The 57671-nt window shown below is 64.1% G+C and carries 39 protein-coding genes (1 of these 39 running past the window's edge); 14 read left to right on the top strand and 25 right to left on the bottom strand.

What is annotated here, in order from left to right:
* A protein-coding gene (locus tag VGM51_08320) for a glycoside hydrolase family 2 TIM barrel-domain containing protein (protein HEY3413048.1) crosses the window boundary here: on the top strand, positions 1–2618 show its 3' portion. Its footprint begins 1159 nt before the window's first position; the window shows 2618 of its 3777 coding nt (coding positions 1160–3777); its start codon lies beyond the left edge, outside the window; its stop codon occupies positions 2616–2618.
* Positions 2615–4057 carry a rhamnulokinase family protein gene (locus tag VGM51_08315; GenBank protein HEY3413047.1) on the top strand — a complete coding sequence of 481 codons (1443 nt, stop codon included), beginning with the start codon at positions 2615–2617 and terminating at the stop codon, positions 4055–4057. Before VGM51_08320 ends, VGM51_08315 begins: the two co-directional genes overlap by 4 nt.
* Positions 4058–4107: 50 nt before the next feature.
* Here VGM51_08315 and VGM51_08310 read toward each other — a convergent pair whose 3' ends face one another.
* Positions 4108–7428 (bottom strand): polysaccharide lyase family protein, encoded by a 3321-nt coding sequence (locus VGM51_08310; GenBank protein HEY3413046.1) that lies wholly within the window; start codon positions 7426–7428, stop codon positions 4108–4110.
* Between the two features lie 156 nt (positions 7429–7584).
* Here VGM51_08310 and VGM51_08305 point away from each other — a divergent pair, with 156 nt between their 5' ends.
* The 8 genes from VGM51_08305 to VGM51_08270 all read left to right on the top strand — a co-directional run bounded on the left by VGM51_08305 (position 7585) and on the right by VGM51_08270 (position 15658).
* Positions 7585–8211, top strand: coding sequence for a hypothetical protein (locus VGM51_08305; GenBank protein HEY3413045.1), 627 nt, complete (start codon positions 7585–7587; stop codon positions 8209–8211).
* 88 nt (positions 8212–8299) lie between these two features.
* Positions 8300–9025 carry a ThuA domain-containing protein gene (locus VGM51_08300; protein HEY3413044.1) on the top strand — a complete coding sequence of 242 codons (726 nt, stop codon included), beginning with the start codon at positions 8300–8302 and terminating at the stop codon, positions 9023–9025.
* A gap of 41 nt (positions 9026–9066) precedes the next feature.
* Positions 9067–10341, top strand: coding sequence for a Gfo/Idh/MocA family oxidoreductase (locus VGM51_08295; protein ID HEY3413043.1), 1275 nt, complete (start codon positions 9067–9069; stop codon positions 10339–10341).
* Positions 10342–10387: 46 nt separating this feature from the next.
* A complete protein-coding gene (locus VGM51_08290) occupies positions 10388–11788 on the top strand; it encodes a Gfo/Idh/MocA family oxidoreductase (GenBank protein HEY3413042.1) in 1401 nt (466 codons plus the stop codon).
* Positions 11789–11887: 99 nt separating this feature from the next.
* On the top strand, positions 11888–12829 hold the full coding sequence (locus VGM51_08285; protein HEY3413041.1) for an FAD:protein FMN transferase: 942 nt from the start codon (positions 11888–11890) through the stop codon (positions 12827–12829).
* A gap of 29 nt (positions 12830–12858) precedes the next feature.
* Positions 12859–13518 carry a DUF1080 domain-containing protein gene (locus tag VGM51_08280; protein ID HEY3413040.1) on the top strand — a complete coding sequence of 220 codons (660 nt, stop codon included), beginning with the start codon at positions 12859–12861 and terminating at the stop codon, positions 13516–13518.
* 33 nt (positions 13519–13551) lie between these two features.
* Positions 13552–14256, top strand: a complete 705-nt coding sequence (locus VGM51_08275) for a DUF1080 domain-containing protein (protein ID HEY3413039.1) — start codon at positions 13552–13554, stop codon at positions 14254–14256.
* Positions 14257–14317: 61 nt separating this feature from the next.
* Entirely contained in the window at positions 14318–15658 is a 1341-nt protein-coding gene (locus VGM51_08270) for a Gfo/Idh/MocA family oxidoreductase (GenBank protein HEY3413038.1), read from the top strand.
* Positions 15659–15740: 82 nt separating this feature from the next.
* On the opposite strand, the gene VGM51_08265 is transcribed toward VGM51_08270, so the two are convergent.
* The 15 genes from VGM51_08265 to VGM51_08195 all read right to left on the bottom strand — a co-directional run bounded on the left by VGM51_08265 (position 15741) and on the right by VGM51_08195 (position 36750).
* Positions 15741–16955: an MFS transporter gene (locus tag VGM51_08265; GenBank protein ID HEY3413037.1), complete on the bottom strand. Its 1215-nt coding sequence runs from the start codon at positions 16953–16955 to the stop codon at positions 15741–15743.
* A 156-nt stretch (positions 16956–17111) separates the two neighbouring features.
* Positions 17112–19292 (bottom strand): hypothetical protein, encoded by a 2181-nt coding sequence (locus VGM51_08260; protein ID HEY3413036.1) that lies wholly within the window; start codon positions 19290–19292, stop codon positions 17112–17114.
* A gap of 77 nt (positions 19293–19369) precedes the next feature.
* On the bottom strand, positions 19370–20764 hold the full coding sequence (locus VGM51_08255; GenBank protein ID HEY3413035.1) for an MFS transporter: 1395 nt from the start codon (positions 20762–20764) through the stop codon (positions 19370–19372).
* A 344-nt stretch (positions 20765–21108) separates the two neighbouring features.
* Positions 21109–22080 carry an ABC transporter permease gene (locus VGM51_08250; protein HEY3413034.1) on the bottom strand — a complete coding sequence of 324 codons (972 nt, stop codon included), beginning with the start codon at positions 22078–22080 and terminating at the stop codon, positions 21109–21111.
* Positions 22077–23585 (bottom strand): sugar ABC transporter ATP-binding protein, encoded by a 1509-nt coding sequence (locus VGM51_08245; protein ID HEY3413033.1) that lies wholly within the window; start codon positions 23583–23585, stop codon positions 22077–22079. The genes VGM51_08250 and VGM51_08245 overlap by 4 nt, the downstream gene beginning before the upstream one ends.
* Positions 23586–23657: 72 nt before the next feature.
* Positions 23658–24653 (bottom strand): sugar ABC transporter substrate-binding protein, encoded by a 996-nt coding sequence (locus VGM51_08240; GenBank protein ID HEY3413032.1) that lies wholly within the window; start codon positions 24651–24653, stop codon positions 23658–23660.
* A 149-nt stretch (positions 24654–24802) separates the two neighbouring features.
* Positions 24803–27832, bottom strand: coding sequence for a glycosyl hydrolase (locus VGM51_08235; protein HEY3413031.1), 3030 nt, complete (start codon positions 27830–27832; stop codon positions 24803–24805).
* A 39-nt stretch (positions 27833–27871) separates the two neighbouring features.
* Positions 27872–29158: a hypothetical protein gene (locus VGM51_08230; GenBank protein HEY3413030.1), complete on the bottom strand. Its 1287-nt coding sequence runs from the start codon at positions 29156–29158 to the stop codon at positions 27872–27874.
* A 173-nt stretch (positions 29159–29331) separates the two neighbouring features.
* Positions 29332–31170 carry a cytochrome b/b6 domain-containing protein gene (locus tag VGM51_08225; protein HEY3413029.1) on the bottom strand — a complete coding sequence of 613 codons (1839 nt, stop codon included), beginning with the start codon at positions 31168–31170 and terminating at the stop codon, positions 29332–29334.
* Between the two features lie 218 nt (positions 31171–31388).
* A complete protein-coding gene (locus tag VGM51_08220; GenBank protein HEY3413028.1) occupies positions 31389–31727 on the bottom strand; it encodes a c-type cytochrome in 339 nt (112 codons plus the stop codon).
* 543 nt (positions 31728–32270) lie between these two features.
* Complete coding sequence (locus VGM51_08215) at positions 32271–32609, bottom strand: hypothetical protein (GenBank protein HEY3413027.1); 339 nt, start codon at positions 32607–32609, stop codon at positions 32271–32273.
* Between the two features lie 182 nt (positions 32610–32791).
* Complete coding sequence (locus tag VGM51_08210) at positions 32792–33175, bottom strand: hypothetical protein (GenBank protein ID HEY3413026.1); 384 nt, start codon at positions 33173–33175, stop codon at positions 32792–32794.
* A 44-nt stretch (positions 33176–33219) separates the two neighbouring features.
* Positions 33220–34449 (bottom strand): radical SAM protein, encoded by a 1230-nt coding sequence (locus VGM51_08205; protein HEY3413025.1) that lies wholly within the window; start codon positions 34447–34449, stop codon positions 33220–33222.
* A complete protein-coding gene (locus VGM51_08200) occupies positions 34437–35543 on the bottom strand; it encodes a TIGR04053 family radical SAM/SPASM domain-containing protein (GenBank protein HEY3413024.1) in 1107 nt (368 codons plus the stop codon). Before VGM51_08200 ends, VGM51_08205 begins: the two co-directional genes overlap by 13 nt.
* Positions 35544–35664: 121 nt before the next feature.
* A complete protein-coding gene (locus VGM51_08195) occupies positions 35665–36750 on the bottom strand; it encodes a WYL domain-containing protein (protein HEY3413023.1) in 1086 nt (361 codons plus the stop codon).
* A gap of 145 nt (positions 36751–36895) precedes the next feature.
* Between VGM51_08195 and VGM51_08190 the strand changes: the two genes are divergently transcribed.
* On the top strand, positions 36896–37624 hold the full coding sequence (locus tag VGM51_08190; GenBank protein HEY3413022.1) for a vWA domain-containing protein: 729 nt from the start codon (positions 36896–36898) through the stop codon (positions 37622–37624).
* Between the two features lie 45 nt (positions 37625–37669).
* Here the strand turns inward: VGM51_08190 and VGM51_08185 are convergent, their stop codons facing one another.
* The 8 genes from VGM51_08185 to VGM51_08150 form a co-directional block, all read right to left on the bottom strand.
* On the bottom strand, positions 37670–40888 hold the full coding sequence (locus VGM51_08185; protein HEY3413021.1) for a glycoside hydrolase family 78 protein: 3219 nt from the start codon (positions 40886–40888) through the stop codon (positions 37670–37672).
* Between the two features lie 351 nt (positions 40889–41239).
* Positions 41240–43573: a DUF4962 domain-containing protein gene (locus tag VGM51_08180; protein ID HEY3413020.1), complete on the bottom strand. Its 2334-nt coding sequence runs from the start codon at positions 43571–43573 to the stop codon at positions 41240–41242.
* Positions 43574–43734: 161 nt separating this feature from the next.
* Positions 43735–44763 carry a dihydrodipicolinate synthase family protein gene (locus tag VGM51_08175; GenBank protein ID HEY3413019.1) on the bottom strand — a complete coding sequence of 343 codons (1029 nt, stop codon included), beginning with the start codon at positions 44761–44763 and terminating at the stop codon, positions 43735–43737.
* A gap of 2 nt (positions 44764–44765) precedes the next feature.
* The gene (locus VGM51_08170) at positions 44766–45851 is read right to left on the bottom strand and encodes an NAD-dependent epimerase/dehydratase family protein (GenBank protein ID HEY3413018.1); all 1086 of its coding nucleotides are present in this window, start codon (positions 45849–45851) and stop codon (positions 44766–44768) included.
* A 38-nt stretch (positions 45852–45889) separates the two neighbouring features.
* Complete coding sequence (locus tag VGM51_08165; protein HEY3413017.1) at positions 45890–46912, bottom strand: zinc-binding dehydrogenase; 1023 nt, start codon at positions 46910–46912, stop codon at positions 45890–45892.
* Positions 46913–46978: 66 nt separating this feature from the next.
* Entirely contained in the window at positions 46979–47734 is a 756-nt protein-coding gene (locus VGM51_08160; GenBank protein HEY3413016.1) for a prepilin-type N-terminal cleavage/methylation domain-containing protein, read from the bottom strand.
* Positions 47735–47792: 58 nt separating this feature from the next.
* The gene (locus VGM51_08155) at positions 47793–51746 is read right to left on the bottom strand and encodes a carboxypeptidase regulatory-like domain-containing protein (GenBank protein ID HEY3413015.1); all 3954 of its coding nucleotides are present in this window, start codon (positions 51744–51746) and stop codon (positions 47793–47795) included.
* A gap of 101 nt (positions 51747–51847) precedes the next feature.
* Entirely contained in the window at positions 51848–52975 is a 1128-nt protein-coding gene (locus VGM51_08150) for a GntR family transcriptional regulator (protein HEY3413014.1), read from the bottom strand.
* Positions 52976–53257: 282 nt separating this feature from the next.
* On the opposite strand from VGM51_08150, the gene VGM51_08145 reads away from it, so the two are divergent.
* The 3 genes from VGM51_08145 to VGM51_08135 all read left to right on the top strand — a co-directional run bounded on the left by VGM51_08145 (position 53258) and on the right by VGM51_08135 (position 56880).
* Complete coding sequence (locus tag VGM51_08145; protein ID HEY3413013.1) at positions 53258–54199, top strand: Gfo/Idh/MocA family oxidoreductase; 942 nt, start codon at positions 53258–53260, stop codon at positions 54197–54199.
* A gap of 363 nt (positions 54200–54562) precedes the next feature.
* Positions 54563–55486, top strand: a complete 924-nt coding sequence (locus VGM51_08140) for a phosphodiester glycosidase family protein (protein HEY3413012.1) — start codon at positions 54563–54565, stop codon at positions 55484–55486.
* The gene (locus VGM51_08135) at positions 55483–56880 is read left to right on the top strand and encodes a polysaccharide deacetylase family protein (GenBank protein ID HEY3413011.1); all 1398 of its coding nucleotides are present in this window, start codon (positions 55483–55485) and stop codon (positions 56878–56880) included. Before VGM51_08140 ends, VGM51_08135 begins: the two co-directional genes overlap by 4 nt.
* 421 nt (positions 56881–57301) lie before the next feature.
* On the opposite strand, the gene VGM51_08130 is transcribed toward VGM51_08135, so the two are convergent.
* Positions 57302–57671: hypothetical protein (locus VGM51_08130; protein ID HEY3413010.1), on the bottom strand; the 370-nt coding region annotated here is incomplete at its 5' end.

Raw genomic sequence — 57671 nt, 5'->3', positions numbered from 1 at the left:
ATCCGGACGACGTCAAGTGGCTGGACCTCTGCGACAAGTACGGCATCTACGTCGTCAGCGAGGCCAATATCGAGACGCACGGCATGGGCTACGAAGCGCCTGGCACGCTGGCGGCGCGGCCGGAGTGGCGCGCGTCACACGTGGATCGCGTGACGAATATGGTCGAGCGCGACAAGAACCACCCGAGCATCATCATTTGGTCGCTCGGCAACGAAGCCGGCCATGGCGACAACTTCAAGGCCGCCGCCGACACCGTTCATGCCCTGGATTCCACGCGTCCCGTCCATTATGAAGGCATGAACTCGGTGGCGGACATCGACAGCACGATGTACCCCTCCGTGGAGAGCATCATCGCCCGCGGCAAATCCGCCAACCCCAAGCCGTTCTTCATGTGCGAGTACGCCCACGTAATGGGCAACTCTCTGGGCAATTTCCAGGAATACTGGGACGCCATCGAAAAATACCCCGGCCTCATAGGCGGCTGCATCTGGGAATACATCGACCAGGGCCTTCGACGCTACACCGACGGGCCGGCTACCCCGGACGGCAAGAAGCCGTGGGTCTGGGCGTACGGCGGCGACTTCGACGACCAACCCAACGACGGCATCTTCTGCATCAAGGGCGTGATCTCCGCCGACCGGGAACCCTATCCCAAGACCTGGGAGGTCAAGAAAGTCTACCAGTACATCGCCGTGGAACCGGAGGACCTGGCGAAGGGCCTCGTGAAGGTCACGAATAAGCAGTTCTTCACGGACCTGAGCGCCTACGACGTCCACTGGAGCGTTACCGAGGACGGCCGTGCCATCGAATCGGGAGAGCTGCCACCCTTGAAGATAGGGCCGTCCACATCCGGAAGCTTGCGGATTCCGATGACCGCGATCACCGCAAAGCCGGGAGCGGAATACTTCCTCCGCGTGAGTTTCCACCTGCGCGCCGATACGGTCTGGGCGGCCAAGGGCTATGAAGTCGCGTGGCAGCAGATCAAGCTGCCGGCGACCGCCCCCGCGACAATGGCGCCGGTCGCCACTCTGCCCAACATCGTTCACCATAGAGATGGCGACTTGGATACCCTTTCCGGCGCCGAGTTCAGCGTTTCGTTCCGCCAGTCCACCGGCGCCATCGCTTCACTGATCTACAACGGCAAAACGATTATCAAGGACGGCGGCGAGGCCTCCAACGGCCCCGCGCTCAGCGTTCTGCGGGCGTTCACCGACAACGACAACTGGATGCGCGATTCCTTCTTCAACGCGGGCCTGACCGTCCTCCAGCGCCGCGTTCGCTCATTCAACATCTGGCCGATGGCGGACAACGCGGTTGAAGTGGCCGTCAGCATCGATGTGATCGGCGCGAAAGGACGGGGCTTCACGCATACCTGCGTTTACACCGTCCTCGGCAACGGTGCGATCGTGATGGACAACACGGTTGAGCCGCTGGGTGATCTGCCGGTCCTGCCGCGCGTCGGCCTGCAGCTCGCGTTACCCAAAGCCTTCGAGAACGTCGCCTGGTACGGTCGCGGCCCGTGGGCATCCTATCCGGACCGCAAGCAGAGCGCGGACATCGGGCTGTATGCCGGTACGGTGACCGCTCAGCTCGTTCCAAACGTCCGTCCCCAGGAGGACGGCGCGAAGGAGGACGTCCGCTGGGCGGCGCTTACGGACGAGACCGGAAAGGGCCTTCTGATAACGGCGGACAGCCATATGATGCTGACCGCGCTGCATTTCACGCCAGAGGATTTGCTCCGAACGTCGCACCTGCACCTCCTGCGCCCGCGCGAAGACGTGATCCTCAATCTGGATTACGCGCAGATGGGCCTGGGCAACGCCAGTTGCGGCCCGCGCCCGATGAGGCAGTACATCCTCAACCCCGGCACATTCCGGTTCCGCTGGACCCTGCGCCCGTGCGACGGCGATCCCGTGGCGGAAGCCCGGGTCGCGCTGCCTCTCACGGACGCGCCCGCAATCACCAGGTCGGCCACCGGCACGGTGACGATCACCTCGACGACCCCGGGGGCGCGTATTCGGTTCACCCGCGACGGCTCATTGCCGACGGACGCCTCAGAGACGTACACGGCTCCATTCTCATTCCCGGGAGGCGCTTTGAAGGCCGCCGTTTTTGCGGATAGCCGTCTTCCGGGCGCGGACTCAATGGCGACATTTGACGTGATCGAGCCCACGCTGGAAATCTCCCGCGCCAACTGGAAGGTAACCGCGGATTCCGTTGAGCCGGGCGAGGGCGCCGTCGCGAATGCCATCGATGGCGACGACGACACGTATTGGCACACGAACTGGCAAACGAAGCCCACGGGCCTGCCGCATCAGATCGTCGTGGATATGGGCGAAACGCTGGAACTCATCGGGTTCACCTGCCTGCCCCGTCAGGGGATGGAGAACGGGCGCATCGGGCGTTACGAGTTCTATGTGAGCGCGGATGGCAAAGACTGGGGCAGCGCGGTTGCCACCGGCGCGTTTCCGAACACCCCGGACGGCCGGACGGTGCGCTTCCCCAGGCCGGTCACGGCCCGCCACATCAAACTGGTGGCGCTGAGCGAAGTGAACGGAAACGGGTTCACTTCGCTGGCCGACCTCAACGTCCTGGCGTCGAAGAGGATCGCCCGGTGAAGTGGTTCCTCGCGTTCGACCTCGGCGCGGAAAGTGGTCGCGGCGTGCTGGCGACGTACGCCGACGGTCGTCTCTCCTTGAGCGAGCTTGGCCGCTTCGTCACCAACCGTGGCGACGAGGACCTGGGTGCCGACAGCGTCCGCCGGTGGGACTTTGAACGCATCTGGAGCGAGGTTTCCGGCATCCTTCAGGCTGCCGGCCCCGTTGACGGCGTGGGCGTAGACAGTTGGGGCGTCGATTTCGGCCTGCTGGACAGTCACGGCCGGCTCATGGAAGCCCCCGTCCAGTATCGCGATGAAAGCCACACTCGAGCGATGGAGGACGCCCTGGAGACTGTGTCCCGTGAGTCGATCTGGGAGGCCACCGGCATCCAGTTCCTGCCGTTCAATACCGTCTACCAGTTGCTGGCGCGGTACTGGCGGAGCCCGAAGATGCTGGAACAGGCGAAACACCTCCTGATGATCCCGGACCTCCTGCACAACAGGCTGACCGGCGGGCATTCGCGCTGCGTGGAAAGGACCAATGCCAGCACGACGCAACTCCTGAACCCGCTCACGCATCGCTGGAACCACGCCATCCTTGATGCCCTCGGCCTGCCATCCCAGTTCCTCGGCGAGATCGTGGAGGCCGGCGGCAGGATTGGCGAGACGGACGGCGGCGTGCCGGTCTATGCTCCCGCCACCCATGACACCGGTTCGGCGGTGGTTGCGGTGCCGGGCGACGCCGGCCGTTCCTGGGCATTTCTGTCCAGTGGAACGTGGTCGCTCCTGGGCGTGGAGCGCCCATCGCCGCTCATCACCCCGGACGCGCTTCGACAGGGGTTCAGCAACGAGGCCGGCGTGGCGGGCACAACCCGCCTGTTGTCCAATATCATGGGCCTTTGGCTGGTACAGGAGTGCCGCCGCTCGCTGAAGAAGGCGGGGCATGATTACACCTACGAGGAGTTGTCGGCGCTGGCGGAAGCGGCGCCCGAAGGCGGCCCGGTCATCGACGCTTCCAGCACCGATTTCCTCGCGCCGCCCGATATGCCCGAAGCGATCCGCGCCGCGTGCGTGTGGACCGGTCAACCCGCCCCCGACGGCGCAGGCCCGCTCATCCGGTGCTGCCTTGAAAGCCTCGCCCTCGCCTACCGGCGCAAACTGGCGGCGCTCGAGATCCTGCAGGGCCGGCGCTTCGAGGTGCTGCACATCGTCGGCGGGGGCTCACGCAACCGCCTGCTCAACCAGTGGACCGCCGACGCGTGCGGCATACCCGTGGTTGCTGGCCCGGCGGAAGCGACGGCGGCGGGGAATGCCCTCGCGCAGATGGTCGCCGCCGGCGTAATATCCGGTTGGGAAGCGGCAAGGGACGTCTCCCGCCACTCCTTCGACGTCGAGACCTTCGAGCCCGATCCCCTCGCCGCGTCCCGCTGGGAAGACCTCGCAACCAAATCACAGTAGAACGGGCGTCCCGCCCGTTTCCCTAACCCTTAACAGGCGGGACACCCGTTCTACTGGAGCTGACGCTTCTTCTGGAGCTGACGCTGCGTGACAGGCTCCGCTCTCAGCGTCACGATTCCCCACGCGGGCACGACGACCTCGCCTTTGACAGGCTTCAGCGGCCGCCCCGAGGGATCGCAGAACGAGACCTTGCGCGGGCTCGACCACCTCAGCCGCACACTCTCTTTCCTGCCCGAAGCGCCATACAGCCGGACCAGCAAGGCCTTCCCGTCCGCGGCGGGCCGTAGCGACGTCACCAGCACCGAATTCGGCTCGATCCGCACGAGTGACCCGTTCGCGTCCGCCCCCGCGGCAGGTACGGCGACGAGGGGCTGGCTAACCTCCGCGCCGAACCGCGCGGCGCCGCCGGCGTCGTATTTCCCGTGGGGCCGTAACGCATATCGGAACTCGGTCGGGCCGCTTTGGTCCGCCTTGTAGTTGGTGTGCCAGTAGTTGTTCATCACGTAACTGACCAACGTTGATGACGGGGCGACATGCGCCATCCACGGCCGTTCCGCGGTGATCCCGCCGATCTCCAGCAGCGGTGCGTCCACGGTCGCCATTGTGATTCCGCTCGACGCGTTGGATACATCCGCCCACCGCTGTACGGTGAACCAGTTCTTGCACGCGCCGCTCATCTGGTCCGTTTCCGGCCGTACCACCGCCCAGGCGGTGTCCAGGCGGACGGTGGGATTCGGCACATCGAAGGCGAATGAGAAGTGAACGCCTTCCTTCGTGCGGATCGCCTGTTTATCCAGCGTGTTGGTGATATCGACGCGGTCAAGGCCCTCCACCAGCCGGATTTCGCGCACCAGCGAATTCGCGCCCGGCGCCGAGGACCGGATTTGCAGCGCCACGACGAGCGGTCCGCGCTCCTTCACCGTGATGGTGGGCCGGCCGTTCGGCGCCGGAGACCCCGGATCGCGCCCGGCAACGTACAAGTACGCGTTGAGTTTGCGGGCGAGGTTACCCCATTTCGTCGTCACGCGCACTATCGCCCCCGTCGCCGGATCGATCGCAATGGCCAGGCCCGAAACGCGAAGCGCGGTGGCGGTGACGGCGGCCTTCCCTCCGATGGGATGGCCCGCCAGTATCCGGTAACGCTGGGTTCCGAATGCGGGCACTGCGCGCGCAAGAAACGCCAGGGAGCCGTCGGAAAGCCTCTGCGATGGCGCCGCCGCCCCGCCGGGCCCGATGACGCGGTCGCCGGCGCGGCTGAGAGCCGGCGCGATGGTCACTAGATCGGTCCGGTCCCAAGACGAAGTGTTGTACACGTCAACCGCGTTTGGCGCCGCATGGACGCTAACTCCCGTCGCGGACACCAGAAGGGCTCGCGACTGTCGGTCGGCATCAAGCGCGAACTTCTGCTTGACGGCCCATTGGCCCTTCGCGAACGCACTGTCCGGCTCGCTGATGCTGTTGTACGCGCCCCACGTGTGCTCGTCGTAAAGGACCACGTTACGCCAGGCGTCCTCAAACGCGCCGGTCAGCGGCACGCCCGGGCGAAGCATCGCCTGCAGCGCCTCCGCCTGCGTCAGCCGCTCGGCGGCGGCCCGGTTCATCGCCGTCTCCGCGGCGGTCGATGCCGCTCCGTCTTCCCAGTACGGCGTGAAATCCCCGCGCACGCGGGGGATCTTCGCGCCATACCGCCGTTCGAAATCGCGGAACATCCGGGTCGTTGTCGCGATCACCAGTTTCGGGTAAGCGTAGCGGGCGTTCCAGTCGCGGACCGTGTCGGAAAGCGTGGGGTCCGGCGCGCCGTTATCGCCATTGGTCGTATACCGCACCTGCACCATGTCGTACGGGTACGCCTTGCCCTCCAGCGACTTCAGATAGTCCAGCAGTTCGGCGTCGCCTTTCTGGGCCAGCGTCTGTCCATGAAACCAGGAGTAGCCGGTCCCGGCCATCCAGCAGAGCACCGACGCATCGCCGGCCGGGGTCTCCCACCGGAACGGCCGGTCGCCCCACGCATTCAGCGTGGGGCCGATGCGATCGCCCGAATTGGGGCCGAAGGAGAAATAGCGTACGCCGGACTGCGCGAGAACGGGGATGAGTCCCCACGCGTATCCGGGAACATCCGTGATCATCGCGGAATGGATCGGCGCGCCCGTTTCCCGAGCCAACCGCCCGGCAGGCTCCACGAGGTGGAAGAGTTCCTCGGGGCGGCACAGCGCCGTCAATTCGTTGCCGTAAAGCGCGTCCAACTCGATCCAGCCCCGCTGGACCGCATCGACCAGCGCGCGGCGCTTCGCCGGAGGCGCCTGTTTCAGGTACGCATCGACCGCCCAGAGAACTTCGGCGCTCCACACGAAACGTGCGCCTTCGGGGTAGTCCCGCGTGCGCCGCGCCAGGTCGATGGCCGTCTCCAGATTGCTGAATTGCTTCTTCAGCACGTCCGACTGCAGCGCCGTATAGCCGATATCCACGTGCGAGTGCGGCAGCAGATACACTTCCCACTTGCGCACCGGTTCGACGCCCAGGGATCCCGTTGCGACCGGCGCGCCGTTTGCGCTGGTCACCGATACCGGAAGGTTCACCCTGCCGGCCACCTCGCCGATCGGCACCTCCACCGTCTGCCGTCCGTCGTGGAGGCTTGCCTTCACCGTGTGCGAACCGACCGAGACGGCCACATCCTGCGCTCCCCCCGCGCGGGCGATGGTCACCTCAGCGATCTGGTTCAGACGGCCAAGTCGCTTCACGAGCACCGGCGGCGATTGAACGCCGGCGATGCGTGTGAGCTCGGCGTCCGAGACCTCGGCGCCCGGCGCGTCCAGAGACAGCGCGTCCCAGACGAGCCAGCTTCCGGATACCGTCGAGATCGTGATCTCGTTGATGCCCGCGTGCAGCAATCCGGCGGGAAAGGCCACATCGATCGCCTGCGGCCGGCCGGCGGACGCATCGCCCTGTATGCTGGAATCGCCGGCGCCGCGCTCCGTCGCGGCCTCGAAACCGGTCCCGTTAACGCGTATCGCCAGCTTCGGGGGCTTCGTGTCTTGCGCGTCCACCAGCGAGAGGCGGAGCCGGCATTCGGCCGTGGGCGGGGGCTTCAGGCCGAACGCGATGGCGCATTCGTGCTTCCTGCTTCCCGCCCAGGAGTCAGCCGGGCCCGGGAGAACGTACGGCCAGTCGGTTCGTGGGTTCGATCTGCCCACCACATAATACGCATCGTCCCGATACGTGTAATAGGCGGCGGGCGCCAGAGCAAACTCGCCGGCGTCATGGTTTTCGCGGCCGATCGTCCACACGGGCTCTCCTGAAGCCGCCGCGCAGATCGATGCGACAGTCAGGGCGCACAGCACGGATGGCACGCGGCGTCCAGTTAAGGTCTTCAACGTTCGGTCTCCCCTCTGCAATTCGTCGATGCGCCATGTTGGTCACGACCGGGCGTCCCGGTTCAAACGAAGCCGTCTGCCATGCTATCCTGCCGCTAAAGGGATGCGGTACGTACAGGCATTTCCATCCATCGAACGGTGCGGGAGGGATTATCAGTGAATGACGCGCGAAAGTGCCTTCTGGCGTGTGTTTCAATCGCGGCGTGCGTATGCGGGCGTAGCGGCGCGACCACCAAGGGGCTGAACCAGATCGTTACCCCGGACATTCAGCCGGTTGGCATCCTGTCACTCTCTTTCCAGGCGCAGCACGAGGCTATCGGCAATGCGCTCCAGTTTCAGACCGAGTATGGCGTAACGCCGAGGTTTGAGGTGGCGTTCTTCGAAGGAATGAAGCCCGGGCTTCAGACGGCCGCCGCGGAGTACGGCCTCATCAACCACGGCCCGTACCTGTTATCCACCGGTTTCACTGGCTGGAGCAGCGACGGCAGCGCGCCGCAGCCATTCCTCGAAGGGGGATATTATGTGGGCGCCCATAAAGCGATCGCCGGCCTTCTGCGAAACGGCGCCCATTCGCAGGCCGTGCTCGGCTATGCATACCAGTCGAATCCTGTTCTGCAATGGCAGGTGGACTACCAGAGCGGCGAAGGCAACTCCTCAACCGCCGGCTTCACCTACAACCTCACGCCGTCCCTGTCGTTCAATCCGGCGCTATACCGCACCAATGATTCGCCGCATCACACCTTCGGCTACGCCGTACTGACATGGAACGTCAAGCTGGGTTGACCGGCTGCAAGGGTGAGATTGCCCGCTATCCCAATTTTCGCCACTTTGAAGTTTCCCCTGCGCGCGTCAACTTCATATAGTGGATTTGATGAAACACCTACTATTGATTGCTCTCCTCGCATTGATGGCGGTTCCCTCGGGCGCGAAAGACAGGCGGTTTCGTGTCCTGGTTTTCTCGAAAACCACCGGCTTCCGCCACGATTCGATCCCGGCCGGGATCGCTGCGATACAGAAGTTGGGACAGGACAATGGTTTCGACGTCGACGCCTCGGAAGATGCCTCGCTCTTCACGCCCGCCGGCCTGGCGCAGTACAAGGCCCTGATCTTCCTCAACACCACGGGGGATCTCTTCGACGACGCCCAGAAGGCCGCGTTGAAGGATTACATCGCTCGCGGCGGCGGGTTTGTCGGCATCCACGCCGCAACCGACACCGAGCACAACTGGCCGTGGTACAAAGAGATGCTGGGCGCCGAGTTCAAGCGTCATCCCGCGTTCCAGAAGGCCACCATCCGCATTGAGGATCGAAAGGACGTCTCCACGCGGATGCTTCCCGCTGCCTGGGAGCGCTCCGACGAGTGGTACGAGTTCACCGCCAGCCCGCGGCCCAAAGTCCACGTTCTCTTCTCTGTGGACGAATCGACTTACAAGGGCGGGGAAATGGGCAAGGACCACCCGTTCGCGTGGCGGCGCAACATCGGCAAGGCGCGCATCTGGTACACGGGGTGCGGGCACCCGAAGGAAGCCTACTCCGAACCGCTCCTCCTGGCGCACCTGCTGGGCGGGATCCGATGGGCGGCCGGGGCCAGCAAGTAGCAGACTCAGACAACACTAGAACCACTACATGAGGTAAACGGATGGCTGACAATTCCGGCATGGACCGCCGGCAGTTTCTAACGATGGGTGCGGGCGCGATGATGTTCTCGATGCTCGCCGCGGAAGAGTTACGCGCACAGACACCCGCGGCGCCGGCGCCCCCCGCCGGCGGCGGCGCACCGGTGAACTGCGCGGTTATCGGCCTGGGCGCACAGGGGCGCGCGCTGATTGATTCCCTGGCCCGCGCTGCCAACGCCCCGGTGACAGCCGTATGCGACACCTATACCCCGGCCCACACCCGCGCACTGACCGTCGCCACGAAGGCAACCGCCGTTCAGGACTACAAGCAGCTACTGGGTCGCGCGGACGTGAGCGCCGTGTTTGTCGCCACGCCCACCCACCAGCACAAGCAGATTGTCCTGGACGCGATCGCCGCCGGCAAACACGTATACTGCGAGGCTCCCCTGGCTTACACCATCGAGGACGCAAAGGCCATCGCGTTGGCCGGCAAGGCTTCCACCCGGATATTCCAGAGCGGACTGACTCAACGCATGCTGCCGATCAGCACGCACGTCCGCAAGTTCATCGAGACCGATGTTCTCTCCAAGGTCGCCCAGATACGGGGCCAGTATCACCGCAAGACAAACTGGCGCCGCGCTGCCCCCACACCGGAACGCGAGCAGGCGCTGAACTGGCGGCTTTCGAAGGCCACCTCGCTCGGCCTCGTCGGCGAACTCGGAATCCAGCCCCTCGACCTGATGAACTGGTACCTCCGCTCGACGCCGGTCGCTGTGTCCGGCTTCGGCGGCATCCTGGCGTGGCAGGACGGCCGTGACGTGCCGGACACCGTTCAGTGCATCTTCGAGTACCCCGAGGGCGTGCACCTGGCGTACGACGCCACGGTTGCGAATTCGTTCGACGGCAAATACGAACTCATGATGGGCTCCGACTCCGCCATCTACCTCCGGGACGGACGCGGCTGGCTCATCAAGGAAGCGGACGCGAAGGCTTTGGGCTGGGAAGTCTACGCGCACAAGGACAAACTCGGCGACGAAACCGGAATCGCCCTGGTGGCGGACGCCAGCAAGCAGTTGGCGCTCGGCAAGGAGCCCGGTTCCTCCGCTCCGCCCGCCATGACCGATCAGGCGATGCTGAACTACGCCGTGGACGGTTTCCTCTCGGCGATCCGCACCGGCAAGAAACCCCTCGCAGGGCCTACCGAGGGATACCAGAGCACCGTCGCCGTCATCAAGGCCAACGAGGCGGTCAACTCCGCCAGCAGAATCACCATCGCGAAGGAATTATACGACCTGTAGGGCGCCAATGCCCGCACATCATCACTTACTGGAGATGGATAAACCCATGTCACACGAAAAAGACTCATTCAAGCCGGCTGAAACCGAAAACGCGGGCACAACCCGCCGAGACTTCCTGAAGACCGCCGCATTGGGCGTCGGCGGCACGATCATCGCTATGGGAACCCCCGGTTTCGCCGCAGCCGCCGCGGGCGATGCGGTGGCGAAGGCAAAACCCAAAGTTCTCAAATCCGCCGGGCTGAAGCCGCGCGTGCGCATGGCATCCGGGCGCGTCATCGGGGCAAACGACCGCATCGCCATCGCTCACATTGGAGTGGGCGGACAGGGCGGCGCGCACCTCCACATCCTGAACGGCGAACGCGAGGTCAACAATACCCGCTCCATCGGCGTCTCGGAAGTCTACGTGCCCCGCCTGGATGGCGCCAAGGCCGCCATCCTCAAATATGACGCCTCCGCGCAGGTTCAGACCGCGAAGGACTATCGCGCACTCCTCGACAATAAGGACGTGGACGCGGTCGTCATCGCCACCCCGGAACACTGGCACGCCCAGATCGCCATCGACGCCATGGAAGCCGGCAAACACGTATACTGCGAAAAGCCGATGACCCGCTACATGGACGAAGGCTTTGCCATTCTGGCCGCACAGGAAAAGACCGGCAAGGTCTTCCAGGTAGGCTCCCAGGGAACTTCGGACACCAAGTGGCACGTCGCCAACGAAGTGGTGAGTTCCGGCAAGATCGGTGAACTCGTCTCCTGCCAGGGCTCCTATGCCCGCAACAGCCAGGGCGGCGAATGGAACTACAACATCGACGCCGGCGCCGGCCCGGACAACCTGGACTGGAAGATGTGGCTCGGCAGCGCGCCGGACCGCCCCTGGAACGACGACTCCAAGGCCCGCTTCTTCCGCTACCGCAAGTATCGCGATTACTCCGCCGGCCTGCTCGGCGACCTGATGCCCCACAAGCTCCACCCGCTGATGATCGCGGTCTTCGGCGACAAGCCCGAATTCCCCTCCCGCGTAACGGCCCTTGGGACGATGAAGATCTCCACCGACCGCGAAGTGGCGGACACCATCCACACGCTGGTTGAGTTCCCGTCCGGCGTTACGATGTACGTCTTCCTGTCCACCGTCAACGAGCAGGGCCTGGAAGATCTGATCCGCGGCCACAAAGCGACCCTCCGCTTCGGCGGCGGCAAAGTCGCCCTCAGCCCGGAGCGCCCGTTCGCCGAGGAGATCGATCCGCAGGACTTCCCGGTCGTCGGCCCCGGCGAGGACATTAAGGTCCACGAAAAGAACTGGCTGGATTGCATCCGCACCGGCAAGACGCCGAACGGTAACATCGGCCTTGCGGTTCGCGTTCAGACCATCGTCTCCCTCGCCGAAATGGCGGAACTCGAGCACAAGACGATGAACTTCGACCCCATCAAACGCCAGATCATCGCCTAACAGACCAGGAAATGGGGAAATGAGGCAATGAGGAAATGAACGGACTCCGATCCATTTCCCCATTTCCCCGTTTCCCCGTTTCCTCATGTCCTTCCCACAATGCTTGCCCTCGGCCGCTACTTGATGGGGACGCGCTTCGAACTCGTCCTGGGCGGCGGGGCCGATCCCGGGCGTCTGCGATCGGTCGGAGAGGCGGCGCTTGACGAGGTTGAACGGATCGAGGGACTCCTGTCTATCTATCGCCCCGAAAGCGAGGCTGCGCGCGTTAATTCCCACGCCGCGGAAGGCTGGGTCCGCGTTCACCCCGATGTTTTCACGCTTTTCCAGCGCTGCCAGGCCCTGTCCCGCGCCACCGATGGAGCGTTCGATATAACCGTCCTGCCTATGCTGCGCGCCTGGGGCTTCATCGGTGCATCCGGCCATGCCGCCGGCGCCGGTGAGATTGCGGCCGCCCGCGCCGTCACCGGTATACGACACATTTCCCTCGATGCCGAGACGTCGTCCGTTCGCTTTGACAGTCCCGGAGTCGGCCTGGATCTCGGCGCGATCGGCAAGGGCTATGCCCTGGACGCCGCGGCGGACATCCTTAGGGATATGGGTGTGCGCTCCGCCCTGATGCACGGCGGCACCAGCACCGTCATCGCCCTCGGCTCATCGGACAATTCCGAGGGATGGAACATCGCGATCCGTGACCCCGGTTCGGAGGACGGCGTCCTCAGATCCGTCACCATCACGGACGGGCAGGCGCTTTCCGTGAGCGCAGTCCATGGAAAGGCGTTCACATCTGACGACGGACGGCTGTTAGGCCACGTCCTCGACCCTAGGACGGGCAGCCCGTGCGAGCGGGCGAGACTGGCCGCCGTGGTGACGGACAACGCCACGGACGCCGACGCGCTTTCCACGGCGCTTCTGGTCCTCGGCGAAGCGGAGGCCGCCACCCTGCCCTGCTTCGCCCCTCTGTTTCCGGACGCCGCGTTCGTCGTCCCATGCGAGCCGCAAACGCTCAGTGCCGCCTCGCATTCACTCTCGCCAGCGCATTGAGCACTGACCCCAGGAAAGGAACACTCAAAATGAAATTCAGCATAACCGCAGCCACCGGCGCGGCGCTTCTCGTAATCGCCTCGGCGGCATTCGCCCAAGATCAGGCTGCGCCCGCCGGCTTTGGCGCCCCCGCCGGCAAGCTCGCCAAACTCGATAGAGGCTTCACGCGCCTCTTTGACGGGAAGAGCCTCGACGGCTGGAAAATGGCCGGGCCCGGCAGCTTCAAACTCCTCCCCGACGGCAGCATGCTCGCCGAAGGCGGCATGGGCCTGCTCTGGTACACCAAGGCCAAATATAAGGACTTCGAACTCAAACTCGACTGGAAGGCCCTCTCTAAGACCAGCAACTCCGGCGTCTTCGTTCGCTTCCCGGACCCCGGCGACGACCCCTGGAAGCCGGTCAACCAAGGCTATGAGATCCAGATTTCGGACACAGGGGATGACCTGCACCGCACGGGCGCGGTCTACACTTTCGCCCCGTCAACCTTCGTGCCCGGCAAACCTTACGGCGAATGGAACTCCGAGGTCATCAAAGTCGTGGGAAATCACTACGTGGTTACCATCAACGGCAAGAAGGTCTGCGATTACGTGGGAACACGGTCGCTGGAAGGCTACATCGGCGTTCAGAACCACGAGCCGACCAACAATGTCGCGTTTCGCAATATCCGCATCAAGAGCCTGTCCCGCTAGGGCGGGCCTGTACAAAGAACCGAGGGTACACACATGAAATTCGCAGATTACGGATTCGTCGCGGCGCTGGCCGTTGCCGTCGCCGTGCCGGCCCTGGCCAAGGGCGCGCCGGATACGAGGGTACTCGGCGTGGGCGGCAAACCGCCCGAGGGAGCCGTCGTCCTCTATGACGGCAAGAACACCGACGCGTGGTCGAGGGCCTGGAAGATCGAGAAGGACAAGTCCATGCTCTCCGGCGGCGGCGGCGATAACGCCAGCAAGGAGAAATTCCTGGACGGCTGGTATCACGTGGAATGGAAAGAGCCGCTGATGGCGGACAAAACCGGCCAGGAACGCGGCAACAGCGGCGTTTACCTTCAGGGGCGATACGAGGTCCAGGTGCTCGACTCTTACGGCATCACTGATCCCGGGCGCGGCGACTGCGGCGCCATCTACGACACCGCCGCCCCGCTCGTCAACGCCTGCAAGCCCCCGCTTGAATGGCAGGCCTACGACATCTTCTTCAAAGCGCCGCGCTACGACGCCGACGGCAAGAAGATAGAGAACGCAAGGCTGACCGTCTTCCAGAACGGCATCCTTGTCCAGAACAATACCGAAGCGCCTCACCCGACACGCTCTGCCACCGATCCGGAGGGCCAGGAGGCGGGCCCCCTGGTGCTTCAGGACCACGGCACTCCCGTTACCTACCGGAACGTCTGGGTAAAGCCGCTCCCCCTGAAGGGCGCGGGTCACTATTGATATCGAGCGCGACACGACCGGCGTCACGCCGGTCGTGTCGTCCTGAGAGGAACCTGAACAAATGAGCGAACAGAACCCCATCACCCGGCGCGAAATGCTCTCGCGGACGGGTCGCCTCGCGGCCGGTGTAGGACTCGGACTCGCACTGGGAGATCGCCTCGCCGGCGCGCAGCCGGCGTTTGCGCAGAGCCCCAGGAAGGCGTTCGGAGCCAACGACAATATCAACATCGCCGTCATCGGCCCCGGCGGAAGCAAGGGCGGTTACCGGCAGGGACTGAACGACACCCACAACTGCGCGCGTCAGAAGGGCGTCAAGGTCGTCGCCGCCTGCGACGTTGACAAGGTCCACCTGGACGAGGCCGCGGCTTCGTTTGGGGCGGACTGCCGCAAATACGCCGACTTCCGCGAACTCCTCGCCCAGAAGGATATCGACGCCGTGGTGATCGGCACGCCGGACCACTGGCACGCTTTCATCGCCATCGCCGCGATGAAAGCCGGCAAGGACGTCTATTGCGAGAAGCCGCTGACCCTCACGATCGAACAGGGCCGCCAGATCGTTAAAACCTGGCGCGACACCGGCGCGGTCTTCCAAACGGGCAGCCAGCAGCGCTCCGATGCCCGATTCCGAAAGGCCTGCGAACTCGTGCGCAACGGGCGCATCGGCAAGATCAAGAGAGTGGAAGCCCGCCTCCCCACCGGCCCCACCGGCGGACCGTTCCCCGCGCTCCCGGTGCCGGCCGATTTCAACTGGGATATGTGGCTCGGCCCCGCGCCCGAAACCGAATACGTCAAGGAACGCAGCCACGGTGACTTCCGCTGGTGGCTGGACTACTCCGGCGGGATGCTAACCGACTGGGGCGCGCATCACAACGACATCGCCCAGTGGGGCCTCGGGTACGACCGCTCGGGCCCGATCAGCGTGGAAGGCATGGGCAAAGGCCCGATCATCGGGCACAACTGCTACAACACCTTCCCCGAGTTCGGCCTGGACTTCACCTACGACAACGGCGCCGTGCTTCACGTCACGAACCAGGGGGAGAACGGCGTCCGCTTCGAGGGCGAAGAGGGCTGGATCTTCGTGAGCAGGGGCGCCATCAACGCGAGCGACCAGAAACTACTCGACGATCCGCTGCCGGCAAACGCGACCAGGCTCTACGAGTCCAACGACCACGCCGCCAACTTCATTGAGTGCATTCGCTCGCGCAAGCAGCCCATCTGTGACGCCGAAATCGGACACCGGTCGGTCTCCATCTGCCACCTGGCGAACATCTGCCTCCGCCTCGGCGGCGACAAGCTGAACTGGGATCCCGCGAAGGAGTTGTTTAAGGACAATCCGGCGGCGAACGCCATGCTCAGCCGCCCCGCCCGCAAGCCCTGGGCGCTGCCTACGCGCAAAATCTGAACAGAACGATGAAGTAGGAGCGATGAACGATGAATCCGGATTCCGAAATTCATCGTTCATCGCTCCTCGTTCATCGTTTCGTTTACGCCGCTACTTCCAGCTTCACGCGCTTGTAGCCGCCCTTCGCCCTGTCGCTCAGGTACAGCGCGCCGAACACCACCACCAACACGACCGGGAACATCGCAACCGTCTGGAATGCGACGCCCGGGTTATCCTTGTGGGTGTCGTAGATTTTGCCCATGAATGGAAGGACCAGGGCCGTGCTCAGGTTGCCCGCTGCGCCCATGATGGCCAGCAGCAGCGAACCGCCCTTCGGGAACCGTTCACTGGTGAGACCCAGCATGGTGGGCCAGTAGTAGCAGATGCCCAGCGCGAACACCGTTGCCGACGCGTAGGCCTTGATCGGCGTGTCCGCGTGCCCGAGGCTGTACAGGCCGATCGCAGAGAGTACGCTGGCGCACGCCAGCAGGCCAACCGGCGAGATCTTATGGACGAACTGTCCCGCCAGATTGCGGCCTACGAACATCACCCCATTGATGAAGACCAGGACGAGAATGCCGGAGGCTCCTGCGAGTTTGCCCAGCGTCGCCGGTATCCACTGGTTGGGGCCGAGTTCCGTCGCGGCGGTCAGGAACATGCAGAGGAACAGCAGAATGAATACCGGGCGGAAGACCTCTTTGTACATGTCACCCGTGGTCACCGACGCCTGAACGCGTTCGGTCGCCGGGAACTTGTGCCCCGTGAACAGGACGCCGTAAACCACCACGAGGACCATGATGGCCCCAATTTTGTACTGCCAGCCCAGATGCGCCTGGGTCATGCCGTACGCCACCAGCCCCCCGATGATGAGGCCCCCGGGGAACCAGGCGTGGAACCGGTTGAGCCGGTGCGTCTTCTGGTCCGGGTAGATGGTGGCCACCAGCGGGTTACACGCGGCTTCCACCAGGCCGTTGCCGATGCCCACTATGAGCGTGGCCGCGAAAAGCATCGTGAAGCCGTTGGCGAAGATCGTCATGCCGAGCCCGCAGAGGTGGGCGAGGAATGCCAGCGCCAGGATCGCACCCATTCCGAACAGGTCGACCAGCATACCACCGAAAAGGATGGAAAGCACGAAACCATAGAATGCCGCGCCGGCCATCAGGCCAAGCCGGTAGTCGCTGAGGGCGAATTTCTGGCCGAGCGCGGGCATGATATCGCCACGCACGGCGAACGTCATGCCGGTTGCGGTGAGTGCGATGCACGATGCGACGAAGAGGCGGCCGCGCGGAACCGCGGTCTGAGTTGTGGATGTGGACAAGTATGATCTCCTTTGACAGCATTAGGGCCAAATGGCGAGCGTGCCGTCGCTTGAGTATCGGAAGAACCAAGGCGCATCCACAGCGCTCAACGCTCATCGTTCATCGCTCATCGTTCATCGTTCATCGTGCATCGCTCATCGTTCATCGCTCATCGTTCATCGTTTCTCCGATATCGTCAGCGTGACACGCGGCTTCCCGTTGGACGCGACATCGAGGGTGAAATGCCCGCCCTTGGCATCCCAGCTCACCGGGCCGGCCGAACTCTGCAGCCCGATGGGTGAATAGCCGTGCAGCGTAACGCTCTTCTCGCCCTCCGCGAACAGCACGGTCGCCGTCAGGCTGCCTGGTACTTCCGATATCGATTCGATGCGCTGCTTCCCCGTGCCCACGAACTTGCCCAAGTCGCCGAGGAAGGCGATTCCCGATACACCCGTCGGCGCGAGCACAAGGAACGTACAATCGTCTGTCGCCAGCTTCCCCCGGATGGTAGTGTCTGCCTCGACGGGAGATACTCCTCCGTCGAAGGGATACCACCGGTACCCTGCGGTGTTCATTCCCACGTCGGAGGGCAGGAACTCCGTATTCTCGGTATCACCCTTGCGCCGGAACGCGAACACGTAGACCGTCTTGCGATCGCCGTGCCGCGTATACGTGGATGCCACCATCGGTTTGTGCTCTTTTCGCGCGTCCGAGAGGACGCTCGCATCGACCGGCACGATGGATGCGTCCGGCTTCACCAGCACGCCGTCGGGGCGGGCGGCCATCAGCGCGTTCTCAACGCTCTCCTGGCCCATGAAATCGCCGAAGCCCACCAGGCCGGCGCTCAGTGTGGCGAGGAGCATGTTGTCGCGCTCCTTGCTCATATACGTGTCCACCCACGGCCACTCGCCCAGCGCGGACGCGAAGCGCGACGTGTACAGGAAGCGCTCCCACTTCCCGCGGTCGAAGCGGTCATCGCTGACGCGGATGTTGGTGAGGTTGGGATACGTGGCGCCCTGCAGGAAGAACCGCGGCTGCGCCATGCAGTACTGCATCGTCAGGCCGTGATTTGCGCAGGCCTTCGCCATTGCGGTGAGGAACGCGGCCGCCGTGTATGGCTCGGTATGAAAGCGCGGCGAGTAGTCCCAGGTGTAGTTGAGCCAGTCCTGCTCGTACATCTTCACGCCGGAGCGCGCGATGTAGCCGATGATCTCCTCCCAGTACTTCGGATCGGTGGACTGCAGGCCGGGGATATCGTATTTTTCACGGTACGGGCTCTTCACGTCGATCCATCGGTTGTGCGTCGCCAACGGCATGCCCACTTTGCTGTGGAACCCGTCCAGGCCATCCGGGAAGACGAACGGGTGCGCTTCGTATTTGGTCAGGCCGCCATAGGCGTTCCACGTACCCTCGGGAAGGCTGGCCACCTTCGGCTTCTTCTCATCCTCGCCCTTGTAGTTGACCGTCGTCTTCTGGTACCACCAGCTGTCCAACTGAACGTACCGGATGGGGATGCCCAACCGCTGCATCTCGTCGCGGACCGCCAGAAGCGTGCCTTCATACCCGAGGGCTTTGTCGTAGTTGTAGTAGTAGGCAGCGCCGTTGTCGGTCCAGTACCCCAGGTGCTTCAGGTAGAAATCTGCATCATAGGCGGGCCGCTTCACCCCCACGAAGTCGGTCAGCCCCTTGCCCCACGCTTCCCACGTCGCGTTGATCCCTTGGCCAAAGGCAAGCATTGTCTTATGCGTGAAGCCCTTCGGCAGGTTGGCCACTCTAGCGTCGATCGCGCAGGTGATTTCGGATTTCGCGTCGCCGGTCATGCTGGCGGTCATGAAGTTCGCCGCGGGAGACACAACCGCCGTGTTCCCGTTCCCATCGAAGAGCACCCACGGCGTGCTGCCCTTCTCCGGAGCGAAAGCGAACGGTGAGAAATTCACGTCCCTGTACGAGAGGACGTTCAGCCCCTGCGGGATCTCCGTGAATGACGGGAAGGCGATGGGCGAGGCCTGGTTTGCCTCACCGGTCCGCCACGTGAAGAGCGCGATGGGCCTGTCCCGATATCGCCTGATCGAGCCGTCGATGCGGCCGTCCTGCATCCACTGAAACGATATCTCGTCGTACCTGCCCGCGGAATCGCGCCCGGACTTCGTGGTGACGTTGGAGGGCGCGGCAGACAGCTTCCCGCTGAAAGTGAAGTCAGGCTTGTTCGAGGTAACGGTGTAACGTCCCGTGGCGGCTTCCAGGTCCACCGCTACACCGGAGGAGGAGGCCGGGAGGCCTTCACCGAGCGCGCCGCTCGGCCAGGCCATAAGCGCGACAAGGATGGCGCCCGACAGGCGCGTAACACTGACGTTCATGATTCTGCCTTATCTCATGTAGGCGGAGCCTTCGGCACGCGCCGAAGGCTCCGCGAAGACGATAATCGGTTGGCCGATTACGCGGTTGCTTCGACAGGCTCCGCGGCGATGATCGCGGTATCCTTCTGATATTGCTTCTCGTCCCACAGGATCAGGAAGGCGATTCCCGCGATGACCGTGACCACAATCGGCACCGCGAAGACGCCCGCCCAGTGGTGCGCGATGAGAGTCTGTCCCGTGGCGGGATCGACCACATTGTACGCCATGCGGTCGTGAATCTGGCCGGACAGGAAATGCCCAACCAGCATGCCGAGGCCGTTGGTGGCGAAGACGATGAGTCCCTGGGCGCTGGCCTTGATGTCCTTGTGGGCGAGGCGCTCAACGGCGATCATACCGCCCGCGAAGAAGAACGCGTAGCATATGCCGTGCAGCGGAAGCGACGCGATCACCAGCCACGTGGGGTGGCCGAGGGAGAAAATGGCATAACGGACCGGCCATGCGAGGATCCCGAGGAAGATCGTCCAGCGGATGCCTCCCCAACGGATCATCGGGTAGAGGAGCGCCATCATAGCGACCTCGCCCCACTGGCCGAACGTCATGTAGAACTGCGCTTTGCCCGCCCCAAGCCCGATTCCGTTCTGTATCGTCGGGTTGGCGAGGAACAGGCTGGTCAGGTTGTAGTAGAACGGCAGCTCAATCGCCACGATGAACGAGATGATGAGCAGCACGGCGAAGTTCCGGTTCTCGGTGAGTTTGAACGCCTCCAGGAACGCGTAGGGGTTCTTCGCGTTCTTCGCCGGAGGCGTGTTGGGAAGCGTGAAGCTGTAAAAGCCCATAAGCACGGAGGCCACAGTGGCGATCATCAGGCAGTCGCGGCTGTGAAGGTTTCCCAGCGCCTGCCCCAACTGCTTTGCCGCGTCCTGGACCATACCCTGAGACAGACCCTGAGCCACGCCCAGGTTGTTCCAGTGTATCAGGTAGAAACCAAGGCCGGTCTGCACGGCAATCCAGCCGAGTGAGCCCCAAACACGGATCAGCCCGAACTTGTTGGAGTCGCCCATGTGGTGGAAGGCAATGGCGTTTGTGAGGCCGATCGTCGGGAAGTAGAAGATCGCGTATACGATCATCGTGATCTCAAGCGGCCAGAATGGAGCCGTTACGCCCGCCGCCACCGGCGCGCTGATGAACCAGGCCCAGTACAGCAGTCCGGCGCCGACGAGATGGGAAAGGCCGGTGTAGATCTGGTTCGGCATGTACCGGTCGGCGATCCAGCCCGCGATCAGCGGCGAGATGATGGCGCCGAATGCGGTGGTCCCGAACACGTAAGAGATATGCTTGCCGTCAAAATGGAGGTTGCTCTCCATGTGGTTCGCAATCATCACGGACCATGCGCCCCAGACGGCAAACTGGAGGAACATCATCATCGAGAGACGTACGTAGAGCGAAAAGCCCTTTTTATCGGAATCAGCCAAGAATAGGGTCCTCCCCAAAAGTGCGCGCCGATAGCCGGCGGCGTTTCGATATTGTGTAACTCCGGAAACGACGAAGAAGGAGCGATACACGAGGAATCTGAGCGCCCGTCAGAACCTCCAGCCTCATCATTGCTGCCAGCCATCTTCGTCCGAAGGACGATCGGCCGCAGGCCGTTCAGACCGGCACTTCAGTGTCGGGCCGGCAGCGGCATTTCCGGATCAGACAGCCCCTCAATACGGTGGACCAATCATCGCTCATCGTTCATCATTCATCGCTCATCGTTCATCGCTCATCGTTCATCGCTCATCGCTCATCGTTCATCGCTCATCGCTCATCGTTTCGTCTATCGTTCTGCCAGCCTCAACCGCAACTGATCCAGTCCGACCGCCAGCAGCAGCACGGAGCCACGCGCCACGTCCTGCCAGTAGCTCGACAACTGCATCAGATTGAGGCCGTTGTTGAGGGTGCCCATGATCAGAACGCCCAGCAGGGTTCCCCAGATGGTGCCTTTTCCTCCGCTGAGGCTCGTACCCCCGAGGATGACGGCCGCGATGACGCTCATCTCGATCCCGTTCGCCGCCGCCGGCGCCGCCGCGCCCAGTTGCGAAGCCTGGAACACACCACCCAGCGCCGCGCAGAGGCCGCACAGCACGAACACCGCCATCTGCACCTTCTGCACCGGCAGGCCGGCCAGGCGGCTCGCCTGCTCGTTCCCGCCGATGGCGTAGACGCTGCGGCCAAATACGGTGTGCCGCATCACCCACGCGGCGATGATGAACATCAGCGCCATCACCAGAACGTGAAACGGCACTCCGTAAACGAACCCGCGCCCCAGCCAGCCGAAGGCGTCATCGGTGATGCTCTGCGTCAGGCCGCCCGAAAAAACGAACGCCAGTCCCCGCGCGATCGACATCGTGCCGAGGGTTGCGATCAGCGGGTTGATGCGGAGCCTCGTCACCGACAGGCCGTTGACGGCGCCGACAATCAGGCCAACGCAAAGCGCCGCGAAAACCCCCAGCCAGACGGAGCGGCCGTGCCCGACATGGGCGATGGCCACGCCGGACAGCGCGACCACAGAACCGACACTCAGGTCGATTCCCGCTGAAACGATCACCATCGTCATCGCCACGCTGATGATGCCTATCGTCGAAACCGCGACGAGGATGTTCAGGAAATTGTACGCGGTGAGGAAAAACGGCGCCCGGATCGCCAGAAAGACCAGGAGGATCAGGTAAATACCCACCAGGCCGATGGCGTCCATCGACGATAGGCGGCTTCGTTTGTTGAAAGATATACTCTGGGGTTTCGCGGTCATTGCGGACGCTCTCCGGCTGCTTCGGACATCACGGTGGCCTGGGTCGCCTCCTCGCGGGCGAACTCGCGCGCAACGCGGCCCTTCCGGAAGACGAGTACTCGGTCGCTCAGCGCGAGCACCTCTTCAATATCGGACGAAACGAGCACAATCGCCAGCCCCTGTTCGCGGAAATCCTCGAGGACGCGGTAGATATCGGCGCGCGCGCCGACGTCCACGCCGCGCGTCGGCTCGGCCAGCAGCAGCACGCGCGTTCCGGCCTCCAGCCAGCGCCCGAGAACCATCTTCTGCTGATTGCCGCCGCTCAGCGTCCGCGCCTCCTGCCGCGGCCCCGTGGCCAGCACGATGCCGAGCCTGTCGATCCATCTGCGGGCGCAATCCGTCTGCCGCGCCGCGCGAAACACTCCGCCGGGCGCCACCGCTTCCCAGTTGGAAACCGTGATGTTGTCCGTCACCGACATCACCTGGAAGAGTCCGTCCGTCTTGCGGTCCTGAGGCACGAGGCCGATTCCCGCGCGGCGGGCATCGCGCGGCGAAGCCACGTCCACGCACCTCCCCGCCACGAACAGGCTGCCGGAATCCGCCGTCTCCGCCCCGAACACGGAGCGGATCAGCTCCTCGTGCCCGGCCCCCAGGAGGCCGAACAGGCCGACGATCTCCCCCGCCCGTACAGTGAGGTCAACGCCGGAGAACGATCCCCTGCGCGCGAACTGCCGCAACTCCAGCACTGTCTCACCGGTGGTCGCGCGGCGGGCGGGATAGATCGTCTCCAGATCGCGGCCGATCATCATCGTGACGATATCGTTGCGGCTCACCGAGTCCATGTGCGCTTCCCCAGCGACTTGGCCGTCGCGCAAAACCAGCACCCGCTGCGCGATCTCCTCCACCTCATCGAGGCGGTGCGATATGAAGATCACGCCCACGCCCTGGGCGCGGAGGCGCTCAATGGTCGCGAAAAGCAGCCTCACCTCCCGAGGCGTCAGCGCCGCCGTCGGTTCGTCCATCACCAGGATGCGGGCCTCCTTGGACAGAGCCCGCGCGATCTCCACGATCTGCTGCTTCCCCACCGTTAGTTGTCGCATCAGCGCATGGGGATCGACGTCGGCTTCCAGAGCCTCCAGAAGGCTTCCCGCGCGGCGATAGGCGGCCTGCCAATCGACGACGAACCTGCCGAGCGGGCCGCGCCGGCGCGGCAGGTTGCCCAGCAGCACGTTCTCCGCCACGCTCAGGTCCGGCGCGTAGTTGAGTTCCTGGTAGATGACCTGAACACCGGCGCTTTCCGCGTCCGCGGGCGACCGGAAGGCGCACTCGACGCCGTCAATCGTAATCGTCCCGGCGTCCTTCGTGTAGTCACCGTTCAGAATCTTGATGAGCGTTGACTTCCCGGCGCCGTTGCCGCCAAGGAGCGCCAGCGTCTCCCCCGCGTAAAGCGTGAGATCGACGCCGTGCAAAACCGGCACGCCCGCAAAAGACTTGCGGATGCCGTTCATTTCCAAGAGACTAGGCATGGTCAGGGCTGAGGGCTGAGGGGTGCGGGCTGAGGTTCGGGAAGCAGTGTCTCGGCCCTCAGCCCTCGGATCTCAGCCCTGTTTCTTGTCATTCGGGTAGTACTTGTCCACGTTGTCCTTGGTCATGACGATGTGGGTGGTGTAGAAAGACTCCGGCATCTTCTTGCCCTGCATGCCCTGCAGAAGAACGGGGATGATGTGCTCACCGTACTTCTCCGGGAACGACGCCGTGCTGCCCTTGTGGGGGCTGCCCGGTTTGCGTATCTCCTCGCGGCCACGATCGCTCGCGTCCACCGCGCAAACGGCGATATCGTTCTTCCGTCCGGCCGCTTCTGCCGCATTGATCGCGCCAAGCGCCGTGTCGTCATTGATGCAGACCACGGCGATGTGGTGCGCGTTCGGCAGACGGGTCAGCGTATCCGCAACCAGGGCCCGAGCTGTCTCCAGCGTATTCTTGCTGTCCAGGTGCACTACGTTCGGCTCCGCAAACTTGCCCACCACGCTCTCCAGGCCCTCGCGCTCGCCGCGCAGGCGCTCCGCCGGCACTTTGCCCGACTGCGGCAATTCCAGCATCACCAGGTTGTCCACCTTGCCGCCCCAGTTCGCCTTAATCCAGTTGCCGAGGTTCGCGCCGGCCATGTGTCCCGCCGGGTAATTGTTCACACCGAAGAACGTGGCGCCGGGCATCGGGATGTCGATCGCGATCACCGGGATGTGCGCCTCGTTGAATTTGCGCATGATCTCCTTGCCGAACTCCGCGTCGGTCTGGAACTCGATCACGCCGTCCACCTGCTGGGTGATGAAGTTGTTGGCGTTGTCCATCGCCACCTTGCCGTCCAGGCGGTTGTCCGCGCAGATGAGGTCGATGTTGCCCGCGTCCTTCGCCGCCTTCTGGATGCCCTCGCGGACGCGCACCGCGAACGGCATATCCTCCTGCAGGTTGGCGAACCCCACCTTGTAGCGCTTTGCCCCGGAAGGCGCCGCCTTCGGTTTGGGCTGGCACGCCGACAGGCCGAGGCACGAAAGCCCGGCGACAACAGCAAGTATCCTGCGAGATTCAAAATGCATCGTGGGTTCTCCCCTGGTCGCACAGCCGTACGCGGCCGTGATGGTTTCTCAGCTTGGCGCGGGGGCGCACCGGGCGATCGTCGAACGAACCGCCCACTCCAGTTTCGGCGAAACCCGCCCCGTTGTGCAACTCGGTACGGCCCGGCGCATCACGATTTCGCCGCTTCGATCGTCGGCGCAACGAGGATGCCCGCGGGGCGCAGTTGGTATTCGTAGGCCCAATCGTCTCCGGAGACGCGCCACGATCCGGGACCGGCCCATGGCACGGACTCATTGGCGTTGTGAAGCATTCCGAGCGCGTTGAACCGGTTGCCATACGCTATGATATCAAGCGTGTGGTCGCCCGGTTCCAATCGGCCGAATTCGACGCGATACGGGTCAAAGGCGATCGGTCCGGCATCGGCGCCGTCGAGACAAGCCCGGAGAAGCGGCGCGCGGAACCGCCGCGCCCGCAGCGCCATCCGGCTTCCCGATGCCGTGAACCTGCAGTGGTAAGCCACGTTGCCGGCGTAGAAAGGCAGGCCCTGCGTCGTCCAGTCGCCAAACGCCAGTTCCCGCACCGGAGCCGTCACCCGGGCGTGACGCCCTCGGACCTCCACGCCGAAATCCCCCAGCAGATACGCCGCCTCCACAACCGACTTGCGCGTGTAGGCAATACTCAGCGTCAGTTCGTGCGTTCCCGCGGGCAATGGCGGCAACTCAACCGTCTTGATCGCCTCGTCCACCCACCAACCGGTCACCCTGGCCGGAACCACCGCTCCGTCCACCGTAATCGTCGTGTGTTCCGGGTCTTCCAGCGCCAGCGACGGCGCTCCCACGGCAACGTCACAGTCAACCGTGTAGCGAAGGTCCAGCGTGCCGAGGACGGGCGCCGGGGAACGGTCCGTCCACGGCTGGGCGATGCTGCCGGTGTTTCCGGGCAGTCCAAAATGGCCCAAGGCAGCGTTCTCGATGCGCAGAATTTCCTCGCGCCCCTGCCACTCGCCGCCGTCAAACCGGTATTCCGGCTGATCCAAAAGCAGGACATTGGGCTCGGACAGCGTTACCGGAACCGGGTCGGCCAACCGGCCGACTTCGGTCCACGCTGGAGCATCCGGCCCGGGGCCTTCGCGGCGGCCGCGTTCCAGTGTCAGCAGCAGGCTGCCGTGAGCGGGGAAGTCGTGGGCGAGGATGGTCTTGCCGCCGGCGTACGCCGCGTTGAGCGGACGCATCTCGCCGCTCATCGTGCCCATCTCCGTGACGGCCCATTCCCCGCCGAACTCCAGGCGCATCCCGTCTCGGCGGGCCCGTTTGTCCGAGTTGCACACGAATACGTGGCGATAGTCCCCGTCGGCCCGTATCTGGTGAAGCAGCGAGTCCGCTTCCGATCCATCGGAGTGCCGGGCGCCGAACTCCCTGTACGGCTCAACGGCGGCGAGCACCGCCGTCCGCGTCATGTCCACCGCCGGACAGCGCTTCGCCAGGTTCCCGGGCCGCGGCGACGGTACCGCGTCCACCAGAGTCGGTACCTCGCCGGCGAAGACAACCGTTCCGCCCGCGCCGGCGAAAGCTTCGAGACGCTCCAGGGTTGTCGCCCGGATCGTGCGCATGGCGGGAACGACCACCACGTCATACGCCATCTCGCCCACTGTGAACCGGTTGCCGCTCTGCGCTTCGTTGAGCGAAGGCAAAAGGGATTCGCAGATGAAATCGAAATCCACAAGGCCGAAAAGCAGCCACTCAGTGATATTCTTGAACGCCGTCTCGCGCTCCTCACGTTCGGCGGAAGTCTGCTCCAGCGGTCCGAAGCAAAGCCAGTACGATTCGATCGGGTGGATCACCCCCACGCGGACGACCGGCCTGCCCCGTGTCAGGACCGTGTTCAGCCGCGCGAAGTGGTCCTCCACCAGCGGGTACTCTTCGTGCCACGGTGACTGGTAACTGATCGATGCCGGGTAGTCCCGCTTGGCCTCGCCCGCCATCGAGACGAGTGACAGGTGCGGCACGCGCACGGTGATCCCCAGCGCCGCCTGCCAGTCGCCCTGCGCCTTGTGCCCGACGAAATCGAAATCCCAGTTTGTGACGCCATAGAGTTCGCTCAACACTCCGGGCCGGCCGTACTGATGTGCCGCGCTCTGCGCCTGCTTGGCCGTTGTGTACTCGCGATTGTCGCACAACAGGTCGATGCCCGGAAGCTGGAAACCGCGGTACGAGCGCATCGCCTCGCCCAGGCACCGGGTTTGCGACCCCAGCGTCGGCTCCTCCATCATGTGGCCCGTCAGGGCGATGCCATGGTCGGCGCACCAGTCTCCGATGGTATCGGCGAACGCTTCGGCGAAACGCTCGCACACATGGTCGTGATAGAGGTACCGCGCTCGCGAAGGCCGTCCGTCGTAGATGTCCCAGAACAGCTCCGGCAGATGGTCCTCGATGCGGAAGCCGTACGCTTTGGCGAACGTGTCCGGGAGGTCGTCCGTCCAGGGTATCACCAGATCATTCGTGTCCTCGGCGTAACGGAGCGACGACTTGTGGGTGAATTGCGGCTCGTCCGTGAATATCGCCGGCACCGTCTTGCCAAATTCCTCGCCCACGCACTCCAGATAGCGCTCGTGCGTCACTTCCACGAAGCGCTGGATCGCCGCTCGGGACAACGTGTCCACATACGTCTGGTTGTTATGCCAGGTGCTTTCTTCGGACGTTCTCAGGTAGGCGTGCCATGTGCGGTATCCCGACGAGTTGGCTTCTCCGGGAACGCACCGGCGCGCGAACGCCAGGCGGCCGTCCGTGAGGCCCACATCGAATGACGCCAGCGGTGGCGTCGGGCCCAGTGTCGTTGTGAACACGAGGCAGCGCGCGCGATACTTCTCGTCCCGGGTCACCAGCCCGCCCGCGAACCCCGAAGGCCATCGGTCTTCGTCGTACAGCCACGCCAGCATCGACTCCGATTTCGCCTTGTCCACGCACGCCTTCACCGCGTCCATGAACTCATCCGACAGGTACTCGGTGTCCAGCCCGGTGCGCGGGTGCATATGGAAGCCGCCGAACCCCATCCGCTTGAAAGCGTCGATCTGACGGCGCAGTTGCGGGATGTCCAGGCGATTGTTCCAGGCCCAGAACGGAGCGCCGCGATACTCCGCGGTGGGCTGCCGGAAAAGCCCGGCGTCGAGAGTGGGTGTTGTGTTGCGTGGATACAGGCTCAATTGTTCAGCGCCTCCCTGGCTGTGCTATCAGGATATGTCTCAGTGTCGCCGTGACCGTTTGCGCGAGGGCGCGCAGGTTACCGTCAGCGCGTCGCCCGCCCGAAGTTTGACGCCGCCGAGCCGGCCCAGCGGTGTCACGCCATCCTCCGAGTGAAGGATCAACGTGCCGGTCATGCCCGTCACGCCGTCCGGGAGACGGATGCGCAGGCGGTCCGGCCCCAGGGCGCGGGCGCCGGACGAAATATCGACCGCGCCGACCTTCAGCGTCACCCGCTTCTGCAGCCACCGCGCGAATATGCGGTTCTGATCGAGCGATTTCACCGCGCCGGCGCCGTACAAGACGCCATAGGCTGCCTTGCTGTCCGTCACGAGGCCGCACGCGACGATGTACCGGTCTTGAGGGCCTTCGTTCTTGAATAGCGTCCGGGGCGCCGGAAATGCGCCCGCGTCCGTCGAAACTGACGCCGACACGCGATCGCCGTTCTGGTGCAGAAGCATGACGTACCACGTCTTGCCGCCAAACGCGAACGGTTTCACATCGTTCACCATCATCGCCGCCTTCACCACGGGACCGTCGAAGGTCCAGTGGACGGCATCCATGCTAGATGCCCGGAACACCTGCCCGAAGTTCGCGAAATCGCCGAAGTACACACGCCAGGCCGCTTCGTCGCGAAGCAGGGCGTTCATGCCGTTGATATCGGCTTTATCGAACGTCGCGTAACCGGACATCGAGACGAGATCACTCGTGCGGGGCACATAAGGTGAAGCGCCGTTGAATGTAACGCCATCCGGGCTGGCAAACACGCCCGGCTTGTTCGTGTTGTCGCCAACCGGGAAACAGGTTGTCAACATGGTGACCAAACCGTCCGGCATCCGCACCGCGGAACAGTTGTTCACGTGGATGAACGGGCCGTTGTCGATCACCAGCGACCGGTGGCTCCAATGCAGGAAGCCGGGGTCCGCGGTCACGGAGTATATGCGGTCGTTTCCCGTATCGCTGCCGTCCCACCCACCGTAGAAAACGCGATAGCCGGCTCTCTCCCGGACGATGGTCGGCGCGTAAATATTGCGGAATGGTCCGGCCGCCGGCGGAAGGATCGGGTCTCGAACGTCCGGCACGAGGTTCAGCGCGCCGGCCTTCCAGTTCGCCGGGTTGAACGGCCCCGCGCGGAGGCCGCGGATTTCGATGAAGCCGGCCGGGGCGGCGGAATGGGCGGTACGGACGCTGATGCCCGGCGCCGGCCGGGAAAGGGCGCCGCAAGCGGCGATCAGTAGTCCGAAAACGGTGCTGAGGCCGCGGAATGTGATCGGGATCGGCGTCTTCATTGATACACCTTGTCCATTTACTGCCATCGACGCATCAGTCTGGGATGTACAACGGAATGGAAGGCAACAGGCCGCCGCCGGCTTAAGGGAGCGCGGGACGCGGGCAGGGTGCGGTAGAACGTTCGCCCCGGATGGCGCCGTTGGGCGGCGCCATCCGGGGCGAGCGGTTCGGTCTAGGCGGCCGGGTCCGGCCCGTGACTCGGCGGATCCTTCGCCTCGGGCTTGTCGGCGCCGGACGCGTTCTCGGCCCGGAGCAATTGCTCCAGTTCAAGCGGGTGCTCCCTGCGCATCTGTTCCTCGGTCAGCGTGCCGGTGTAGAACACGTTATTCGCGGGGAAGACATCCGGGTTGAAGTGAGCGTTGTACATGTGCCACGTGATGATCGCCAGGAACGCCAGGGTGGCTTCGTACGAGTGGGCGATGTATGCGAACGACAACGCCGACTCGGGAAGGAGGTTGCCCCAGTAAATCGGGAACCACATCACGAATCCCGAGAGCACCATCACCGGCACGCCCCAGTACTCCGCCATGTAGTCCATCTTCTCACGGAACTGGTACCGGCCGAACGCCGGCTCCTCGTGCGTGATCCCCAGGTAGTACTTCGACACTCCGATGAAGTCCCGCACGTCCTGCAAATTCGGTAGCATCGTCCAGTTCTTGCGGGAGAAGCCGGAGCGTTTCCACTGGAGCAGCAGGTAGGCGATGTGCCACACCGCGGTGAAGATCATCAGCAGGGCCCAGAAACGATGGACGCCTCGTGCGCCGGCCAGGCCGCCGAAGAGAACGTACACGCTTCCAACCCAGGACACGCTGGCGAACCGCATGGGAAGCCCCGTGATCGCCAGCATCGTGAAGCTGGTCATCAGAATCGCGTGCTGCCATCGCAGAACCACGGACAGCCTCGGGTAGGTTCTCGTCGGCGTCGGCGCCTGGACCGGCCGTTTGCGGCTGTAATAAACCACGAAGGCCAGAACCATCGACACCACGGCGGCGATAGCGCACTTTCGCGCCCCGGGGATGCCCGCCGTCGCGACAGCCAGGGCCGCGGCGGTGAACATGAACCCGAGCGCCACGAGCACGCTCACCGGTTTCCCGGCGGACGGAACGTGCCCCCGCGTGAACACCTTGCGGCGAAGGTCCAGCGCCACACCCAGGATCATCATGAACAGCGTGCTGAACACGAAGATCTTGAAGAACCACAGTTCCCAGAGGATAACGCGGGATTCCTTCGCTTTGAGCCGCAGGTGATTTGCCCCGGACATGGCGAAATTCACCTTGGCGCCCTTATGGCAGCCTCCGCAGGTGGCCGCAACGTTGGCGCGATTGGTCGATGCGCCGGCGTTCTTCGGAGACAGCACGTCGTGCGCGTGATGGCAGTTGGTGCAGGTAGCGACGTTCGGCAGGTCGAACCGGAGGAGCGCCTTTCCGTGAAAACTCTCGTTGTAGGAGGAAACCGCGTCCGGGTCGACGCCGTAGCGGGCCATACGGTCCTTCTGGCTATGGCACTTGCTGCAAAGCTCCGCCTTGTCCTTGGCCGTCAACGAGGAGACGGCCACCACCGCGTGCGGATCGCCTCCCCCGTGGCAGATGACGCAGGTCGGGTGGTCGCCCGCCACTTTGTCCGGGCGGGCATGCACGCTGATCGCGTAGTCTTTCGGGTGGTCCGTCATGACGCTGCCGGCCATCTGGTTGCCATGGCACGAAACGCATTGCGCCTTCTGTTTGACCATGGCCGGCGTGTGCGGCGCCGAAGTGATGCTCTGATGGCAGTCCTGGCACTTCAGCTCTTTGTGCGGGGACGTCTGCAGCCCGGCCGCGTTCACCGCTTTCACGGTGTCCGACATGGCCTGTTCGTGGCACGCCAGACAGGCTTTCACATCATCGCGCGGGATGGGCGGTGTCGCGGAGGCCTGCTGCCCCGACACCCTGGGGCCGAACAACAACGCGACGCCGGTGCAGCCGGCAAGCGCGTAGACGAGCCACGTGCGTGGCCGGCGGTAAATTTGAGGCATTATGCTTCCCTGCGGTTTGAAAACGCGAAATGAGGCAGCCTGGGGCCGGGGCTCTCCACCCCGATGTGGCCGGCGTCTGGCGAGGTGTCCGTAGGCTTACCGGGCCTTGCGCGTGGCATTCAGATGGTGGGAAGCGGGAGCCTGGCAAGCCCGCGGAAGCCGGATACCCGGCCCCCGCATTCCCCCCATTCGATACCCGGAACACGTCCGGGCGGCGGTTATTTGCTCTTGGGATCTCCCGGGAGGGTGCCCTTCTTGATCTCGACGCCGTTCTTCACGCCGTCCTTGTCCGAATCGAGCTTCTCGATCTTCTTCAGAACGTCGGCCGTGAGCTTTTTGGTCTTCAAAGTGGCCATAGCCTTCTTCAAATCCTGGCCGTACGGGTTCAGTTTGGGGGTCATCCCAATGTGGCACGTCGCGCAATTGGCCTTCGCGAGGGCGGAGCCTGCCGGAACCTTGTACGTCTTCTGGAAATCGCCGACAAACGGCGGCAGGGCCAGGGTCGTGCCCGCAACGGTGGCCAGGGCGAGCGTCATCACGAAACGAGACTTGTTCATCAGAATCCCCTTCAATGCGGTTGATTGTCTGCGCAGCCTGGAGCGGCGCGCCGGACTTTGATCGATGTTACGCCGATCCCTCGTATCTGGGGGCAAAGCCTCAGGCCATTTCCGCCTGAGAGATGAAATACCCGTGTCCGATCTCATGACGGGTTGACAACGCGGACAATCTGATCCGTTCGCAGGGATAAGCGCGGCAACCGGAAGGCTGCCTGTCGAGGCGATAAATGCGATTCGCCTGACTGATAACCAAAGTCTAACAGGCCTGCGAGAAGTAAGAAAAGCTGAAAGCGGCCATCAGACTAGGGAAAATGAGGCCACCCGGCAGTACTCAGGTACCCCCGCGCCAAGCGCCCCCGACGCACATTCGTCGCGAGCCGCGCACTCAGACCGTGTCCGCGGCGGAGCTCGGAGCGCCGCCTCTCACATTAGCCGCCCCCGGGGGTCCATGCGGGGCCTGAAACAGGAAAAGGCGGAGCGGTGGGCCTCACAAACGCGAGGTCCTCCGCTCCGCCATTCCTGCGCCAGACGGTTGCCTGTTGGCTACTTGCTCTTGGGGTCTCCCGGAAGCGTGCCCTTGGTAATCTCAGCGATGTTCGTGACGCCATCCTTGTCAGAATCGAGCAGCTCGACCTTCTTCAGAACTTCGGCCGTCACCTTCTTGGACTTCAAGGCCGCCATCGCCTTCTCCACGTCCTGGCCGTAGGGGTTTCGCTTCGTCGTACTCCCAACGTGACACGTCTTGCACCCAGCCGACTCCAAGGCGGAACCCTTCGGCGCCTTGTACGTCGCCTGGAAAGTGGTCAGAAATGCCGGAAGCGCGAAGGACGTCGCTGTAATTGCCGCGAATCCGATCGTCAATACCGTACGAATCGTTCTCAAATGCTTGCTCCGCGGGAAGGGGCCAACGCGCGCCGCTGGCCGGTGGCCGGCGCCCATCGGTAGATGGTTCCGGCTCGGGATGATTTGCCCGCCACAGGGTCGCCGATGCAGCCGGACATGGTGCTGACTGGCTCGGCCTGCCGGCTATACCGGTCGCGGGCGTTGGATGTCAGGACGATGCCTTACTTCTTCTTCGGCGCCTTTGCCTTCGCCTTGGGCTTTACCGCCCCGGGCTTGGACTTCGCGTCACCGGGCAGCGTGCCCGCCTTGATCTCGACGATGTTCTTGGCGCCGTCTTTGTCCGAATCCAGCTTCTCAACTTTGGCCAGCTCGGCAGCGCTCAGCGTCTTCGTCTTGTCGGCGCGCAGCGCCTTCTGAAGGTCAACTCCGTAAGGATTCAGTTTCGGCGTAAAGCCGACGTGGCAGATCGCACAGGTGGCTTTTGCGAGGGCCGAACCCGCGGGAGCGGGGTACTTCTGTTTGAAAGTCCCCACAAAGTTCGGGTGGGCCATTGCGGCGCTGGCCATGAGGGCCAGTCCCAGCGTCAGGGCGAGACGACAGTTCATCTGACAATCCTCCTTCGAGTATGCATTCGCCGAGATTGGCGACGCTACGAGGCAGTCACATATCCTGCGGCGGTCTCCGCGGCGGACGCGGCTACCTCACTATCAGTTAGATAGCAACTTGGGTCCATTCCAAGCCAGTCTCCGGTCGCCGATTCGGCCCGTGTGCGCAAATTCCCGTTGCACACGTCCACAAAGCGGCACGATTGGCACTTCTCCGGCAGATACGCGCGCCGGTCCCGCATGATGGCCAGTCGCTCATCCGTGGCTTGCGACCAGATCTCGCTGAACTTCGCGTCGCGCACATTCCCGCAGGTGTAGTGCCACGAGAACTGATCGTAATGGACGTCCCCGATCGGATCGATGGCGGAGATGTTGCACCCGCTCCTGTTGCCGCCGGTGCCCCGCAAGCGCTCGCGCACCTGGGCCGCCCGGGCCGGATCGCTCTTCTCGAGGTGCATCAGAACGTAGGCCGCATCCGCGTGGTTGCCAACCGTCAGGACCTCCAGCGGGTAGTTGGCATCGTGGTACTGCTGCGTACGCTCGAAAATCCGGTCCACAACCGTCCGTGTCTGCTCCGCGGACAGGTCGACGCGCGTCATGCCCTCGCCCCGGCCCGAATAAGCCAGATGGTAGACGCACAACCGCTGCACGTCGTGCTCCAGGCAGATGTCGAAGAGCGGATCCAGGTCCTCCTGGTTCAAAGCGTGAACCGTGAACCGGACGCCAACCTTGATGCCGCGGGCCCGGCAGCGGTCGATGGCGGCCAGGGTGCCGTCGTAGGCGCCCATCATGCCGCGGAGTTTGTCGTGGCGCGGACGGGTGCCGTCGAGGCTTATCCCGACGTATGTCAGGCCCAGCGCCTGGAGACGGTCCGCCATGGCGTCGTCGATGAGCAGCCCGTTGGTCGAGAGGGTGCAGGAAATGCCGATCGACTGGGCGTACCCGATCAATTCCGGCGTGTCGGCGCGGGAAAGCGGCTCTCCCCCCGAAAAAAGGACCGCCGGCACGTTGAACGCCTTAAGGTCGTCCAGCAGCGCGATGCCTTCAGCGTGGCTCAGTTCGTTCGGCGCGGGGTCGGCCCCGGCGGACGCGTAACAGTGCACGCAGCGGAGGTTGCACGCCTTCGTGACGGCCCACACCACCACGGGGCGCGGCGCGCCGCCGAAACCGTCGATGTCAACGAGGTTGCCATCTTTCCCGCCACGGATATGGCCATATCGAAGCCGCTCGTTTCCGGCGGCGTGATCGCACAGCAGGTTGCTTACGCTAAGCATTCTTCCATCTCCCTCCAGACCTTGGGCACATACACACAATCGGGTTCGCTCGCCAGAGGGTCCTGTGTGACCGCATAGGCACGCGCGCGGCTTCCGCCACAGATCTGGCGGTATTCGCAAGCCCCGCATTTTCCCTTGAGCAGATCGCCGTCGCGCAGCAACTGCATGGTTTCGCTGTTCTGGTAAACATCAACGACGCTTTGCTCCGGGAACTTGCCGCAGCGGATGGGCATAAACCCGCTGGGGAAAACCGTCCCCGTATGGCTCACGAACATCGCGCCCTTCCCGTCGTTCACGCCCAGCGGGGCGCGCTGAATGCGGCCCGGCGCCGGCCCGCTCGGCTGATACTGCGGGTTGCCCATCCGCTCCAGAACGAAGCGGCGGTAGTGGTGCGCCTCGGTGGTCTTGAGGCTGTACTTCTGGTGCTGAGCGTGATACCACATGCGCTCAAATACTTCTTCATACTTCTCCGCCGGAACACGCTCCTCGGAAAGCCCGCGGCCTACCGGAACGAGGAAGAAAATCGACCACAGAACGATCCCCAACTGCCCGAACAATTCCGCCATGGCATCGACCTGGTCCACGTTGCGCCGCGTGATCGTGGTATTAACCTGAATCGGCAGGCCAACGCTGTGCGCGTCGTTCAGTATCTCGATCGTGCGGTCAAAGGAACCGGGCACGCCGCGGAAGGAGTCGTGCGTCGTCGCATCCGCCGCGTCAATGGACAGCGCCAGTCGCGTCAGACCGGCTTCCTTTAGCTTCAGGATGGCTTCGTGCGTTACCAGCGGCGTCGCCGACGGCGTCATCGCGGTGCTGAGGCCCTTGTCAACCGCGAAGCGGACGAGGTCAAAAATGTCCTCGCGCTTCATCGGGTCCCCGCCGGTGAAGATCAGCACGGGCGGCTTGGGAAAAGAGGCTATCTGGGTGAGCAGTTGTTCCGACTGCTCATGGGTGAGTTCGTGCGGATGGCGCTTGGGCTGCGCGCACGCCCGGCAATGGGCGCAAACAAGGTCGCAGGCCCTCGTTACCTCGTAGAAGAGCACAAATGGGCTATGGGCAAAATCGTCCGGTGTGTACGGAACAAAATCGGTCACTCGGTGGCTCCTGGCGGGACCCCAATAGAAGGCAAGCTCAAAGGAATGCTTGCGGCATGGCTCCCATTCCTACGTTACTCTAGCACCCGTTGAGGACGTAAGGGGAATAAGGTACCATGGGCTAGTACCGCGGCACCGTTTCGTGCTGCAAGGCTTGGTCGCTGTCATATTTTGAGGCAATGAGTCGCGCCTCATCGGCGACCTTGTTTCTCAGCTCCGGAGGCTCGAGCACGGTCACATAGCGGCCCCAGCGGAGAACCTCCCAGGTGATCTCCTCGAGCCCCGCGACCGTCCCGCGCACCTGCACGGACCCGTCGGTCGGGTCCTCCGTAATCTCGTGCGGGAACCGCCACAGGCGCGATCGTGCGTACTGCGCCGCCTCGGGCTCGAACCGGAGGCATATCTCGGCTTTATCCCCGCGGAGAACACCCACGGATCCGGCCGTGAACTCGGTGAGGGACCATGTTTGAGGGATCTTGAACGGCCGGTCCGGGCGCGGGAACGCGCACGCGTGAATCCGGTCCAGTGCGAATTTTCGCACGTCATTGTGCTCCGGGTCCCGGGCGATCACCATCCAGAACCCGTTCAGGTATGCCACGCGGTATGGTTCGATCATCCGCGTTCGCCGCCCGGTGGAGACGGAGTTGTAATCGATGGAAACGGTATAGCCGCGCCGGCAGGCATCCAGCAAGGCCGTCAGCGGCGCGTGCGAGTAATCCCGTCGCGCCTCACCCACCGTCAGAAGCGACGACCGGATGCCGTCAAGCCGCTCCGCGACTTCCTCCGGCACCAGGCCGCGGATCTTGTCAAACGCGCTGGAGATTCCGTCCTCAATCCTCAGCCCGCCCGACGCGATGGCGGAACCCTCGGCCAGCGCGATGGCCGTTGCCTCGGCCACGGTCATATCCAGCACTTTGAACGGAAGAGGCCCCGCCAGCACATAGGATTTGCGGTCGGTCTCATAGTCGATCGGCACACCCAACTCGCGCCAGTATGAGAGGTCGCGCTGCATCGTTCGCGTGCAGCAGCCGCAGGCGGCCGCCAGGCCCGCCAGGTTGTAACCCCTGCCCGACTGCAGCAGGGTAACGATCTGAAGCAGCCTGGTGACGCGGCGAAACCGGTCGTGATCCAGCGAAGCCGGAGCGGTGCGGCGTAATGGTTGCGCCGGATTGGCGGGTCTCTTATCTGCTGCGTCTGAGGTCTTCATCTGTCGCTCCCTCGCCACGGCGCCCGCGGTCCCGTGCCGGTTCGAAAATAACCTGACAGGAGGCTGTCCACCATGGACACCGTGCTGTCCATGCCCGAATGGTATGTTCCTTGTGAGAGCGGAATCAACACCGAAGGAGGCAACCATGCTGTACGCTTATCAAAACGGAAACGGCGCTCACCCGCAGCGCCTCAAGAACTACGTTGCGATCGTCCTGGACGAGTCGGGCTCAATGGACGCGATGCGGAGGGAGGCGATCGACGCCTTCAACGAACAGGCCGATGCCATCCGGACCGCCGCAGCCGACCAGGACACCCGAGTGAGTCTGGTCAAGTTCAACACCGTGGTGCCGAACCCCGTGTACTGGAACGAGCCGGTGGGCTCTCTCGCACGGCTCACGGCCAGGGACTATTGCCCAACGGGCCTCACGGCCATGCTGGACGCCGTCGGCTTGACCATCGACCGCCTGAAAACGATGAAAGACGCCGGTGAGGACCACGTCTCTTTTCTCGTCATCGTTATCAGCGACGGCTATGAGAACAACAGCAAGAGGTTCACGTACCCGCAAATCGCCAAACGCATCGGCGATCTCCAGAAGACGGACCGCTGGACGTTCGTCTACCTGGGATCCAATCAGGACCTCAGCGTGATATCGCAGGAGATGGGCATCCACCCGGACAATGTGGCGTCATTCAAAGCCACATCCGAAGGGATGAAGGAGGCGGGCAGTGTCCAGGCCGCCGCCACGATGAACTACGTCGCCGAACGCCGCGCCGGAATGAAATCAAGCAAGGCGTTCTACAAACGCGATGCCGATGTCCCGCCCACGCCGGAAGACACCGGCGAAGGCAACTTCTGGAACACAAGACCCTGACCCCGGGGTGGTGTGCGGCAGCAAGCTGCCGCACTCCACGCCGGCTTACGCCGCCGGCTTCGGCGCCACGAACGTGTACGTCCCGGAGCCGACTTCGAACACAGCGCACCCATCTTCCTGCCGAAGGAGCTTGACCCCCTCCGCCGATACCGCCGCTTTACCGCCTTCGGTCACCTGGTCTGCGGCCGCCGCCGGCACCCACACCTCGGCGGTCGTGTTCGCCGGCACAGTCACGTTGAGCTCGAAGCGTCCGGCTTCCGTCGACCACACGCTCACGATCCGCCCGCGTATGGAATCATAGGTGGCGCGCGCGTGGGTCAACCCTCCGCCCGGGCGCGGGTGGAGCACGATGCGCTTGAACCCGGGGTGCGTCGGATCGGTGTCGATCCCGCCGATGTTGGCGTGCATCCACTGGTCCACAGCGCCGAACGAGTAGTGGTTGAACGAGTTCATCCCCGGATCGCCGAACCCTTCCGTCGGCGTCCAACCGTTCCACCGCTCCCAGATGGTGGTGGCCCCGTACTTGATGCTGAACAGCCAGCTTGGGAACTCGTCCTGCAGCAGGAGTCGGTACGCAACGTCGGTGCGCCCGTTGTTTGTGAGCGCCGGGTTGAGTAATCCGGTGCCCACGAACCCGGTGGACAGCCGCCACCCGCGCTTCTCGATGTCATCGACCAGGTATCCCAGCGCTTTCTGGCGCATCGCGTCCGGCAGCAGGTTCATCGAAAGCGCCATCACGTAGCACGCCTGCGTGTCGCCTTTGATGCGGCCGTCCGGCGCAACGTACGCCGTGTTGAACGCCGCCTTGATCCGCTCGAACAGCGCGTGGTAAGTTGCCGCCTCGTCGGGCTTGTTGATGGCCGCGGCCATTCGGCCCAGCAGGTCCGTGCTGTACGCGAAGAATGCGGTGGAAATGACGTCCTTCGGCGTGTCCGCACCGATGCTCAGCCAGTCTCCGAACCCTCCGTCCGGCCTCAGCAGGCCTTCGCTGTTGGTCTCCATCCAGGCGATGAAACGGCGCATCGCAGGGTAGTGCCGTTCGATGATCCGCTTGTCGCCATAGACCTCGAACATGGTCCACGGCACGATCACCCCGGCGTCACCCCACGCCGGCGATCCGTCCTCGCCCAGGATATCCGGCGAGACATTCGTGAACGCGCCTCCCGGGCGCTGCGCATCTTCAACATCGATCATCCATTTCGTGAAGAACGCGCTCACGTCCGCGTTGGTGCACGCGGTGCGGACGAATACCTCGGCGTCGCCCATCCACCCGAGGCGCTCATCGCGCTGCGGGCAATCGGTCGGCACTTCCAGGAAATTGCCGCGCTGCCCCCACACAACGTTGTGCTGAAGCTTATTCACCAGCGGGTTTGACGTGACCAGGGTTCCCGCCTCCGGCGCGTCGGATCCGACAACGACGCCCGTGATGGCATCGAGGCCCGGTGTGCCGGGAAATCCGGTCACTTCAACGTAGCGGAAGCCGTGGAACGTGCTCATGGGCTCCCACGTTTCCTCGCCACCACCCCGCAGCGTGTAGGTGTCGGTGCACCGGGCGGCGCGAAGGTTGGTCGTATAAACCGTCCCGTCCGGGTTCAGCATTTCCGCGAATCGCATCGTAATCTTCGTGCCGGCGGGCCCAGCGGCCTTGAGGCGGACCCAGCCGACCATGTTCTGCGCAAGGTCGTACACGAACGCGCCCGGCTTGGGCTCCGTGATCGCTTTCGGCTTCAGTTCCATCAGGCGCCGAACGGGGACACCGGGATACGCGTCCAGCGTGGCGGGCCACGCTTCACGTTCCTCTACCGCCCCCCATGAGGCGGCGTCCGCCCCGGCAGTATCCCAGCCGGCGACTTCCCGGCGGGCATCATACGTCTCGCCCATCAGCAGGTCGCCCTCAACGATGGGGCCGTAGGCCGTTTTCCAGGAACTGTCGGTTGCGACCATCTGCTTCGATCCGTCATCCCTCGTGACCTCAAGCTGCGCCAGCAGACGCGGCCGGCCGATGCCGTACAGATTGCGCCGCGACCCGAATCCCACGTAGCCGCAGGCCCAACCATCGGCCAGAACGACGCCGATGGCGTTATCTCCCTGCTTCACCAGCGATGTGACGTCGTACGTGCGGTAATACACGCGCTTCTTGTAATCGGTCCAGCCCGGTGCGAGAAGCTCATCGCTCACCTTGCGCCCGTTGATGCTGGGTTCCACGACGCCCAGCGCGGTAACGTAAAGCACGGCGCTCTTCACAGGCTTCTCGACACTGAACGCCTTGCGCAGATAGGGCGCCGGCGGCAGCGTCAGGTGCCCTTGGCTGCCCGGTATCCCCCACGGATCGTCGCCCATTTTCGCGATAACCTCGGCCTGCGGCCAGGACTGATCGCTGAATCCCGGAGCCGTCGAGCCGTGCGGCGTGCCCTGAGCGCTTTTCCACGAATCGTCTACGTTGACCGTGATGCGGTCGCCCGGATCGAGGCGGACTTTCAACACACCCGCCAGCCCGCACGCGCCGCCGGCGTTCTCCGCCTGAATCGCCAAGGTGTTGTCGCCCGGCGTGAGATAAGACGCCACGTCAACAGTGACCGGGCGCTTCCAGGCGTCCGTCTGGCCGTCGCTCTTTCCGGCGAGGTGCCCGTTCACATACAGCGTGAACTGGTCGTCGGCGGTAAGCACGAACCTCGCTTCCTTGATTCCGTTGCCGGCCGGTATGGCGAAAGAGCGGCGAAACGTCCGCGTGCCCTTCGGCCCGCCGCTCAGCGCGTTCTCACCGGGGTACCACACCCACGACAGACCGCTCAGCGGATTCGCGGCGGCCGACGGCGACACTGGCGGCTTGGGCGCACTGATCCATTTCGCTTTCCAGTCGGTGCGGTTCAACAGACCCATCGTCCACCGGGCCGGCGCGCTCCACGCGGAAGGCGAACCGTCCCGATCCCACGCCCGGACCTTCCACCAGCACTCCTGCCCGGACTTCAGCACGCTGCCGCCGTAAGCGTGATGGGCCGTCTCGTCCGATGACACCTTGCCGGTGTCCCAAACGTCGCCGCTATCCGCGTCGAGCTTTTCGCGCGAGGACGCAACGATGATGCGGTACGCCGTCTGGGTTTCCGCGCGGCGGCCGGACGTCAGAATCCAGCTCAGCCGGGGGTGCGCGATGTCGATGCCGATCGGGTTCGGGTGGTATTCGCACCGAAGGTTCCCGACGGTCATGGCGCTTGCGGCGCCGGCCACGGATGCGCTGAGCGCCATGGCGATGAGTCTCCTGTTCATAGGGGTTTGGTCTCGTTTCACGTAACGTTGGGGGGCGCAAAGAGGCGGCGCCCGCTTTCCCACATTGTAACGGGAAACCGGGCGCAATATGTAGCACGGCCGACCCGGCTGTGGACGAAAAGTAGGTCGGGCCTCCGTGCCCGACACCAACGTGGCGCCGCCCTCCGCCTCCGCGATTCCCGGTAGGTCGGGCCTCCGTGCCCGACACCGACATGGCCCCGCCCTCCGCCCCCGCGATTCCCGGTAGGTCGGGCCTCCGCGCCCGACACCAACGTGGCCCCGGCCCCCGCGATTCACGGTACGACCGGCGTCCCGCCGGTTCACCGGCACGGAGGCCGGCGCCACCCGAGGCTACTTCACGATGATCTTGTGCATCCCCTCCGAGAGCTTCAGCGCGGTGGTCTTCGTCTTCGCATCATACGTGAACGCCGCCTTCTTGCCGTCCACACTCACGGCTTTCGGTTTGGCCGATCTGAACCGTATCCTGGCGGCATCATCCAGGCGAACCGACAAGACGGTGAAGCTCGACTTAGCAGAAGCTCCGCTGACATCGGCCGGCGCCGTGCTAGCCCAGCCGAGTCCATGCTCGTCGCGAACATAGGTAGCGTGGGAGAACATGACGGAAGCAGTTAGGGTCTTGGAGAGAACTGCGGCGCATAACGCCCGGGCATCCGACCCTCCCCCCCCAAACTCCCAGCGACCCGGACGGTCACTGAAGACGCAAAAGGCCTTTTGTGCCGTTCCGTCGACGATGACAAACTCCACGCCGTCCTTGACCTGACGGGTGACCTTCGGCGCGGCCTTACCCCCCTTCGGCCCCACCTGGTAGATCGACAGGCCGACAACACTGCTCACCGGTTCCGGCGTCTCCGCGTTGAGGTGATACTCGTCCGGATACACGCCGGGCTTCTTGCGCTCCGGCTGGGCGTCCTCGGGGAACCCGGCCCAGGGCTTCATTGTGAGGCCGGCCGGCTCGATGATGCGGCCTGACAGCCCGGCTCTCTCGCCGCCCGTGCTGAAATCCTGCCCGTTGACGGCAATTTCCGACTTCCCGTGCAACAGCCAGGTGATCTTCGAAGGCTTCGTCGGCCGGATGACGTCTCGCACCAGGAACGTGCTTGGCCGGATGAACAGCACCTGGCGCCGCCATGATTTCAGCGTGCCAGGCGCGTAGGCGTTGGCGGCTTCCCCCTCCACAAAATCGAGTCCAGTGTTGGACGAGACGAAAGACACCACCTTAGACGGTTTCGGCGGCGCGATCTCCTGTCCCTTGCCGTTCACGAAGATCGTGTTGTGCGCCTGCGGCGTGAAAGCCCAGTTGGTATGGTGCGGGCTGCCGTAGTAGTCGTAATAGCCGCTGTCCACCGCCAGAGGTTCACCGCCGGAGTTGATGAGAAACCCGTTCTGGTCGGGGTGGTCGTGCCCCTTTTCGCCCTTTACCGCGAGGTGGGGACCGCATTTCAGTCCGAACTGTGTGTCGTTGGAATCGGCCAGGTCCGTTCTCATCACCACCCACCCGCTGTCACGATACCAGACGCCGAGCGGCAGATCCTTGCCCGGCGCCTTGGAAGGCAGGTTGGGGTTCCGCGCAATCAGCGTGTACAGCGCCGGGATCGGGTTGCTGGGCGGCGTGGTTCGCATCGAGTCTGCGTACCATTGCAGCGGCGGGTCGCCGGTGTTCCTTGCGGCGTTGTAGGCGGTCATGCGGTCCCAGTTGTCCGGACCGGTGAAGTTGTTGTCGTTGAACTTGATTCCGCCGGATGCCGGCGGGTGGGTGTACAGGCGGAAATAGCCGACCTGCTTCAGCCACGGCACCTGGTACGCGTCGATGCCGGTCGCGGAGCGGAGCGCATCCGCCCACTGGTACACAAAGATCAACGTGTACGAGATGTAGTGCGTGCCTTCGTGCCAGTCGCCGTCCTGGCCGCCCAGCGGGAGGTATTCCGCGAAGTAGAGTTTGCTGGCATAGCGCCACCATGCGTCTGCCTCCGGGACCTCATTGGCCAGGGCCAGCCCCGCTTCCGCCAGCGCCGTGGTCTGGAACCACGCGTGGTTGTTCCACGAGTCGTAGGTGTACGGATTCAGGTGCTTATACAGGGCCTTGCCGCGTTCCGCGATGCTCCGGCGCAGCGTATCGCGCTCCGCCGGCGTCCACTGGTCATACAGCCAGTCGTACGAGAGCGCTAGGGCGTGGAGGACGTCGTGCGCGTCGTGGTCCACGCCCTCGATACCGCTGGCGCCGTGCGGGTCCCATCGGGCGATCCCCAGTGCCCAGCGCTTCGCCTCGGCCAGATCGGCCGGATCCTGCGTCACCACCCAGGCGAATGCGGCGGCTAGCACGTGGTTCTGCGCATCGCCGCCCGCGTCCACGATGCGCCGCCACTCGTCAACCGTCCACTTGCCGCCCGGAAAGCCCGCCGGATCGGCCGGAATCGGCGTTGCCGTCTCCTTGTCCACGTACTTCCTCACCGCGTCCCAGTACGGCTTGCCGATCTCGGTCCGGCACGCCTGCCGAACCCGCACTTGCTCCTCTTTGGTCAGCAGAAGCCGGGGATGCGGCCGGACGTTGGCCGTCTGAAACGCGTCCATCTGTCTGAGCCAGGGCGTCAGCGGCACGCCTGGCGCCGCGTGCGCCGCCGGCGGCGCCACCAAGGCGAGGAGCGGGAGCAGATATCGAGGTTTCATGTGCTTTCCTTGCAGTGAATATGCCTTGGCCGCCACGGTAGTGTCGGCGTCCCCGCCGACAACCGTCGGCAATCATTGTCGGCGTCCCCGCCGACATACATCGGCAATCGTTGTCGGCGTCCCCGCCGACACTACCTCGCGATGCAACCTTGCCGCAACACCTACCCCATCCACCGGTCCACGTGTTCCGCCACAAAATTGTCGTCGGTGAGGTACGGATACGCCGCGCAGACGCGGCTGATCTCGTCCGCCTGCCCGGGCGAAAGGCATTCATCGGGGTCGAGGCACCACGTTCCCGCCATCAGGCCCTGCCGCCGAAGGACCTCGTGGATGCCCGGTATGCACCCTTGAAAGGCGTGGGCCGCGTCGAATATCGCCGCGTTGGCGTCTGTGTACGCGGCCGCCGTCGTCAGCCATTCCGCGTCCAGCGAATTCCCCGCTCGCGCCGCCTTCACCTCCGCGTGAATCCCCACCGCGCGATGCGTCCACACCGCCCACTGGCCCAACAGCCCGCCGGCGATGGTTCGTCCGCCGAACGGGAACCGCGTCAGCAGGTCTGCGATGATGTTGTCGTCGTTCCCCGTGTAGAGCGCGATGTCGTCGCGCCCCGCCTCGGCCACCGCCCTCACCACGTCCAGCGTCTGGTAGCGGTTGAACGGCGCGATCTTGATGGCGATCACGTTCTCAATCTCGGCGAACCGCCGCCAGAACGAATAGGGATACTCGCGCCCACCGACCGCGGGCTGCAGGTAGAAGCCGAGAACCGGGATCTCCCCGGCGACCGTTCGGCAGTGCGCCAGAACGTCGTCGGCCGGTTCATCCGCGAACGCCGCCAGGCTGAGAAGGCCCGCGTCATAGCCCAGCAGCCGGGCGGTGACGGCCTCCTTCACGGCCTGTTGTGTGCGCCCGCATACGCCGGCCACCTTGATAAATGGCCTCGGCGCCTCCGCCAGCGACGCGTCGATCGTCTCGGAGGCGATCTGCAGAACCGGCTCGAACAGCCCATAGCGCGGCTCGCGGATCGCGAACTGCGTCGAATGAACGCCAACCGCGAGTCCGCCCGCGCCCGCGTCCACGTAGTATCGCGTCAGCGCGCACTGCCGGCGCTCGTCGAGTTTCCGCTCGGCCGTAAGCGCCAGGGGGTGCGCCGGGATGACCTGCCCGTCCAGCAGGTGCGCTCGAAGGTCCATGGTCAGAACTTCCCGTCGAATCGCTCGAAGCCGGTCGGCTTGTTCAAGGTGCGGCCGCCGCGAAGCAGCCAGGCGGCGATCCACCCGATCATGTCGTCCACCGAAACCCCCGGCTTCCCGAACAACGCCAGCGACCGCCCGGCGTTGCTGAGCAGCGCTTCCGGCGCTTCCTTCCCGGCGAATTCCGGCTCGCGACCGAAAAGCCGCCCGAAGCGCACGGCGACTTCGCGGATGGAAATCGTCCCATCGCCCGTCACATTCAGCACGAAAGGCGGGACCGCCGCGCGTTCCAAAGTCTGGATCGCCCGAGCGTTGGCGTCTCCCTGCCAGATGACGTTGGCGTAGCCCATGGTCACATCAACCGGCGCGCCGCTGAAAACGCGCTGCGCGACATCCACCAGCACGCCGTAACGCAGATCGATGGAGTAACTAAGCCGGAAAAGCGACAGCGGCGTCCGGTGCTTGTGCGCGAACCACGAGAAGACGCGTTCCCGGCCGACGCATGAGTTCGCATAATCGCCCAGCGGCTCGAGATCGTCGGTTTCAACGGACCCGCCGCTGTCCACGGCCGCGTTCGCATAGACGCAGCCCGTGGAAAACGCCAGCAGGCGGGACGCCTTGTAGCGCTCCGCCACATATGCCGGGACGATCGTGTTCATAGCCCACGCGAGTTCCGGGTGCTTGCTCGTTCCGAATTTCTGCCCGGCCATGAAGAACACGTTCTCGGCATAGGGCAGGCCGGCGTATGCCCCGGAGTCGAGGAGGTCGGCCCGGATCGTCTGAACCCCGGCCGCGTGAAGCCCGGATTCGGCGTTGGGGTTGCTGAAGCGCGCGACGGCAGTGACCCGCGCGGTCCTGCCGATTTCGTCCAGCCCGCGCCGGATCATCCGCGCCAGCGAAGGCCCCATCTTTCCGCTCGCGCCAAGCAGCAGGAAGTCGCCTTCGAGACGGCCCAGCGCCTCCAGCGCGCCCGGCGTGGGCCGTGAGATCATCTCGTCAAGTTCATATTCGGTTTCGGGCCCGGCGGCTGGTTCGCGCAGGCCATCCGGCTGGCCCGCGGGCAGTGGTCGTGATATCGTGGTTTCCATGGATTCTCGGAGTCTGTATGTATGTATGGTGAGAGTATTCAGGCGAAGCGCAGGAGGATAGCCAGGTTGTCGTTGGGCGCTTCGATCAGGCGGTCATATGCTTCATTCGCGGACGTGAAAGGGTACTCGGCGGTCACCAGCGGCGCCACCTGAAGCCTGCCCGCTTCGAGCAGATCCAGCGTGCACCTGAGGTTACGGCCTTCCGTCCACGGCGCGATCCCGACGGGCCATTCGTGGCCTTCGCGTTCATAATTCGGGTCGTATCGTCCCGGCCCCGCCGCGCGGGACACGCGGACCGTGACCTCCTTCTGGAAGAGTTCCTCGCGCACCCATTCGGTGCGCACGTTGCCCACAATCTGCAGGCGCCCCTTGTAGCCAAGCGCGCGGAGCCCCTGCTGCGCGGGCGCGGCGCTGTCCGGCGTTCCGGCAACGACAATCACCGCATCCAGCCCCTGGCCGCGAGTCATACCCTCGGCAGCCGCCAGGAATTCATCGGGCGTCGTCGCCATATCCGCGCCCAGCCGGATCGCCATCTCGCGGCGCGACGGCAGCGGGTCGGATGCCACCACAAACGCACCCGCGGCGCGAACGAGTTGGGCGACCATCTGTCCGAGCACGCCCAGCCCGAGAACGCCAACCCGTTCTCCCAGACGGACGTCCGCTTCCCGGACGCCGTGCATGGCGATCGCCCCGATCCCGCCGAAGGCCGCCTGCTCCAGCGGCGCCCGGGCCGGCGCGATGAGGTTCTGCCCCACCGCGCACCACTGGGAGTGGGAAACGTACGGTCCGCCGTACACGGCCACCGGCGTGCCGGCCGGAGGGCCGCTGTATTCGGAGCCGACGGCCTCCACAACGCCTGCCCCGGAGTAACCCAGGCGGGCCGGAGCGCGCTGAGGATCGGGCCGCCGGCGCATCTCGATCATGCCGGTCGTCTCCGTGCCGGTGCTGACGGCGCCGACGGCCATCCGGATGAGCGCCTGCCGCGGCAGCGCTTCCGGCATCCCGGTTTCCTGGATGTGCACCGTGCCGTCACCGTGAACGTATATGGAGGAGTTCTTCATAAAGTATTTTCGTCGCATCTGCTTCGCGCGCGGTTACCCGCGCCGGCCCGGCGTGTGCCGGCCGTGCTAGCCGGGGAAATTGTCGAACATGTCGCCAGGGGCGCCGTTATCGGTAATCTTGGTGGGAATCTTGTCCGCCGATAGCGCCTGCGCATGCGTGTCGAAGAACATCGCGTTCAGACGGCCCTGGTGGCGCGGGAACGGACGCACGAACGCGATCCCTCCACCGTCCCAGTTCTTCGGATCCCACGGCACGTAGAAGTAATAGATGTCAGCTCTGTATGTCGGCGCGATCTTCTTGTCCTCTTTCCAGTCGATCGGCGCCTTGTCCTTCGTCGATCCATCGATCACCGCGCAGTCGCACGACCAGACAGTGCCGGATGGGTCCTTCACGAAGCTCGTCGGCTTGCTGTTGTAATGCCCGTAGCCGGGGTAGTCGCCCACTCCGCTGCAGATGTACCAGTTCACGCCGTACGTCGTCGGATATTGGGCATAGCTCGGATCGTTCAGTTTGTCCCGCCGAAGCAGGTCGCTGGGACACGTGAAGATCTCGAGGCTCTTGGTATAGGGCTGAAGAAGCTTCGTGAAGCGCGCCTGGCCGAACACCGCGTACGGAACGAGCTGATCGTCGTAGTCGCCTTCGTACATCTTTGCGGCGATCCCAATCTGTTTCAGGTTGGAAATGCAATTGATGGCCTTCGCCCGTTCGCGCGCTTTGGCGAAGACCGGGAACAGGATGGCGGCGAGGATCGCGATGATGGCGATCACCACCAGCAGCTCAATCAGCGTGAACGCCCGGCGGTCTGTAACGTTCGGTTTCATTTCTATCTCCAGGGTGGCCGGCCCTTTCGGGCCGGCCATTCTGTCCTTCAACGGGCGATTACCACCCGGACTCCAGGCCGTTCACCTTGCGCAGAATGCGCAGGGCGTCCAGCATGTCCACCTTGTTGTCGCTGCCGGCAACGTCGCCTTGCGTGCGGCCGGCGAGGGCTTCCACGCCGCCGGCGATGCGCACGGCGGCAAACGCGTCCGCGTTCGTCACCTGTCCGTCGCCCGTCAGGTCACCCTTCACAACGGGCGGATGGACGGCGCTCACGAATCGGAGAGTATTCCACGCAAACGCCTGCTCAAACGCGTATGCCGCGGCGTAGGGAAGGGCGCAGGTGGCGGAGAGCTCTCCGGTCTGCGCGCGCTGGCGAACGAACATCGCGCGCCACTCCGTACCCACCACCGGCGCCGTCACGTTCAGCCCCTGGCTGTCGTTCAGGCCCATGTTCCCGTCGTGACACGGAATCGAGAACTCAACCGACCAGTTGCCGTTGGTGCTATCAACGTGGTTGGCCGGGTTGGTGGCGTCGAAGCCCGTGATGTTCTCGACGTTGCGGATGTGGTTCGCCGTCGGGCCGGTGCGGATCGTCCCATCGGTGTAGCCGACCACCGGCTGGTTGGCGTTCACGCCGATCTGCCACGCCGAATTGGCGAAGCCGATGGCGGCGCTGTTGGTGGGGTCGATGAACATTCCCAGGTAGTCGTCGGCCCAGATGCTCGTGCCGCTTCCGCTCTGGTCGTTTCCGATCCAACCGGCTACGAGGCCGGGGATGTTCGGTTCGGCGCCGACCATCGCGAAGTAGAGGTTGTTGTCGTCCCACAACGCATACGCCGTCGTCGGAACGGCCGGAGCGCCGCTGGAGTACCTGTAGGACAGCGGAATCGCCGCGGAGTTCTGCCATTCTGCGGGGTTCACGATCCCGTCGATGGTCGGCGGAGTGCTCGCGCGGGCGATTTCGATCACCGGGACGGGCTGGCCAAGCTGGAGGTTGAAGAGCGTCTTGCCGGCCGGCGCGAGGTTTTTCCCACCCACATACGCGGACTGATAGCCGCCCTTGGACGCCGCCACCCACACCTTCTGCGTCAGGTCCGGCGCGAACGGGGCGTAGGCGTTCAGGTCGAACGTATAATCCCCGGCGGCGTCGGTAGTGGCCTCATAGGCAGGCTGGGCGTTGGTCAGGTTGATGTCGGCGAAGTAGTCGAAGAGGATGCGGACCCTTGCCCCCGCGGCAGGCGTGCCGTCTGAGTACGTCACATTGCCGCCGACAGCCTGGGGGATCGTCCCTGTGAACGTAGTGTCATCGATGAACGCGCCGCCGACGTTCCACACCGTCACCGTGCGGGTGGTCTGTCCCGGGTACGAGATGGAAACGGTGGCCTGTCCCGTGGGGACGTTAGTGAGGACGTAGACGCCGTTGCTCTTGCTCAGCGCCGTCCGGCCGCCGGCTGTAACCGAAACACCGGACACGCTGTTTCCGGCGGAGTCCACCACGCGCCCGTAGATGGTCCCCGTGGCGAGAGAACGCTTCGCCTGGAAGTGTGCTTCGTCGAAGTAAATGCGGCCTCCGTACGTGGCGATCTGGTTCGCTTCCGTAGCGCTCAAAACGGAGTAGCGGGTGTAGGTGGTGAACTCGTACGGGTAGATGTAGACGTTCCCTTGGTTGAGCCACGTCCAGACGCTCGTCTGGCCCGGCGCGGCGGTGTTCGCCCCGGTAATCGCACCCGTGTCAAAGGAGGTGTCGTAGGACAGATAAGCGCCCGGGTTCGGGTCGCCGGCCACCATCGCCAGATTGGTCCGCGACGCCGCATTCGTCTTGATGGCGCTCAACTTGCAGAATACGCCCTGCACCATCGGCTGCCCCGGGGTGACCGGAACCGCGTAGGGAAGGTCCTCATTTAACAGGGTCTGCCCGTAGGCCGGCGTATCCGGCCCCGGATTGACGGCTTCCAGGTACAGAGCGCTGGCGCCGGCGGCGCCCTGGGTGGCGTCCACGCCCCATTTGCCCGTGTTGCGAGGGCTCTGAACCACCCACCCGACCGGAAGGCCGGTGGTTGAATCCACCTGCTCGAACGACGGGTTCTTGAGGAGGTTGTTGGTGGCCTGGGCGACTTCGGACCGGGCGCTCTCATTGATGACCACGGACGGGTCAACGGCCGGCGCGGTCTCACTCAGCCCGGCGAGGGTGACGGCGTAGAACGCCTGAGTGATGTCGCCGGGGGTCGTATCTACGTACTCCAGAGGCGCGATGTGCGGCACCGGCGTGGCGTTGATCTTGGTCCAGGGACCGGTTTCCGCGGGGGCGCGGTACACATTGTAGCCGATCGGCGTGAAGGTGATGCCGCCCACGGTCGAATTGCCGCTGAGAGCCCAGCGGATGCTCACGGACGGGCTGGCGGCGGTCGGGTCCACAATGGTCGCGACTGGGGCAACCGGGCGACCGGCAAGCGAAAGGGAAGTGAAGGCGTCAACGGTCAGGTTAGCGCCCGGTACAAGGTTGAAGCCGCGTGTGACGGTCGTGTAGGTGCTGTTCCTGGTATCGAACGTCGCCGCCGCGCCGGCCGGAGCCGACAGGTATTTCAGCAGGTAGGCGCCGGGTTCAAGGCCGGGGAAAGCGTAGGCGCCGTCGGTCCCGGTGACCGTGGTGGCGATGGGGGCGGTGGCAAAACCGCTCCACAGTTCAACGGTCTCGTTCGCGAGCGGCTGCCCCCCGTCGGCCACGATCACGCCTGAAACGCTGCCGAGCGCGGTTCCGGCGGCCGGAACCGGGGTGAGCGGGAGCATGCCGATATCCTGGTTGCCGACGCCGAGCCGGTTTTCGAAGAACTGGCCGGGATCCTGGGTGCGGAAGACGAGCTTGTCCGCCGTGGCGGAAGGATAATCCTCATTCCCATTTGAACTGGTGATCTGGCGGAGGCCCTTATTGGCGATGATCGCCGCCTGGCCCTGCGTGTTGTCCTGGTCGTCGATGGCGTAGATATGGAACTTGCCGTTGTCGGGGTAGAGGCCGGCGTCGAAGTAGATCTCGCCGTTGACCGCCCCCTGGCACGGGTTCAGCAGCGTGGGGAGCGCAGTGGCGCCGGGCGTCCTCAACAGCACGTTGTCGGTAAGGCGGACCATGTTGTCGCCCATTTTGTCGCCGTCGTTATCCGTGATGTCGCACTTGAAGAGATCCCAGTACATCGGCCACGGCTTGGCCGGAGGCGGAGTGGTGGCGGTCCATTGCCGGTCATAGCTCTGCGCGGAGAAGACGAGGTGCAGGCCGTCCGCGGTGAACCTCTGGCGGTTGCCGGTGCCCAGAGCTCCGGCCGCCGTGCCGGAGAAATTCGTCAACTGGATGGGCACGTTCGTGGCCGATTCGGGAGTCAGGTTCCCGTTGGCGTCCACGGCGTTCATAATGAATAGCTGATAGCCCTGGAACTGCGGCGGGCTGCCGGTTCCGGCGCCGGAGATCGAGTTGCGCTGGGAAGCGAAAGCGATCTTGGTACCGTCGGGGCTCCAGACCGGATAGGACTCATAGCCGTTCGTTGAGCCGGGGACCCCGTAGTTGGACATCTGTGTCCACGTCCCGAGAAGCGTATCGTAAACGAAGAGGCGCGTTGGGCCCGTGCCATTTCCGGCGGGAGTTGTGCTGGATCCGCAGAAATTATGCATCGCGATGTAGCGGCCGTTCGGCGACGGACAGGGCCACTCTTCCGAGTTGTTCTCGTGCGGGCCTCCGGCGAGCCGGGTGCGTCCGGTCCCGTCGCTCTTCACCGTCCACACGTCGTTGCTGCGCATCACCAGGCCAGGCAGTACGCTCTGGTTGGATGTGCCGCTCACGGTGAAAGCGGTGGAATTGGTATAGGCGACGATGGAGCCGTCGAAACTGATGCGCGGAACGAAGTCGCCGAGAACCGACCCTTTGGTGAGATTCGTCATCGGTCCCGAGACGATCTGTGCCCTTGCGGTAGTTCCCAGAGCCGCTGCTGCGAGCGCCACTGGAAAAATCCATTTGCGAAGTGTCATGTTGTTACCTTTGGTACCGCCCATCCGGGCGGGGCTAGGATTCGACTGAGGCTGCGGCGATAACGGGGTAGAAACTGTCTCGCCGCAGCCTCAGTCGTTTCTCATTTCCGAGGTGGGGCCGTGGACTCGCGAATCACGAATTCCACGGGCAGCATGTCGGTTTCGCTCGATTGTGCGCCGCGGGCCACATCGTCCAGCAGGCGCGTGGTTGCCAACTCTCCTAACGCCTCGATGGGGTGCCGCACAGTCGTGAGCGGTGGGTTCATGTAAGCGGCTGTGTATGGGTCGCCAAACCCCACCACAGACACGTCCGTGGGGATGTGCAGGCCGAGGCTCTGCATCATTTCCACGGTTTGCATGGACAGGTAATAGCCGGCGGCGAACCACGCGGTGGGCCCATCGCCGGACATCGACAGTTCCTTCAGCCGGCGGGTTGCGCCGGCATCCATCTGGAAAGATGAAGACGTGACCTCGTAGGAGGATGAGGCCGGGATGCCCGCCTCTTCCAGCACTCGCTGGAAACGCGCCGTGCGGACCATGGACGAGCGCAGGTACGTGGCCCCGTTCACGATGCCGATCCGGCGGTGGCCCAGTTCCAGCAGGTGGCGCGCCGCGAGTTCCGCCCCGGTCCCGTTGTCGAAGTCCACGCTCGCGATCGCGTAGGACTCCCATGACGCGCCGGCCACGATGAATGGAAGCCCGGTCTCCTGCAACGTGAGGATTTGCGGCAGAGCGTAAGCGGGTGGCATCACAAGCAGCAGACCATCCACACCCATCTCCGCCGCCAGGTCCACATAGTACTCCGGCGGTGGATCCGCGCCCTCCGCCCCCCACGCAAACGAGAACTTGGCGGGCCGGGTGGCCGCCAGGTTGTAGATCCCGTGAAGCATCGACGCGCCGTAGTGCCCGCCATCCGAATCCTTGCGCCAGTGCAGCACCAGGCCGATGTGCGCCGGCACCACCGGCTTTTCGAGGTCGGCGATAAACGTGCCGCGACCCACTTCGCGGATGATGAACCCATCGCGGACCAGACCCTGGATGGCGTGGTTGAGCGTCATCTGGCTGACCCCCAACGCGGGCGCCCACTCCCGCTCAGCCGGGAGTTTGTCGCCCTTGCTGAGCGCCCCCGACCGGATCTGCGTTTCGAGCCAGTCGCGCAGCTGCTGGTACCGCGGCATGGGGTTCGCGGGATCGCAGGGCGGACGTTTGGGATAGAAAGCCGAGTTCATGTGCGCCAGTGTCCAGTTCCGGGAAATCGCGGGCCGCTGCGCCACCCGCAGACAACGCTTGCTGTCAAAGACAGCATAATTATATAATCATTTTTACCGGCTGTCTAGTGCCCCCTCAATCCGTTGTCCAAATGATCCAAAGCAAAACGGGCATCCTGCCCGTTGCCGCCCGGAGCACCTTCAATTCCCTATCCGGTGAGGCAGGTCGGCCCGACGGCCCCGTCCTGGCGCCCCACCCCGGGAAAGACTGCCGTGCTTCGGCGCTTGAGGAGGCGCCACACTATGATTCGCATCGGCGTAGTGAATATCGACACGTCCCACCCGCTGGCGTTCAGCGCCTACTTCCGGCAGGGCGATCGCGCCCGGTACGCCGCCGTCTACAACGACTCCTTCCGCGGCGACGAGGAGGTCGAGGCGTTCATCCGGAACCACGGCCTCGACAAGCGCTGCGCCACCATCGAGGAACTCGCCGACTCGGTGGACGTCGGCTTCATCCAGGGCGTCAACTGGGACAAGCACGTCGAACAGGCCCAGCCGTTCATCGACCGCGGCAAGCCGGTCTTCATCGACAAGCCCATCGTCGGCAATATTGCCGACTGCGGGAAGGTCGAAGCGCTCGCCGCCGCCGGCGCGGTGATACTCGGCAGTTCCTCACTGCGATACGTGAAGGAAACCACGGATTTCCTGGCTATCCCGGTTGAGGAGCGCGGCGAGATCGTCAACGTATACGCCACATCCGGCGTGAACGACTTCGACTACGCGATCCACGCGGCGGAAACCATCGGCGGCCTGCTGGGACCGGGCGCGGTATCTGTAACCTGTTGCGGATGCGGCGAGGTCGGCGGCGCGCGCTCGGAGACCTACTTCGTGCGCCTCGACTCCGGCCAGAGCGCGGTCTACAACCTCTGCATCGGTGTGTGGCAGCCGTTCGAAGTCGTTATCACAACCACCAAATCGACATACCAGTACTGCGTGGACACGGGCATCATCTACCACCCGATGCTCGACCTCGTATGCGATGCCGTCAAAACCGGCGCGCCGTTCATCGTCCCGGTCCCGGACATAACGGAAAGCGTCAAGATCCTCCTCGCCGGCCGCATCTCCCGCGAGAGGGGCGGCGCCACGGTAGCGCTCGCGGAAATCCCCGACGACGATCCCGGCTTCGACGGCGCCGCCTTCCAGGACCACTACGCCGCCAAAACCACGAAAATGTACCTGCGATAGGTTTTGGACCTTCGGCCGCGAACGCCATGAATGGCCTCGATCCTCTGCCCGTTCACGGGCATCACGGCCGAAGGCCACTCTGCCGTGGGATTCCTCCCACGGACGTGAGCGCGTGAGACGGCCTCAAATGGACGGTATTGGGGTTCGGGGCCAATGATGGTGCTGAGGTCGCGCCATTCTGAACGAAAAATCCATTCCTGCAGAGCACAAAACACACGGGTGACCGCCATCTCTGTCGTCCGGAGGACGATCGGCCGAAGGCCCTCCAGACGGGTACTTCAGTGCCCGGTCGCTGGCCGGCTTCACGGCCAACCGCCCGCACCGTGCTAAACTCCAAGTGTAATCCCTTCCCAGGAGCGCGCCTTGCGACCATCGGTACTCAGAATCTTCCTTCCGGCGGCGGCCGTTGCGGTCACCCTGTGCGGCTGCCACCGCGAGAAGCCCGCCGCCCGACCGGCCCCCGGGGTAACGCCCGGCCCCGTCGCGACGGCGACCACCGATCCCGAGGTCCTGGCCGCGCTCCAGGACCACCCCATCATCAAGCTCGCCGTGTCCCCCGCGGAGAGCGGTTCCATCCCCGTTCGCCGGAAGCGGTTGTATTACGTCCGCGGCGGAACCCTCACCACGGTGCGCAGCGCATCACGCGATATGGTCTCGGATATGATCACCCGCGTGGGCGGCGTTGGCGGGCTGAACGGCACATTCTTCAGCGATGCGCGCGTCGCCGGCCGCGGAAACAAGATGATCGGCCCGCTTCTTACCGGAGCGAGCCACGAATACGCCCCGGTCGATCCCAGCGACGCGCCGCGCTGCGTGGGCCGCCCGCTGGTGATCCTGGACGGCGCGCAAATCGCCATTGTGCCCTACGCGATGTGGATGGGGGACTCCGAGGATGCGTTGCGCCGCGTGCTCCCCGGCGTGACGGACGCGTTCCTCGCGGGCGGCTGGCTCGTCCACAACGGCGAACCCGAAACCGAGGAATCCATTCGCGCGAACTGCGTTGCGGACGCGATGGATTTCCGCCGCCGCGCCTTCGTCGGCATCGACACGGCGGACCGCATCGTTCTGGGAGCCACGGACTACAGCATCGACAGCCGTCGCCTCGCAACGGCACTGAAGAAACTTGATATCCGCGAAGCCGTGCTGCTCGACTCCGGATTCAGCACATCGCTCGTCTGGAGAGACAGGATTCTGGTAAGCGGCCACAGCCGGCGCGACATGCCCAGCCGCCCCGTGCCGCACGCACTGATCGTGATCGACTCAGGTGTAAGAGGGAACCCATCGTGAAGCGTCTGATCGTACCCCTGATAGCCCTGCTTATCGTTGGCGGAGTGGCCGCATACCTCTATTACGGCCCGAGCCTGAACCGGACGCCCATCGTCGTCCACCCGCCACGGCTCAAAGCGCCGTCAAAGCCCGAAGTGGCGGAACTGCCCGCATCGGATCGCGTGTGGACCGCCGGCAAGGACGAGATACCCGTCATCATGTATCACGATGTCGTCCCGCGCAAGCAGGTCTGGTTCGACCTGACGACCCGTGCGTTCGAAGAACAGATGCAGGCGATCAAGGACGCGGGCGCCAACGTGGTCCCGCTCTCGGACGTGGTCGAGCACTTGAAATCCGGCAAGCTCCTCCCTCCCAGGCCCATCGCACTCACGTTCGACGACAACACCGTGGGCATCTACGAGAACGCCTTCCCGATCCTGCGCAAATTCGGTTTCCACTCCACCCAGTTCGTCCACACCGGCAAGGTCGGCGTGAAGACCGAGAAGGGGCATTGCACCTGGGACCAGCTCCGCGAGATGCAGGATTCTGGCCTCGTGGAAATCGGCTCTCACACGGTGGACCACCCCGCAGATCTCCGCATACTCACCCCGGACGAAGTCCGCAGGCAGTTGACCGATTCCAAAGCGTCCATCGAAAAGGAAATGGGCAAGCCGTGCCGCTATTTCGCCTACACCGAAGGAAACGGCGACGAGCAGACGGCGCAGATGGTCGCGGACGCCGGCTACGAGGCCGCCTGGGGCGAGGCGCGCGCGTGGGATGCCGCGCCCGCCGACCGCCTGTTCCTGGCCCGCTTCGCGCCGTTCCGCCTCGAGGATATCCTCGCCCGCTGGAAAGGCGAGGACGCCCGTCCCGCAACCCTGCCCGCCGGCACGACGGTGAAGATTCCCACCGCGGCCAAAGTCCACACGGAATCGCCGGACGGCCTGCCCATCACGCTCACGAACGAGGTCTGGGCCGGAATCATCCCCAATCCGGATAATCCCGACGATCTGGGCGGCATCATCGTGCCGGACATGCTGTTCAACGCGACGCTCGCCGGTAAGGCCCCGCCGGAGCGGCAGTGGGAGTGGACGGGGCGCCCCTTGGTGATCGGCAATCCGGACCACGCTTACATAGTCGCCTACCAGCCGTGGATCGGCGTCTCGCCGGATGGGATCAAGGTGCTGTGGCCGGAAACATCGTTCGCCGTGGTGGGTTCGGAGCAGATTCTGCACGAAGGCGCGCCCGTGGAGGCCGCCGTCTGGCAGCGCGGCAGGCGCCTCGCCACCTTCATCGGCTGGAAGACCGACGGCACGCCGGTCCTGGGCAAAACCAATCACCTCTGCCGCCGCGAGGCCCTGATCTCCGCGCTTCAAGCGCTGGGCGTGAAGGAAGCGGTCCTTCTGGGGCGGTAGCTGGAGGTGGGAAGTTGGAGATTGGAGGTTGGATTTCGGAATCCAGCCTCCAACCCCCTGCCTGTCAACGGCTACGCGGGATTCCAGGCTTCTTGCGGTTCGCCTGCTGCCCAGCGTCCCCCCTCAAACCATGGCGCCAGCATGCTTTCGATCGTCGCCATGGGCCTCCCCCGGAAAACTGGCCCACGTGAGATGATAGGATGAACTCCAGGAAAGGAGTCATCCGAAGTGAAGGGAGAGCGCCAGTGCGGTGCAATTGGAAGGCGATACAAGAAGCCCGGGCAGTGTTTTGCAAGAAGATTACGATAAACCGATAGACTGAATTTACACTGGCGGGGGTTGTGCAAAAATCGCCAGGATGGTTTTGTATCATTCATATCCTGTTTATCGATATTGATAATGACGATCAGAGTGAACTTAATCATCGCTTCACTTGTCGTGATGTCCCATTTGCTCCGAGAAACTCTCCGATGTCATGTCGAAGCGCTAGCAGTTTGATGGGATCCTGGAGATAGCCCTCAAAGTAGTATTCCCCACCCGCACCCATGTAGCTGCCGCCTGCTGCTTCCGCTCGTTTGAGAAGCGCTTTACCTCGCGCCAATACTGCGGAACTACTTTCGCTCTTTGGCGACTTTTTCGTCCTGTTAATCTGGTCGCTGAGCATACATAGATATTCATGGTCCTCTAGCCCCTCGCGCATGAGCTCGAATCGGATCGTGCTCATTGGTTCTCCATATTTGCTTGTCATGCTGGGGAACCACCAGTTGTTGCCGAAATTACGCTGACTGCCG

The organism is Armatimonadota bacterium, from assembly GCA_036504095.1.
Taxonomy (GTDB): Bacteria; Armatimonadota; DTGP01; order JAKQQT01; family JAKQQT01; genus DASXUL01.
Note: the sequence above shows the minus strand (reverse complement) of the source record. Positions and strands in the feature narration are given on the sequence as shown.

Bases quoted from the DNA above. Each gene is read 5' to 3' on its own strand.
- VGM51_08300 (HEY3413044.1), top strand. From the start codon at position 8,300: ATGAAACACCTACTATTGATTGCTCTCCTCGCATTGATGGCGGTTCCC.
- VGM51_08295 (HEY3413043.1), top strand. From the start codon at position 9,067: ATGGCTGACAATTCCGGCATGGACCGCCGGCAGTTTCTAACGATGGGT.
- VGM51_08290 (HEY3413042.1), top strand. From the start codon at position 10,388: ATGTCACACGAAAAAGACTCATTCAAGCCGGCTGAAACCGAAAACGCG.
- VGM51_08285 (HEY3413041.1), top strand. From the start codon at position 11,888: ATGCTTGCCCTCGGCCGCTACTTGATGGGGACGCGCTTCGAACTCGTC.
- VGM51_08280 (HEY3413040.1), top strand. From the start codon at position 12,859: ATGAAATTCAGCATAACCGCAGCCACCGGCGCGGCGCTTCTCGTAATC.
- VGM51_08275 (HEY3413039.1), top strand. From the start codon at position 13,552: ATGAAATTCGCAGATTACGGATTCGTCGCGGCGCTGGCCGTTGCCGTC.
- VGM51_08270 (HEY3413038.1), top strand. From the start codon at position 14,318: ATGAGCGAACAGAACCCCATCACCCGGCGCGAAATGCTCTCGCGGACG.
- VGM51_08260 (HEY3413036.1), bottom strand. From the start codon at position 19,292: ATGAACGTCAGTGTTACGCGCCTGTCGGGCGCCATCCTTGTCGCGCTT.
- VGM51_08250 (HEY3413034.1), bottom strand. From the start codon at position 22,080: ATGACCGCGAAACCCCAGAGTATATCTTTCAACAAACGAAGCCGCCTA.
- VGM51_08245 (HEY3413033.1), bottom strand. From the start codon at position 23,585: ATGCCTAGTCTCTTGGAAATGAACGGCATCCGCAAGTCTTTTGCGGGC.
- VGM51_08240 (HEY3413032.1), bottom strand. From the start codon at position 24,653: ATGCATTTTGAATCTCGCAGGATACTTGCTGTTGTCGCCGGGCTTTCG.
- VGM51_08230 (HEY3413030.1), bottom strand. From the start codon at position 29,158: ATGAAGACGCCGATCCCGATCACATTCCGCGGCCTCAGCACCGTTTTC.
- VGM51_08225 (HEY3413029.1), bottom strand. From the start codon at position 31,170: ATGCCTCAAATTTACCGCCGGCCACGCACGTGGCTCGTCTACGCGCTT.
- VGM51_08220 (HEY3413028.1), bottom strand. From the start codon at position 31,727: ATGAACAAGTCTCGTTTCGTGATGACGCTCGCCCTGGCCACCGTTGCG.
- VGM51_08210 (HEY3413026.1), bottom strand. From the start codon at position 33,175: ATGAACTGTCGTCTCGCCCTGACGCTGGGACTGGCCCTCATGGCCAGC.
- VGM51_08205 (HEY3413025.1), bottom strand. From the start codon at position 34,449: ATGCTTAGCGTAAGCAACCTGCTGTGCGATCACGCCGCCGGAAACGAG.
- VGM51_08195 (HEY3413023.1), bottom strand. From the start codon at position 36,750: ATGAAGACCTCAGACGCAGCAGATAAGAGACCCGCCAATCCGGCGCAA.
- VGM51_08190 (HEY3413022.1), top strand. From the start codon at position 36,896: ATGCTGTACGCTTATCAAAACGGAAACGGCGCTCACCCGCAGCGCCTC.
- VGM51_08185 (HEY3413021.1), bottom strand. From the start codon at position 40,888: ATGAACAGGAGACTCATCGCCATGGCGCTCAGCGCATCCGTGGCCGGC.
- VGM51_08180 (HEY3413020.1), bottom strand. From the start codon at position 43,573: ATGAAACCTCGATATCTGCTCCCGCTCCTCGCCTTGGTGGCGCCGCCG.
- VGM51_08175 (HEY3413019.1), bottom strand. From the start codon at position 44,763: ATGGACCTTCGAGCGCACCTGCTGGACGGGCAGGTCATCCCGGCGCAC.
- VGM51_08170 (HEY3413018.1), bottom strand. From the start codon at position 45,851: ATGGAAACCACGATATCACGACCACTGCCCGCGGGCCAGCCGGATGGC.
- VGM51_08165 (HEY3413017.1), bottom strand. From the start codon at position 46,912: ATGAAGAACTCCTCCATATACGTTCACGGTGACGGCACGGTGCACATC.
- VGM51_08160 (HEY3413016.1), bottom strand. From the start codon at position 47,734: ATGAAACCGAACGTTACAGACCGCCGGGCGTTCACGCTGATTGAGCTG.
- VGM51_08155 (HEY3413015.1), bottom strand. From the start codon at position 51,746: ATGACACTTCGCAAATGGATTTTTCCAGTGGCGCTCGCAGCAGCGGCT.
- VGM51_08150 (HEY3413014.1), bottom strand. From the start codon at position 52,975: ATGAACTCGGCTTTCTATCCCAAACGTCCGCCCTGCGATCCCGCGAAC.
- VGM51_08145 (HEY3413013.1), top strand. From the start codon at position 53,258: ATGATTCGCATCGGCGTAGTGAATATCGACACGTCCCACCCGCTGGCG.